Genomic DNA, 46,069 nt, shown 5'->3' with positions numbered 1-46,069 from the left:
CCGGCCCCCGTTGCGGCCACCGCGCCGGCGGGCGCGAAGCCGGCAAAGCCTCCCGCGCCGATGGCCCTGGCCGGCGCAGACGGCTCCGCCGACAAGCCGGCCGGCTCGGTGCAGATGCTGCTGCTCGTGATCGGCGGCGCGCTGGCGCTCGCCGGCATCCTCGCCAGCATCATCTACCGCTTCGCCGGCGGACGCCTCCGCGTCCAGGCCGCCGACCGCCGCGGACGTTGGGACGATTGGACGCCGCAGGACCATGACGCAAGCCGCGCGCCCTGGCTCGGTGCGGAGCCGGCCGTCACGCCGCGCGCACAGCAGGGCCCCGTCGACTTCGATGAAGTTCGGCCGCCGCAGACCGCGCAAATCGCCGCCTTCACCAGGGAGATCGGCAGGATCGCGGCGCAATCCGCGTCCATTCGCAACAAGGCCGCCGAGCTCGACAAGGCCGACATCTTCAACGGAAAGTTCGAGATCGAGGCATCGGCGCCCCGGCTCGCGGTCAAAGATACGGCCGACGAAGAGCCCGTCGATCGCCATGAAGATGCTCAGGTAGATGCGCAGGCTGGGGAAGCCGTCGACGTCGACGTGATCACCGCGATGCTGGAACGGCTGGCGAAGCAAGGGCCGCGGCTGCCGCAGCCTAGCCCTGAAGCTGAGCTTGCAGAGCTCGTACGAAACCAACGAGGCCAATCCGCCGCTCGCGCTTGAGGCGCTCGGCCTTCAGGATCGACTGCACCTCGGCAAACGCCTCGTCGACGTCGTGGTTGATCACGATGTAGTCGTACTCGGCCCAGTGACTCATCTCGTGGCTGGCCCGGCTCATGCGCTTGCGGATCACCTCGTCGGAATCCTGCGCGCGCGAATGCAGGCGCTTTTCGAGATCCGCCGCCGAGGGCGGCAGGATGAAGACGCTGACGACGTCGGCGCGGGCTTTTTCGCGCAGCTGCTGCGTGCCTTGCCAGTCGATGTCGAACAGCACGTCCTGCCCGGACGATAGCGCGGCTTCGACGGGGCTGCGCGGCGTACCGTAGCTGTTGTCGAACACGGTGGCCCATTCCAGCAGCTCATCGCCCTTCACCATCGCCTCGAAGCGGGGCTTGTCGACGAACAGATAATCCTTGCCGTTGACCTCGCCCGGCCGCATCGGCCGCGTGGTCGCGGATACCGACATTTTCAGGCCGGACATGCGGTCGATCAAAAGACGCGACAGCGTCGTCTTGCCCGCGCCCGAGGGCGAGGACAGCACGAACATCAATCCGCGCCGCTCGACACCGTCAGTTCCGTGACCGCCGCTCGTCATCGATCACTCCAGATTCTGGACCTGCTCGCGGAACTGCTCGACCACGTTCTTCATGGCGAGGCCCGTATTGGTCAGCTCGATGTCGTTCGACTTCGAGCAGCAGGTGTTGACCTCGCGGTGAAACTCCTGCGCGAGGAAGTCGAGCTTGCGGCCGATCGGGCCACCCTTGCCGATCAGCTCGCGCGCCTGCGCGATGTGGGAAGCAATGCGGTCGAGCTCCTCGCGGATGTCGGCCCGGGTGGCGATCAGGATCGCCTCCTGCATCAGGCGGTCGGAATCGAAACGGTCGGAGGTGTCGAGCAGGCTCGCGATCTGTTCGGCGAGCCTGGCCTTGATCGCCTCCGGCTTGCGGCCGGGCGCGGCTTCCGCCCTCTTCGCCAATTGCTCGACCTCGTCGACCCGCTGGGTCAGGATCTGCCCGAGCGACGAGCCCTCGCGCTTGCGCATCTCGACGAGATCGGCGAGCGCCTTGTCGAAAGCCTCGGCGGCGGCGATCCGCGCGGCCTTGTCCTCCTCCTCCTCGCCCTCGGGCTCGGCAACCTCGACGACGCCCTTGATGGCGAGCAGGCCGTCGATGCTCGGCGCCACCGCGTCGACCTTGCCGGCGATCATGGCGGCGGCCTTCAGCACGGCGTTGAGCACGTCCTCGTTGACGCGGACAGAGGCTGCGGCATTGGCGCGCTTGACGGTGAGATTGGCGTAGACGGTGCCGCGCGACAGCAGCTCGCCGGCGCGTTTCTTGGCGTGGGCCTCGAGCTCGTCGAACCCCTGCGGCAGCCGCACCCTGAGGTCAAAGCCCTTGGCGTTGACCGACTTCAATTCCCATTCGAAGGTGTACGGCCCGCTAGCGCCGTGGCATCTCGCAAAGCCGGTCATGGACGACAGCGCCATCAGGTCAAATTCTCCAGAAACACGGGATTCGCGAGGCATCAAGCCACGCGAAACTTAAGACTATTTTGCAGGAAAGTGGAATCCGCAAAGTCCCGCAAGCAGGTCTGCAACGCGCCTAGCGCTGGACCACCGGCGGCGAGGGCTGCACCGCGCCCTGCCGCGCCGGTGCTGGAGCGGCGGGGCGTGCCGCCGGCGGCTTTTTCTGCTGGTTGGGCCGGGCCGGCGTGGTCGCCGTCGGTGTATCGGCAGCTCCGGGTGCGACGGCGGCGGGCGGCGGCGCATCCTCGGCCGGCTCCACCGTGTCGTTCTGGATCTGCTTTTCCATGGCGCGGAGCTTGGCGACGTTCTTCTGATGGGCGTCGTAAGTCTCGGTGAAGGCGTGCCCGCCGGTGCCGTCGGCGACGAAGAAGAGGTCGCGGGTGCGGGCCGGATTGGCGGCGGCCTCCAGCGAGGCGCGGCCGGGGTTGGCGATCGGACCCGGCGGCAGGCCCTCGATCACATAGGTGTTGTAGGGCGAGGGCTGCGTGATCTCGCTGCGCTTGATCGGGCGGCCCAGCGTGCCCTTGCCGCCGACGAGGCCATAGATGATGGTCGGATCCGACTGCAGCTTGATCCGCTGCTTCAGCCGGTTGGTGAACACCGCGGCGACACGGCTGCGCTCGTCGGGCTTTCCGGTTTCTTTCTCGACGATGGAGGCGAGCGTCACCAGCTGCTCCGGCGTCTTGACCGGAATGTCCTGATTGCGGCGCTCCCAGATCTCGGCGAGCACGCGTTTGTGCGCCTGCTGCATGCGCTGGACCACCTGATCACGCGGGGTGCCGCGCGGGAATTTGTAGGTCTCGGGCAGCAGCGTGCCCTCGCGCGGCAGCTCGCGCACGCTGCCGGTGAAGATGTCGTTGTCGGACAGGCGCGCCACGATCTGCTCGGAGGTCAGACCCTCCGGAATCGTGACGGCATGCTGCACCACCTTGCCCTCGACGATGGTGGCGATGACGTCGCGCAGCGATGCGTTCTTCTGGAACGAATATTCACCCGGCTTGAGGTCCGAGCTCGCCTTCAACGCGGCAACGCTGGCGATGAACACCCACGGGTTGATGTCGGTCACGCCTTCCCGGTTCAGCGTCTCGGCGATGTCGCGCTTGCCCGCACGCTGGGGGATGTTGACGATCTTGTCATCCTTGAGCGGCCCGGGCGCCTCGAGCACTTGCCGGCCGTAATAATAGATGCCGCCGGCGCCGAGCATGGCGATCAGCAGGAGGGTGATGATGGCGTTGCCGACGACCACGAAAGGATTGCGCGCACGGTCCGATCGCTTCGGCGGCGGCGGGACCTGCTCGGGCTCGAGCGCTGCCCGCGGACTCCGGGGCGAAATGGGCGGCCTTTCACTCATCGAAACAACCTGAATCCTGCCGGTTCAATCGCGGCCCGACAATCGCTTGCCCTGCCAAATGCACGCGCCCACTTCCATGACTATCGCCGAATACGGCAAAACGGTGGATTCGTCTCAAACTTAAACTAACTGGCGAGGCGCCGGACGATCACCGACGCATTGGTACCGCCAAAACCAAACGAGTTCGACAGGGCGACGTTGACCTCACGCTTCTTCGCCGTATGCGGCACGAGATCGATCGCAGTCTCCACCGACGGATTGTCGAGGTTGATCGTCGGCGGCACGACATTATCGCGAATCGCGAGAATGGCGAAGATCGCCTCGATCGCACCGGCCGCGCCGAGGAGATGACCCGTCGACGATTTGGTCGAGGACATCGCAACCTTGGAGGCGGCATTGCCAAGCAGACGCTCGACGGCGCCGAGCTCGATCTCGTCGCCGAGCGGCGTCGAGGTGCCGTGCGCGTTGATGTAGTCGAGATCGGAGGCGGTCAGGCCGGCGCGCTTGAGCGCGGCAGACATGCTGCGGAAGCCGCCATCGCCGTCGGGCGACGGCGAGGTAATGTGATAGGCATCACCCGAAAGACCGTAGCCGATCACCTCGGCATAGATCCTGGCGCCACGGCGCCTGGCGTGCTCGAGCTCCTCGAGCACCAGGACTCCGGCGCCCTCGCCCATCACGAAACCGTCGCGGTCCTTGTCGTAGGGACGCGAGGCCTTTTCGGGTGTCTCGTTGAAACCGGTCGACAGCGCGCGCGCGGCGTTGAAGCCGGCAATGCCGATGCGGCTGATCGGCGATTCCGCGCCGCCAGCGACCATCACATCGGCATCGCCGAGCGCAATCAGCCGGGCGGCATCGCCGACGGCGTGTGCGCCGGTCGAGCAGGCTGTGACCACCGAATGGTTCGGTCCCTTCAGTCCATGCGCGATCGAGACGTAGCCGGAAGCCAGATTGATCAGGCGGCCCGGAATGAAGAACGGCGACACCCGGCGCGGTCCGCGCTCCTTGAGCAGGATCGCGGTCTCGGCAATGCCGTTGAGGCCGCCGATGCCCGACCCGATCATGGTGCCGGTTGCGCATTTGTCCTCTTCGGTCTCGGGATGCCAGTTGGCGTCGTCGAGCGCCTGGCCGGCTGCGGCCATGCCGAAGATGATGAAGTCGTCGACCTTGCGCTGGTCCTTCGGCTCCATCCACTTGTCGGGATTGAAGGTGTCGTTGGTGCCGTCGCCGCGCACGACCGTGCAAGCGTATTTGGTCTGAAGATCGGAGACATCGAAGCTCTCGATCCTGCGCGCACCGCTCTCGCCGTTGAGGATGCGCTTCCAGGTCGGTTCGACCCCGCAGCCGAGTGGCGACACCATGCCGAGACCAGTGACGACAACCCGCCTCATATCCGAAAACTCCGCATCGAAAGATTGACGGCCAATAACAAGAAACCGGCTGACCGCTGGGAAGCGGCCCGTCCGGTTTCAATGTTGTCCCCGCGAAATGAAGAGCCTTAGCTCTTCGCGTTCTTCTCGAGAAACTTCGTGGCGTCGCCGACGGTGAGAATCGTTTCCGCAGCGTCGTCCGGAATCTCGCAACCGAATTCTTCTTCGAACGCCATCACCAGCTCGACGGTGTCCAGACTGTCGGCGCCGAGGTCGTCGATGAAGCTCGCGGCGTCGACAACCTTCTCGGGTTCAACACCAAGGTGTTCGACCACGATCTTCTTAACCCGTTCGCCAATGTCACTCATTGCATAACCTCGTGTTGTTCCCTGTAGACCCGACCCCCCGGGACGATACGAGCCGTCGTGGTCGTGTTACTTGCCTTCGCTTACGAACTTTGATTTGGCCCCATCCTAACCGATACAGGGCCCGGCGAACGACGGCCAAGGCTCCGCATCGCCAATATACAGGGTTTCAAAAACCTGCAATGGCGTTCTTTGCCCATCCGTTGAGCGTCCGGTTATCATACTTCAATTGCCTTGACTACAAGCCTCATTTCCCTCCGGAAACGGCCGTTTGCCGCATCCCCACAGCCCATGTGGGCAGTGCGGAACGAACGCTTCAGATCATGGCCATGCCGCCGTTGACGTGAATGGTCTGGCCGGTGACGTAGGCTGCTTCGTTCGAACTGAGGTAGACGGCCGCCGCCGCGATATCCTCGGGCGTTCCCAGGCGGGCGGCCGGAACCTTGGTCAGAATCGTTTCGCGCTGCTTGTCGTTGAGCGCATCGGTCATCGGCGTCTTGATGAAGCCCGGCGCGATGCAGTTGGCGGTGACGCCGCGCTTGGCGTATTCGGCCCCCAGCGTCTTGATCATGCCGATCAGGCCCGCCTTCGACGCCGTGTAATTGCCCTGCCCGGGATTGCCGGTGACGCCGACCACCGAGGTGATGGCGACGATGCGGCCGAAGCGCTTGCGCATCATCAGCTTGGTGGCGGCGCGCGCCAGGCGGAAGGTCGAAGTCAGATTGATGTTGATGACCTCCTCCCAATCCTCGTCCCGGAGCTGCACGAAGAGATTGTCGCGGGTGATGCCGGCATTGGCGATGAGGATGTCGACCTGGCCCATTGCCGCTTCCGCAGCGGGCACCAGCGCCTCGACCTCGTCGGCCTTGGAAAGATTACAGGGCAACACAAAGGTGCGCTCGCCGAGCTTGCCGGCAAGCTCATCCAGCACCTCCTTGCGCGTTCCTGATATCGCAACGGTCGCACCCTGCGCGTGCAGCGCCTGCGCGATCGCGCCGCCGATGCCGCCGGTCGCGCCGGTGACGAGCGCCTTTTTACCAGTCAGATCGAACATCGAAAAACTCCTCCAAAGCACGATCCGGAAAAGTGCGCAGCGGTTTCCGAAAGATCGTGCGTAAACTGAAAAACTCAAGCGCGATGAGCAATCATCGCGCTTTAGCCCTGCTTGGCAGCGGCCAATGCATCCTTGGCGGCGGCAATGTCGTTCGGGCCACCGACTGAGACGCCGACGGCGCCGTCCGCGATGCGCTTGACGAGACCCGACAGGACCTTGCCGGCGCCGATCTCGAAGAACCGCGTGACGCCCTGCCCTGCCATATAGGCAACCGACTCGCGCCAGCGCACGGTGCCGGTGACCTGCTCGACCAGGCGGCGACGAATCTCGTCGGGATCGGTGATGGCGCTCGCCAGCACGTTCGACACCAGCGGCGCGGCCGGGGCCTTGATCGTGACCTTCGACAGCGCTTCTGCCATGGCGTCGGCAGCGGGCTGCATCAGCTTGCAATGGAACGGGGCGGACACCGGCAGCAGCATCGCGCGCTTGGCGCCCTTGGCCTTGGCGATCTCGACGGCGCGATCGACCGCGGCCTTGTCGCCCGAGACGACAACCTGCCCGCCGCCATTGTCGTTGGCGGCCTGGCAGACCTGCCCCTGCGCCGCCTCCTTGGCGACCTCGATGGCCGCCTCGTAGTCGAGACCGAGCAGCGCGGCCATCGCGCCGGCGCCTACCGGGACGGCCTTTTGCATTGCGAGACCGCGGGTGCGAAGCAGGCGGGCGGTGTCTGAGACCGTCAGGCTGCCGGCCGCGGCCAGCGCCGAATATTCACCGAGCGAGTGGCCGGCGACGAAGGCTGCATCTCGTCCCACGGAAAATCCCGCCTCAGCCTCCAGCACGCGCAGGGTGGCGACAGACACCGCCATCAGCGCCGGCTGGGCGTTTTCGGTGAGCTGGAGGGTTTCGGCCGGACCATCCCAGATGATCGCTGTCAGCTTCTCCCCTAGCGCGGCGTCGACCTCGTCGAACACGACGCGCGCCACCGGAAAGGCATCGGCCAGGGCCTTGCCCATGCCGACCGCCTGGGAACCCTGCCCAGGAAATGTGAATGCAGCCGTCATCGGCGCTCCCTGCTTGTCGGACACGATCCCTGCGAGAACCGGCAGCCGATTACGCACGGCGTTAGGCCATGGTTCCGGATCGTGCTCCAAAGGGGGCCGTAGACACTGTCCGGGGCCGGACTGTCAAGCCGAGATGGGAACTCCGAGCAGCACTCAACTGGGGATGCGCCCCCTCAAAACCCACCGGCGGTCTGGTTGGCGTCGACCTCCGCTCCGGCCCGCGCACGGCGCGCGCTGCTCGCCAACTGCCCCGGCCGATCCTCCCTGTCAGGCTTTGCGGTCGCCAGCCGCAACACCGCCGCGTAGTTCGGCTGCACCTCCATGCGGCCGGCGTGCCGGCTCTCGCTCAGCAGGCGATGGACCTTCGGCAGATTGTAACAGGGCACGTAGAACAGCAGATGATGCTCGAGGTGATAGTTGACGTAGTACGGCGCGATGAACAGGCGCTCGAGAACATTGGCATGCGTGGTGCGGGTGTTGCGCAGGGGATCGCTGCTGTCGGGGACGACGGCATGCTCTGCAATGTTGCGGATGCGGGTGATGACCATCATCCAGGTCAGGAGCGGCACCAGCCAGAGCAGCGGATAGGCCCACCATACGCCGGCCGCCGCGAGCGCTGCGAACATCGCGGCGTTGAGGAGGCATTGCGGGCCGAGCTTGTCCCAGAAATGCGCCAGACGCTGCCGCCACGGCCAGTCCTTCGGCCCGAGCGCATTGAGCAGCTGCGCCTTGCGCTGCTGGTAGCCGGTCTGCCCGGTGATGTCGCGAATGAACTTGCGGCGATAGCTGAGCTTGGTGATCGGAAACGGCGCCGACAGCACGAGATCGGGATCATCCTCCTGCTGGGTGCGCGCATGGTGCTGAAGGTGGTAACGCCGGTAGCTGCGCGTCTCAGCAAACAGCGGATAGGCGCAGAACCACTGGCTCAGGGCCAGATTGGTTTTCTCATCAGTGGACAGGCAGCCATGTGCGCCATCATGCATCAGGATCGCGAGGCCCAGCTGGCGCGAGCCGATGATTGCGACGGCGAGGACATAGGTGACCGGATTGGGCCACCACGCGACCAAGGCGATCGCGCCAATGATCAGCGCCCAGGCGTGCGCGATCAGCGCAACACCTTTCCAGGTCACACGCTCTCGCACGTCGGCAAGCTGGTCGTCGGTCAGGAAATCGCGGGCACGCATGCGAAGCGCGGTCATGGCCTAGCCTTCCTCGTTCGAATTGCTTGATGCCTCGCGCCCCTCGACGAGACGCAGGCGCGCCGTGTCATCCGATTTCGCCTGCTCGCCGAGCACGCGCAGCATCTCGGCGCAGAGCGCCTCGGGCGAACGGCCCATGGCGTAGCCTTCGAGAATGACGCCGATGGCGACGGCCCAGAACCGCCGCGAGCTTTCGTCGGGCGCGCGCAGCGAGCGCCAGCCGTGCCGCGCCACCTGGCTTGCATAGGCGCGCGCGCCTTCGCCGTGCAGGCGCTCGATCGTGCGCTCGACCAGCGGTGCGAGATCCTGGCGGCGCCGCGTCAATGTCAGCGCCTCGGCAAAGAAAGCCACTGAATCGCTCGCCGTCACGGTCTCCGCGAGCGCATGCGTGTAGTCCCGTGGCGTGCGCGCCTTCAGCGCCGCCTGCTCGGTCGCACGCGCCAGATACAGCAGCTCGCGGCAAGCGCATTCGACGAACAGCGCCTCCTTGGTGCGGAAGTAGTAGGTGATCTGGCTCGGGAATGCGTCCGCGGCGGCCGCGATGTCGGTGATCGCCGTGCCCGAAAGTCCCCGCTCCCGGAACAGGGGGCTTGCCGCATCCAGCAGCAGCGAGCGCATCTTGCGCCCCGCCGACCGTGTGGCCCGCGTAGCGTGCTTCGGATCGCTTGCCGACGCCTCAAACGGAGTCTGGATCGATTCACCCGCCATCAGCACCTCCCGATCCATTATTTGTATGACATACAAACAAATAGGTCAAGCCGGCACGGGAGCGTGGGTTTGGCCCCCTGCCAGCACCGCCCGGCCGGAAACGGGGCACTCCAACCTTGCCAAGTCAGCCAAAATCCGTATAAGGCGCGCATCCGCAGACCCCGGCCGGGAGCTGAACGGACGGTCTCAGCAAGTCATTCGTGATTTTGGTGTGGCAGGGCCAGTCGGCCCGTCGTCCCGTGTTTCCGCCTTCTGAGCTTAATCCCAGAGTCCTTTCCGAAGGCCTCTTAAGGGCTTGACGCCGGGCGATGCGCCAACATGAGGAAAGGACCACCATGGCTCTTTATGAGCATGTCTTTCTCGCGCGTCAGGACGCGAGCACGCAGCAGGTCGAAGAACTGACTGCGCAGATGACCGGTATCGTCGAGGGTCTCGGCGGCAAGGTCACCAAGACCGAGAATTGGGGCGTACGCTCCCTCACCTACCGCATGAACAAGAACCGCAAGGCGCACTTCGTTCTGCTCAACATCGACGCGCCGTCCGCGGCGATCGCCGAGATCGAGCGCCAGGAGCGCATCAGCGAAGACGTGATCCGCTATCTCAGCGTCCGCGTCGAGGAACTCGAGGAAGGCCCGTCCGCGATGATGCGCAAGGCCGACCGTGACCGTGAGCGTGACGACCGCGGCGGCGGCTTCCGTGGTGACCGCGAAGGCGGTGGCTTCCGCGGCGACCGCGAGGGTGGTTTCCGTGGTGGCGATCGTGACGGTGGTGGCTTCCGCGGTGACCGCGGCCCGCGCCGTCCGCGCGAAGAAGCTGAAACCACCACCACGACGGACGGGGAGTAAGAACAATGGCTGAAGCTGGTGCACGCCGCCCATTTTTCCGTCGTCGCAAGAGCTGTCCGTTCACGGGCGCCAACGCTCCCAAGATCGACTACAAGGACTCCAAGCTGCTGATGCGTTACGTCTCCGAGCGCGGCAAGATCGTGCCGAGCCGCATCACCGCGGTGTCCGCAAAGAAGCAGCGTGAGCTCGCCCGCGCCATCAAGCGCGCGCGGTTCCTGGGCCTGTTGCCCTACGTCATTCGCTGATACGACCAATTCGACCGGCGGCGCCAAGCCGCCGGTCGCGACTTTTCTGAACTCATAAGGCTTCCGGGTCGTCCGGTCGCCGATGGTTGGGGCGAGATGCCTCTAACCGCTCGAAGGGAGCGGGACAGCTGATGATGGCCTTTGTGCTGATAGCCCTGATCGCCGGCGCTGCGTCGGCCCTGATGTTCGCCTCGATCATTTCGGGCGCGCTGATCTCGCTCGTCCTGTTCTATCTCGCACCGCTGCCGCTGATGGTCGCCGCGATCGGCTGGGGACCGCTTTGCGCAAGCCTCGGCGGCATCGCCGCCGCGATCGGCCTCGGTGCCCTGTTCGGCCTGCCCTATTGCATCGCATTCGCCGTCACCGTCGCGCTGCCGGCCTGGTGGCTCGGCCATCTCGTGCTGCTCAGCCGTCCTGTGGGAAAGGTTGCCGTGGGACATGCCGCGCCAGACGGCGCCGCGCCCGCCGAACCTGACCTCGAATGGTATCCGGTCGGCCGCATCCTGCTGTGGCTCGCCGGCTTCGCCACGCTGACTACGATCGCCGCCCTGCTCACGCTCGGGACCGACGCCGAGACCATCATCGGCACGCTGCGGCGCGGCCTGATGCGCCTCCTCCGGGCCACCGACCCGCAAAGCTCCGGCGAAGCCGGCCAGTTCGTCGACGCGCTGGTGCGGATCGCACCAGCCGCGGCGACCATCATCGCGATGATGACACTGACGCTCAACCTCTGGCTCAGCGCCAAGATCACGGCGACCTCGGGCCGGCTGCGGCGCCCGTGGCCGGACATGATGACGGCGGAGCTGCCGCCGATGACGCTGGTGGCGCTCTGCATCGCGCTCGCCTTCTGCTTCACCGGCGGGCTGCTCGCGATCGCGGCACAGATCACCGCGGCCGCGCTGATGATGGGCTATGCGCTGACCGGCTTTGCGGTGCTGCATACGCTCACGCTGACGCTGAAGAGCCGCACCTTCTGGCTCGGCTCAACCTACGCCGTCGTGGTCGTGTTCGGATGGCCCGTGATCGCGATGGTGATCCTCGGACTTGCGGATGCCGTGTTCGGCTTCCGCGAACGCTTCCTGCGCAGCCGGCAACCGCCGCCGCTGCCGACCCCTTGAGTTCAACCCCGAAACCGAAACCGTACAGAGCACTTCAAAAGGAGAACGAATATGGAAGTCATTTTGCTGGAACGCGTCAACAAGCTCGGCCAGATGGGCGAAGTCGTGAAGGTTCGCGACGGCTATGCCCGCAATTTCCTGCTCAAGCGCGGCAAGGCATTGCGCGCCACCGCCGACAACAAAGCCAAGTATGACGGCATGAAGGCCGAGCTCGAGGCCCGCAACCTCCAGAGCAAGGGCGAGGCGTCAAAGGTCGCCGAGAAGATCGCGGGCAAGAACATCATCGTGATCCGCCAGGCCTCGGAAGCCGGCCAGCTGTTCGGCTCGGTCAACGTGCGTGACATCGTCGTCGCGTTCGAAGCCGACGGCATCTCGCTGGCCCGCCCGCAGGTCCAGCTCGACGCGCCGATCAAGACCATCGGCAAGCGCTCCATCACCGTTGCCGTCCACCCCGAGGTCGAGGTCGAGATCACCGTCACGGTTGCACGCAGCCAGGACGAGGCCGAGCGCATCAACCGCGGCGAGGACATCTCGACCCGCAACGAGGACCGCGACGCGGCCGCCGAGGCGATCGCAGCCGCCGGCGAGTTCTTCGATCCGGAAGCCGAGCACGACGAAGCCGAGCCCGCACCGGCCGCGGACGAGAAGTAAGCCTCGCATTCATACGCGAAGCGAAGCCCGGTCGCCTCAGGCGGCCGGGCTTTTCGTTTTGACGGCGACGTCCTCGCTCAACATCGCGATCGAGGCCAGCGCCGTCGCCGTGTGCTTCTCGACACCGTCGCTGACGCAGAACACGTCGGCCGCGACCACCGACACCTGGCGGCCCGGCTTGATCACCCGGGCACGACAGATCAGCTTCTCACCGACCGCGGGCGACAACAGGTTGAGCTTGTATTCCGCCGTCAGCGCCGGCTGGCCGCGCGAGGTCGCGGCTGCGATCGTCGTGGCGTTGTCGACCAGGAAGGCGGTGACCCCGCCGTGGAAGAAGCCGTGCTGCTGCAGCAGCTCCGGCCGGCGATCCACAGCAATCGTGCAGGTGCCGCGCGACAATTCCGAGAGCTCGGCGCCGACCAGGTTCATGAAGCCTTGTCGGCCGACATTGGCGTGGATGCGTTCGGCCACAGTGGCGAATTCGGGATCTGCTGCGGCGCTCATGAGGCCTCTCCTTATGTCTTGTTGATGCGTTCGGGCGGCCTCAGCGCACGGCCGGCACAGGCGATCAGCGTGTCAGCCTCGACGCGGGGATCGGCGCGGTCGCGTCCCGACAGGAAGGCGCGGCAGAAGATCTGCGCCGGCCCGATGAGCTGGCTGACGAACATCACCGGCGTCATCGGCAAGAGCTCACCGCTTGCAACCAGCGGCGCGCGCCAGCGCTCGATACCGTCGGCGAGCCGCGCATTCTGCGCGCGCTGGGCGTCGCGAACGTCCTCGCCCCACTCGCTCCGCGAAATCTCGAACAGGTAGCGCGCCTCGCGCCGGCTGGTCGCGACCCAGTCGAGATGGGCCCGGATCAGCCGATCGATGCCCCGCTCCGCATCGGGCACGGGATCGAGCGCCGCCAGCACCGCGGCGTGATAGTGCCGCAAGACCTCCAGGAACAGCGCACCGGCGAGCTCCTTCTTCGAGCCGAAGGCGTGAAAGAAGCTGCCATTGGAGGCGCGGGCCCGGGTGCGGATCGCGGCCACCGTCGCGGCCTCGAATCCGATGCGGTCGAACACGATCAGCCCGGCTGCCAACAGGTCGTTCCGCACGCTCGCCGTCATGGACGCCTCCTAGAGTATTACTCTAGAGCAATACTCTAGACGCGGTCAATGCAATGCGGAGGCCGCGATGAACGCGGCCTCCGCATGTCGATCAAAAACGTCGCTGGCTTAGCGCGAGATGGGCGGCGTTGGCGGACCGGAGGACTCGGCCGGCGCAGCAGGCGGGGCTGCAGCGGTCGCGGGCGGTGCCGGCTGCGGCTTGGCCGCCGGTTCGGAGCTGGCCGCAGGCGGGGCCGGCTTGGGAGCGGCCTCTTCCGCCGGTTTGGGCGCGGCTGGCTCGGCAGGCTTCGCAGCCGGCGCTACCGCCGGGACTGGATCGGGCCGCAGCGCCGGAGCTTCGCTGCCGCGGGGCTCGACCTTGGCGCTGTCAGGCCGGGTCTCAACAGGCTTCTCGGACGCCTTGCCGCTGTCGGGCTTGGCCTCGTCGCGACCGGGCTCGACCTTGGCCGTGTCGGGCTTGGACTCAGGTTTGAACTCGGGCTTGGATTCGCTTTTCTTCTCGTCAGTGGATGGCGCGGCGGCGTCGACCTTCGGCGCCTCCTCGGTGCCGGGCTTGGCGCGGCGCTTGCCCTTGCGTCCCTCGGGCGCAGCCTGTCCCTCGGGCTTCGTGCCCTCCTCGACCGGCCGTGCGGCACGCTTCTGGCGCGCACCTTCCGCTGCGGGAGCCTCGCCGTCCGGCCTGGCCGCGTCCTGGGCGCGCGGGCGGCGGCCCTGATGCTCGGGATTGGTGCTCGCGTCCTTCTCCCTCGCGCCGTCCTTCTTGCCGTCCTTGGCCTGGTAGCGCGTGTCGGTGGCGCCGTTGGAGACGAGATAGGAGGCGAGGATGCCCGCCATGTCCGAGCTCGTGGTGTAGTGCTGGCGCAGGAAGCCCGGCAGCGAGCCCGGCGCGACGGACTTCAGAAGTCCGCGCGGGCTCTTGTGGCACGCATTGCAGGTCTGCGCGAAAAGCTGGGACGGGGTTTTGCCGGCCTCGAGGTTGGTCACCTGCGCAAAAACGGTATCGGCCGCGCCGAAGCCGATCAGAAGCAATACCGTCGCGAGGCTGAGCGCTCGGCTCGACATTCCCATCATCTCCATTGAATTCCGAGAGTTGCAGCCAGCGTGCGGCGCGGCAGCGGTCACCTTTTATCCGATTGAGCCACGAATGGAAGCAGGCACCACGCGCAAGGATGTGATTAAGCGGTTTGCGAATATCGGCTGTGAACTCAGCGCATTAGCGCAGCCGATCCTGCCTCCCTAAATTTGGATGCAAGCGCATAGGAACCGCCGCGTCACCTGGGCGTCAGAAGTGAAGGCCGGGTTAGTCGCATCCCTTCGGGTTCGCTCGAGAGGAAGGTGTCGATGGACCTCTTGTTGCGTAGATTTCTGTCTCAATTCATCCGCCGCGGCACGATGACGGTGACCGGCTCGAGCGGATCGAAGTTCACCGTTGGAGACGGCACTGGCGAACCGGTCGCGGTGCGCTTCGTCACCGCGGAGGCGGAGCGGAAGATCCTCGTCAATCCCGAGCTCGGGCTTGGCGAGGCCTATATGGACCGCGAGTTCATCGTCGAGCGCGGCACCATAGCTGATGCCCTCGCGATCCTGCTCGATCAACCCGACCTATTGCCGCAGTGGGCAAAACCCTGGTGGCGCCTGCGCTATCTGACGCGGCATCTGAAGCAGTTCAATCCGCGCTCGCGCTCCCGCCACAACGTCGCGCATCACTATGATCTCGATGCCCGGCTCTATTCGCTCTTCCTGGACGCCGACAAGCAATATAGCTGCGCCTATTTCGAGACGCAGGACGCGACGCTCGACGACGCGCAGATCGCCAAGAAACGGCACATCGCCGCAAAGCTGCTGGTCAGGCCCGGCCAGCGCGTCCTCGACATCGGCTCCGGCTGGGGTGGGCTCGGGCTCTACCTCGCCGAGATCGCCGCCGCCGACGTCACCGGCGTGACGCTGTCGAGCGAGCAGCTGCAGCTCGCCAACGCGCGCGCGGCCGAAAAGCGCCTGACCGGATCGGCCAGATTCCTGCTCCAGGACTATCGCGACATCGAGGGCCCGTTCGACCGTATCGTCTCCGTTGGCATGCTCGAGCATGTCGGCGCCCGCTTCTACGACACCTACTTCCAACGCTGCGCCGAGCTGTTGGGCGAGAACGGCATCATGCTGCTGCACGCGATCGGCCGTTCGCAGGGCCCGGACTCGACCAATCCCTGGATCGCCAAATACATCTTCCCCGGCGGCTACATCCCGGCGCTGTCGGAGGTGCTGCCGGCGATCGAGCGCGCCGGCCTCCTGGTCTGCGATATCGAGATCCTGCGCCTGCATTACGCGGAAACGCTGAAGGCCTGGCGGGAACGTTTCATGGCGCGGCGCGAGGAGGCCGTGCAGCTCTACGACGAGCGCTTCGCGCTGATGTGGGAATTCTATCTGGCGGCCTGCGAGATGACGTTCCGCAAGCAAGCCATGATGAACTTCCAGATCCAGCTCACCCGGCGCCAGGGCGTGGTGCCGATCACCCGCGACTACATGCCGCGTGAAGAAGCCCGGCTGCGAGCTCGCGAACGCGCGAGCAAGCCCAGACTGAAATTGGCTGGTGAATAGGTCCTAGTCTGGTGAATAGATCCTAGTGACGCAGGGTCGACATCTGGGAGGAGCGGAAACTGGCCGTTAACGCCAGCTGCGCCCTCAGCGCGACCAGGATTTCCGGGGCGACAGGCTGGCGACGTATTTCGGGCCGTTCCGCGTGCTCCATGGCCGCAATCAGCCCCGAGAGCCAAAGCCGGCTACCCGCCTCGCTCCGCCAAATCTGGTGCTGCCGTTCTGGCCGCATCGCCTGCCTCGTTCCCTGTTGACGGATCGCGGGAGACAATTCCCTCCCCCGCCTGCCTGTTCCCGTCTTACCCCCGAAAGATTCCGGGGAGATGTGATCCAATTCACATAAGTCTGGTCGGGCCTGGCTTAGACCGTCGCCATGAGCAAAGAGACCCAAACCTCATTCGACGTGCAGGACGACCTCCGCACCGATTACGCCCTGATCGTTACCGGCGTCGGGGCGGCTCTGGTGGCGCTGGTCTACCTCCTGCTGGTCTGAAGGCGAGCCCAAAGCCGCCAGCGTGCGTCATTTCGCGCGCTTCTGGATTCGTCTGCGCGCCAATCCATTAGGTTCATGCCATAAGGTACATGGTTGCAGGATTTTTCCATGGCGCCGTGGCGGCCACTTCCTGGCCGGGCGAGTTCCGCAAAAATCCGTCAAGCGCGACGCGTGCTGCGAGCGCTAATCATCCACCATTTTAACTGAGCGGTTGATAGCGGTCAGCTTTCGCTTCCGCTTTGCACCGAGGCGGCGCTTTATCCCGGCCCCGCATCCGCCCAAGAAAATTGCTAAGCACGTCCGACCATGGCCCTGACTGATTCGAACGTCCTCAAACTCGCACCCGAGCCCGGCACTCCCGCCTACCGGAGCGCGCCGCATAATATCGAAGCGGAACAGAGCCTTCTGGGCGCGATCCTGGTCAACAATGATGCGTTCTACCGTGTCTCCGACTTCCTCGAGCCGAAGCATTATTTCGAGCCGCTGCACCAGACCATCTACGAGACCGCCGGCAGCCTGATCCGGATGGGCAAGATCGCCACGCCCGTGACGCTGAAGACGTTCCTGCCCGCCGACACCGACGTCGGCGGTATGACCATCGGGCAGTATCTGGCGCGCCTTGCGGCGGAAGCGACCACCATCATCAATGCTCAGGACTACGGCCGCACCATCTATGACCTGGCGCTGCGTCGCGACCTCATCGGCATCGGCGAGGACATGGTCAATGTCGCCTATGACGCCCCGGTCGATTTCGCGCCGCGGGCGCAGATCGAGGACGCCGAGCGCCGCCTCTACGAGCTCGCCGAATCCGGCCGCTATGACGGCGGATTCCAGAAATTCTCGCAGGCGCTGGCGGTCGCGGTCGATCTCGCTGCAAAGGCGTTCCAGCGCGACGGCAAGCTGTCCGGCATCTCGACGGGCATGCGCGATCTCGACACCAAGATGGGTGGCCTGCAGCACTCCGACCTCATCATCGTCGCGGGCCGTCCCGGCATGGGCAAGACCTCGCTGGCGACCAACATCGCCTACAATGTCGCGCAAGCCTATGTTCCGGAACTCCAGGCCGACGGCACCACGAAGGCCGCCAATGGCGGCGTCATCGGCTTCTTCTCCTGCGAAATGTCGTCCGACCAGCTCGCCACGCGTATCGTGGCCGAGCGCACCGGCGTTCCCTCCTCCCACATCCGCCGCGGTGGCATCTCGGAAGCCGATTTCGAAAAGATCCGGGAGGTCTCGATCGAGCTGCAATCGCTGCCTTTCTATGTCGACGCGACCGGCGGCCTGTCGATCGCGCAGCTGATGGCGCGCGCCCGCCGGCTGAAGCGGCAGAAGGGCCTCGATCTGCTCGTGATCGACTACATCCAGCTGCTGTCGGGCTCGGGCAAGCGGAGCGATAATCGCGTGCAGGAAATCACGGAGATCACGACCAGCCTGAAGGCGCTCGCCAAGGAGCTCAACGTTCCGATCATCGCGCTGTCCCAGCTCTCACGCCAGGTCGAATCCCGCGACGACAAACGGCCGCAGCTCTCCGACTTGCGTGAATCCGGATCAATCGAGCAGGACGCCGACGTCGTGCTGTTCGTGTATCGCGAGGAATATTACCTCGCCATGAAGGAACCGCGCCCGGGCACGCCTGAACACGAGAAGTGGCAGCTCGACATGAGTCTTGCGCACGGCAAGGCCGAGGTCATCATCGGCAAGCAGCGCCACGGCCCGACAGGCACCGTTGACTTGGCCTTCGAGGCCTCGATCACGCGGTTCGGCGACCTCGCGCCTGACAGTCAGTTGCCGGCTCGCAGCGGCAACGACTACTGAGTTCCTTGAACAGGACCGGCCTCTTGCGTAAAACGACGCCATGACAATGGCGTCCGACCCGAAAACCATCTCACAATCCGGCCTTCTCTCCGCGGAGGCCAACCAGGCTGCCGCGCTCGCTGCCTATGGCGGCGTGCTGACCGTCGATCTCGACGCCATCATTGCCAATTGGCGCAAGCTCGAGAAGACGGCGGTGCCGGCTGAGTGTTCGGCGGTGATCAAGGCCGACGCCTATGGCTGCGGCGCCGCCGAGGTCGCGCGTGCGCTGAGCAAGGCCGGCTGCAAGACCTTTTTCGTCGCCACCATCGAGGAAGCGCGCAAGGTGCGCGCAGCCGTGCCGGAGCCCACGATCTACGTGCTCGGCGGCTATTTCCAGAATACCGGCGAGCACTACGCCAAGATCAATTGCCGTCCTGTCATCGGCGACCTCAACGAGCTCGCCGAGTGGGACGTGTTCTGCCGCCGCACCGGCTGGACCGGGGGCACGGCCGTTCACATCGACACCGGCATGAACCGGCTCGGCCTGACGCTGTCGGAAGCGCAGGCCATCATCCCCCGCATCAATGCCGGCGATCACGGCATCACGCTGGTGATGAGCCATCTGGTCTCGGCCGAGCAGCTCAACAGCCCGGTGAATGCCAAGCAGCTCGCTTCCTTCCGCGCCATCGCCAGCGAATTCACCGGCGTGCCGGCGGCGCTCGCCAATTCCTCCGGCATCTTCCTCGGCGCGCCCTTCCAGTTCGATATGGTGCGGCCGGGCGCTGCGCTCTACGGCGTCAACCCGACGCCGGAGGCCGACAATCCGATGCAGCCGGTGGTCGACCTCAAGGCGCGCATCGTGCAGATCCGCACTATCGAGCGCGGCGAGACCGTCGGCTATGGCGGCACCTGGACCGCGCGGCGGCCGACAAAGCTCGCGATCATCGCGGTCGGTTATGCCGACGGCTATTTCCGCGCCGCCAGCTCCAATGACGGCACCCGCGGCGCCGAGGTCATCGTCGCCGGCAAGCGCTGCCCCGTCGCCGGCCGCGTCTCCATGGATCTGATCGCGATCGACATCACCGATCTGCCGCCGAATGCAGCGCGGCGCGGCCACATGGTGACGCTGCTCGGCGAGGGCATCACCGTCGACGAGCTCGCGCATCATTTCGGCACCATCGGCTATGAGGTGCTGACCAGCCTCGGCCACCGCTATGCCCGCCTCTACAAGGGCGGCAATGTGGAGGAAACGCTGGTGAAGCCGGAGCCAGCGCAGGCCGCCGAGCAACCGCCCTCCCCGCCGCCAATCGAGCAGCCGGCAGCCCCGCCGCCGCTGCCGGGCTGAACTCTCGTGCCCCGGATGCGGCGTAATGCGCTCCAGAGCCGGGGCCCATCTCTCTACAGCGCACCGTGTCGCTGTCTGGGTCCCGGCTCGCGCTACGCGCGTCCGGGACACGGAAGGGATCGCTTACTTCTTCTTCCTGTTGTCCAGCGCCGCCTTGCAGGTCGCGCTGAGCTGATCGCGCTTGTCGGTGAGGCAGGCGACGACGCGCCCTCCACCCGGCGCGATGCCGGCGCAGAATTTATCATAGTCTGCCTTGCACGCACCGCGCGGGTCGGACGATTGTGCCGACGCGGCCCCGGAGAACGCGAGGGCGACGACGATGGCGGCAAAGTTCAACTTGGACATTTTATCTCCGGGTACGGAAGGCAGGAGCCGGTAGCTCTACATGAAGATCGCGACATTCAACATCAACAACGTCAACCGCCGCCTGCCCAATCTGTTGGCATGGCTGCGCGCGGCAAAGCCCGATGTCGTCGCGCTTCAGGAATTGAAGGCAAGTGATGGCGAATTTCCGGCGGCCGCGATCGAAAAGGCCGGCTATGGCGCGGTGTGGCGCGGACAGAAGACCTGGAACGGTGTCGCGATCCTCGCCCGCAATGCAGAGCCCATTCTGACCCGCGACCGCTTGCCTGGAAAACCCAGCGATCTCGAAGCCCGCTATCTCGAAGCCGCCGTGCGCGGGATCATCGTCACCAGCATCTATCTGCCGAACGGCAATCCGCAACCGGGGCCGAAATTCGACTTCAAGCTCGACTGGTTCGCGCGCCTCAAGCGCCACGCCAAGAGCCTCATCAAGCAGGATCTGCCCGTCGTGCTCGCCGGCGACTACAACGTCGCGCCTGCAGAGGTCGACATCTATCCGACGCGCTCATGGGACAAGGATGCGCTGATCCAGCCGAAGAGCCGGGCAGCCTTTGCTTCGCTCGTCGAGCAAGGCTGGTGCGATGCGATCCGCGAGCTGCATCCGGACCAGCGCATCTACACGTTCTGGGACTACAAGCGGAACCGCTGGCCGCGCGATGCGGGGCTGCGGCTCGATCATCTCCTGCTCAGCCCAGCCCTCGCCCCGCGCCTGGCCAAGGCCGGCGTCGACAAGAATATCCGCGGCGAGGATGGCGCCAGCGATCACGCGCCAGCATGGGTGGTGTTGAAATAGCAGAAGTGCCGTAGGTGGGCAAAGCGAAGCGTGCCCACCAAACTCGTTTACGGAGACAGACGGTGGGCACGGCGCAAGTGCGCCTTTGCCCACCCTGCGATCACCCGAGTTCAGCGCCCATAATAGTCCTGCACCGTGTCCCATGCCGCCTTTTGCAGAAGCTGCGCCGTCCCCGCATCCAGCCCCAAAGTGTAGGCATTGTCGACAGGCGAACGGCCTGTCAACGCGGCAAACGTCACGCATGCCGCAAGATAGGTGCCCGCCGGACTCGGATGCCGCTTGTCCAGCGCATACAGATTGAGCTCCGGCCGCAGCTTGCGCACCCGCGCGAAGGCAAGACCTGCAGGAATGACCAACGCATCGTTGGCATTGCCTGCGATCGTGTAGGCCTCGGCCAACGATTCCGTCATCTCCGGCTTGTCAGCATAGGCCCAGGACATGAACAGCACCGGCCGCATGCCGTGGACGCGAACGATCTCGCTGTCCTTCTTCGCGAAAGTCGCGAACGCGTCCTTCAATTGCGGATGGATCGGGCACTGGCTGCAATCCATCATCACGACGGCGTCGTACTGCCGGCCTGGCTTGTTGAAGATGACGTTGTTCTGCTCGTCGAAGGAATACGCGCCGAGGCCGCCCGGCCGCAGCAGATTGTCCATGTCGTGCCAATCGAGGCCGGAGCCGCCGATCGTCACCATGGTGTTGCGGTACACCGCCTTGTTCGCGGGATCCACAGCCCGCTCCATGAAGGTGAGATGCCCGGGCATGCCGTTGTTGTAGTAGAAGAAGCTGTTGCCGACGAACAGCGCTGCCTTGGGGAAGTCCGGTCCGAGCGAAGTCACCTTCGGCCTGGTCTGCGCCTGGACATTGAAGCCGGCTGCAACGGCGAGACACATTGCGAGCATGACTCGCGCAAAAAGACGCATCATGGCTTCCTCCCCTTTTCTCCAGGGCCGGAACCAAATCAGCTTTTCAAAATGGCCTCAAGAGCGCGAACGTGCAGCGGACATCTGCGCGCATGCATGCTCACCACAAGTTCTTGCCGTCAATCATGTTGACCGGCACCGCCTCCAGATCGAAATCGTCGAACAGGCGCGCATTCACCGCGACCTTGGGATTGTCGAAATCGGGCTTGCCGGTCGACCAGTCCGGCGACTCCGAATAGGTGCCGCAGCCGCAGCTTGCACAGAAATGATGTTTGACGGTGCGGCTACCCCAGAGATAGGTCGCGACATTGTCCGGCGGTGACAGCAGACGAAACTGCGCCGGCGTGTAATAGGCCCACAGCGCGCCGCGCTTGGCGCAGAGCGAGCAGGTGCAGCGCGTCACGCTCGAAGGCACCTCCGTCACCTCGAACACCGTCTCACCGCAATGACAACTTGCCTCGATCGGCATGACCCCTCCCGTTGTGTCAGAACTGGGGCATAGCCAGCCCCTGCTGCCAACATGCTGTCAGCAGCAGGACGCCTCAACCAAAATATGAAAAACAACCCCATGCACAGTAGCCGACCGCTGTCGGATCAATGAGTTACTGATTTCCGCAATTCGACCTGCCTGCCGTCGGGCAAAACACCGGCACGATACCTCGGGGATTCAGATGGCCCCTTCGTCGGGAATATTGAGAACGGTGCCACAGGCCTTGCAATGCACGGCGTCGGCATCGTGCCTCTGGAGCCCGCAAGTCGGGCACGGAAATCGCACCTTGTGGGGACTGAGGAGCGCGCGTGCGAGATTGAAGAACAGCGTCACGCCGAAAATCATGATCACGACGGTGATCAAGCGACCGAGCGTGCCCGGCAGGGTAATGTCGCCAAAGCCGGTCGTTGTCAGCGCCGTGACGGTGAAATACAGGGCATCGGCATAGTTCCGGATCTCATCGTTGCGAAACTTCTGGGTCTCGTAAACGATCCCGGTCATGACGAAGATGAAGACGGCCAGGTTCGTGACGGCGAAGATGACGTCTTCGTTGCGACGGAAGAAGGGAGAATCCATGCGCAACCTCACCAGCATCTGGTAGTCGCGAAGCAGGCCCAACGTTCGCAAGATCCGGAAAAAGCCGCCCGCCTCGCCGGCAAGCGGTGCCAGGAACGATACGATCGCAACCATGTCAGCCCAAGTCGCGAGTTGACTGAATTTTCGAAACGGATGCCGATCGACCAGAAGCCGCGCCGAGAAGTCGGCGAGTAACGTGACGCCGAACAGGACATCGAGCGTTTCAACGATCTCACTGGGCGGCAGGAACGAGGTTGCGATGATGAACAGCACCGTCACGATGTCGAAGGCGAGCAGCGCGTAGCGGAAGCGCACGCCGCTTGGCGTTGCGCCCTCGTAAAGGCGACGGACATTGCTTCTGAGAGAATTGAGAGTCACGGCATCATGATCGCGGTTCGCACGGATGATGGCAACTCGGAGAGCGCGCCGCAAGATCGAACCCGATCGCTGCCATCTTTGGCCGAACAGGAGAAGGGTTGCCAACCCTGAGCGACTGGACGGTGTCCGACACGAAAGCCATGGTTGCGCCAGTTTCGCGATAATTTCTTAGCCCACCTGATCTATTCCGAGATTATTCGCGGTGCGAATTATTCTGATCGCTGCGATGTCGCTCGCCTGCATTGGTGCCGCACAGGCGCAGAACGTGACGTTCAAGCGTTTCCGAAACTCCGACCCGCAATGGGTGTCAGTATCGCTGCGAGGATCGTCCGCTGAGTTGAAGCCGACGCGATCGACATTGTTGCGGATGTCGGATCGGTAACTCGTCGTTGTCGAGAATGAACGTCTTCGTCGAATAGGTGCTGCCAAGGTCGATGTGGAGATAGTCGAGCTTCGCCGTCCAGTTTGCCGCGAGCGCCGCCTCGATGCCGCCCCGACGACCCGATCACGGACTGGGCGATGTCGACATCGACGGCCAAAAGCGGCTCCCGGTGGACTAAGGCCGGAACCGAGGCCGGCTTGAGAGCCGAGCCTCTTGACCTCAGCCCCTTGGTCAGCATACTGGTCTGACCAAGATCAGACCAGCGGGACGGGAATGGAGCTCAAGCGGGCCACCGAAGGCGAAAAAGGGTTCGAGAAGGTGTTCGCCTTCCTGCGCGAACGCCTGCTCGCCGGCTCGCTCAAGCCCGGCGACCGCCTCATCTCGGAACGCGAGCTGGCAACTCTCCTCGGCGTCAGCCGGCCGATCGTCCGCGAGGCACTGCGTGCCCTCACCGTGCTCGGCATCGTCGAGATCCGCGATCGCATCGGCACCGTGGTGACCCGGCCGGACGTGTCGGTGCTGAACGACTTCTTCACCTTCGCGCTCGCCCAGCAGGCGGACATGCTCGACGACGTCATGCAGGCGCGCGTCGCGATCGAATGCCAGGCGATCCGCCTCGCCTGCGAGCGTGCCAACATTGCAGATTTCGAGCGCCTGCAGCGCGCGCTCGCGAAGATCGGCGAGACGATCGACGAGGCCGATGCCGGCGGCATGGCCGATTTCGACTTCCACCGTGCCATCGTCGTCGCCTCGCATTCGGAGACACTGACGGTCCTGCATGGTTCGTTGGCCGGCCTCTTGACCCATTCGCATCGCAGCCGCCGTGAGCTGGTGCAGGCCTTCCCGTCGATGAAGACCTATCTGATCGACGATCACCGCCGCATCTTCGAGGCCGTGATTGCGCGCGACCCGGAGCGGGCGGACGCGACGCTGCGCAAGCATTTCGCCATCGGCGACGAGTACCGGCGGCGCGCCATCGTCGGCGACATCGACAAGACCAGCGCCTCGGGATGATCGCGGCAGCGCGGTCAACCAAGAAGCCAATCAACCAAGAAACGGACTGATTACATGGGACGGAACGACAAGGGCAATGTCGGCTTCATCGGCATCGGCACGATGGGCCGAGAGATGGTGCGCAACTTGCTGATGGCCGGCCACGCAGTTCGCGTGTTCGATCTCGACGAGGCGGCACTGGCCGACAGCGCCAGGGAAGGCGCTGCTCGTGCCAAGAGTCCAGCCGATGCCGCGCAAGGCGCCGACATCGTCATCACCATGCTGCCCGACACGCCCCATGTCGAGGCGACCATTTACGGCGAGCACGGCCTGCTGAAGTCGCCGCCATCAGGCAAGCTCGTCGTCGACATGAGCACGATTTCGCCAGTCGCCGTCCGCCGCATCCATGCCGACCTGCAAAAGATCGGCGTCGGCTTCATCGACGCGCCGGTCTCCGGCGGGCCGGTTGGCGCCAAGAATGCCGCGCTCTCGATCATGGCCGGCGGCGATGCGGACGCCTTTGCGCAGGCCGAGCCGTTCTTCCGTGCGATGGGCACCACCATCACGCATGTCGGCGCGTCCGGCGCCGGCCAGACCGTCAAGCTCTGCAACCAGCTGATCTGCGGCATCAACATCCAGGCGATTTGCGAGGCGCTGGCGCTTGGGCGCGCTTCGGGCCTCGATCTCAATCTGCTGCGCCGGGTTCTGCTCGGTGGCTCCGCGGCCTCCTGGATGCTCGACAAGCTCGGCCCCCAGATGATCGCAGGCGACGTCTCCGCCGGCTTCCGGATCGATCTCCAGCTCAAGGACCTCCGCCTGGTCCAGGAGCACGCGCAGGCGCTCAGCGTGCCGCTCCCCGGCACCGCGCTCGTGACCAGCCAGTATGTCGATGCGCGCGCGCACGGCGAAGGAAGCAACGGCAACCAGGCGCTGTTCCGCGTCTACGACCGCATGACCAACCAGACAACCGGCTGAACGGGTGGCGATGAGCCTTCAACTCGACTTCCCCGCAGTGCTGGAGCGTTGGCCGAGCTTTCTCGCCGGCGCCGTCCTCACGCTGGAGCTTGCCGCCTTCGCGACGGTGCTCGGCGCCCTCCTCGGCACGCTCGCGGCGGTCGGGCGCGGAACGCACAACGCGCTGATATCAGGCGCCTGCAAGGCCTATGTCGAGACCATCCGCAACACGCCGCTCTTGGTTCAGATCTTCCTGGTCTATTTCGGCCTGGCCAGTCTGGGGCTGAAATTCTCCGCTTTCACGGTGGCCGTGGCCGCGCTGACGATCAACGTCGGCGCCTACACCGCCGAGATCATGCGCGCCGGCTTCGAGGCGATCCCGCGGGGACAGATCGAGGCGGCCGAGGGCCTGGCGCTGTCGCGCCTCCAGATCTACTGGCACATCATCCTGCTGCCGGCGATCGAGAAGGTCTATCCGGCGTTGACCAGCCAGTTCGTGCTGCTGATGCTGGCCTCTTCGGTCTGCTCGCAGATCTCGGCCGAGGAGCTCACCGCCGTCGCCAACTACATCCAGTCGGATACGTATCGCGCGTTCGAGACCTACATCATCGTCGCCGTGCTCTACGTCATCCTGTCGCTGGTGATGCGCGCCGGCTTCTGGGGCCTCGGCCTCGTGCTGTTTCCGCGCCGTCGCCGGCTCGGCACGCCGTTGTGAGATGATCATGGGCGGACATCTCAACATCAATCATCTGATGTTCCTCGGCCAGGGCGCGCTGTGGACCATTGGCTTGTCGGTGATCGCGCTGATCGGCGGCGGCATCGTCGGTTTCGTGATCGCGCTCGCGCGGATATCGCCGCTGAAATCGGTGCGGATTGCCAGCGCCGTCTATGTCCAGCTCATCCAGGGCACGCCGCTACTCGTCATCCTGTTCCTCGGCTATTTCGGTCTCGCCGCGATCGGCCTCAAGGTCTCGCCGCTCGCTGCTGCCGGCGCCTCGCTGACGCTGTACGTCGCCGCCTATCTCGGCGAGATCTGGCGCGGCTGCATCCAGTCCGTGCCGAAGCCGCAATGGGAGGCCGCCGAAGGCCTGGCGCTGAGCCGGACCCAGCGCATGATGAAAGTTATCCTGCCGCAGGCCATTCGCATCGCGACGCCGCCCACCGTCGGCTTCATGGTGCAGATCGTCAAGAACACCTCGCTCGCCTCCGTCGTCGGCTTCGTCGAGCTGATGCGCTCGGGGCAGATCGTCAACAACTCGCTGTTCGAGCCCTTCGCCATCTACGCCATCATCGCCGTCATCTATTTCGCCATGTGCTATCCGCTGTCGCTGTTCAGCCAGAGGCTGGAACGGCGGATGGGGCGTGGCAGATCCAACCTCGCGCCGGCCTGACATGCAACAGAACCCCTCCTCCGACTCAATCGTGTCGCTCCGCGACGTGCAAAAGAGCTTTGGCTCGCTCCGGGTCCTCGATGGCGTCAGCTTCGCAGTCGAGCGCGGCGAAGTGCTGGCGCTGATCGGCCGCTCAGGCTCCGGCAAGAGCACGGCGCTGCGCTGCATCGACCGTTTCGAGAAGGTCGACGGCGGCGAGATCGTCGTTTGCGGGCATCGGGTCGACCGTCCCGACGTCGATCTGCGCGCGCTGCGCCAGGACGTCGGTATCGTGTTCCAGAGCTATAATCTGTTTCCACACCTGACGATCGAGCAGAACATCACGCTGGCGCCCTGCGCCGTGAAGGGCCTGGCGAATTCGCAGGCCAAGGACCTCGCGCGCAAGGTGCTGGCGCAGGTCGGGCTCGAAGAGAAGCTGCACGCCTATCCCGAGCAATTGTCGGGCGGCCAGCAGCAGCGCGCCGCGATCGCGCGCTCGCTCGCCATGCAGCCGAAGGTGATGCTGTTCGACGAGGTCACCTCTGCGCTCGACCCCGAACTCACCGCCGAAGTACTGAAGGTGATCGAGCAGCTGGCGGCGGACGGCATGACCATGGTGATGGTCACGCACGAGATGGGCTTTGCCAAGGGCATCGCCGACCGGATCGTGTTCATGCATCGCGGCAAGGTTCACGAGACCGGCCCCGCCTCGATCCTGACATCGCCGACGACGCCGGAGCTCACGCAATTCGTGGGCACCGGAAATCTAAAATCATAACAGGGAGAGGAGAACTAGGGATGACCAACAAGACACTGCTGGGGACCGCCGCCGCGCTGCTCGGCCTCGTCATTTTGTCCGCCACGCCGGCATCGGCCGACCTGCTCGACGACGTGATGAAGGCCAAGAAGATTCGCATTTCAACCGATCTTGCGATTCCGCCCTCGGGCATGATGGATTCCAGCATGAAGCCGACCGGCTCCGACGTCGAGGTGGCTCAGTTGCTCGCCAAGGACTGGGGCCTCGAGCTCGAATTCATCCAGACCACCGGCGCGACCCGCATCCCGAACGTCTTGACCGGCAAGGCCGACATCATCATCTCGACCCTGTCGGTGACGCCCGAGCGCGCCAAGGTCATCGACTTCACCAAGCGCTATGCGACGCTGCAGTCCGACGTCGGCTGCCTCAAGTCGATGAACGTCAAGGACTGGCCCGACCTGAAAGGCAAGACCATCGGCGTCTCGCGCGGGACCACGCAGGATACCACCCTGTCCAACATGAAGGACAAGGAGCTGACGATCGCCCGCTATGACGACGACGCCACGGAAGTCACGGCGGCCGTCTCCGGTCAGGTCGATTGCGTCGGCACGTCGGCCACGATCATCAACCAGATCGGCGTCAAGAATCCCGCCCGCATCTTCGAGTCGAAGATTCCGCTCGCAACCTTCGACCTAGCCATCGGCCTGAAGAAAGGCGAGCAGCGCCTGATGGACAAGCTCAACGGCTGGATCACCGAGAACGTCAAGAACGGCAAGCTCAACGCGATCTACAAGAAATTCCACGGAGTCGAGCTGCCGCCCGACATGCGTAGCTGAACGAAAGAGAAGCCGTGACAGCCGCTTTCCGGCTGTCACGGTCAATGAAAAATCAAGAAGGACACCACATGCGTCTCGTCATCGGATCCGACCACGCCGGCTGGCCGCTCAAGCAGACCGTTATCGACCACATCCGCAAGCTCGGCCACGACATCGTCGATGTCGGCTCCCATGACGACAAGCCGGTGGACTTCCCCGACATCGCGCGGGCCGTGGCGCAGAAGGTGACGTCGGGCGAAGCCGCACGCGGCATCATGGTGTGCGGCACCGGCGTCGGCGCCTCGATCGCGGCCAACAAGATGAAGGGCATCCGCGCCGCGGTCTGTCACGACGTTCATTCCGCCCATCAGAGCGTCGAGCACGACGACGTCAACGTCATGTGCATCGGCGCGCAGATCGTCGGCGCCTGGCTCGCCGTGGATCTCGTCTCGTCCTACCTCTCCGCGGAATTCTCGACCGACGAGGATTTCCGCCGTCGGGTCGAGAAACTGCGCGTCATGGACGAGCAAGGCTGAGGGCCTCTCCACCATGATCCTGGTGTTCGGGTCGCTCAACATCGACCTCGTCGCGAAGGTCCCGATCATTCCAGGCCCCGGCCGGACGGTGCTCGCGCCGTCCTACCAGACGCATTTCGGCGGCAAGGGCGCCAACCAGGCCGTTGCCGCCGCGCGGATCGCGGGACCGGGACAAGTCCGGATGGCGGGCCGCGTCGGCCGGGACGGGTTTGGCAACAGCGCGATCGAGAACCTCCGGGCCAACGAAGTCGACACCGGCCTCGTCGTCGGGGCCGACGAGCCGACCGGCTGCGCCTTTATCACGGTCGACCAGGCCGGCGAGAATGCGATCACGGTCGCAAGCGGCGCCAACATGGCCGCGAATGCCGGGGATCTCCCGGCCAGGCTGTTTGGTCCCGACACGGTGCTGGTGCTTCAGATGGAAGTGCCCTTCGCGCAGGCGCTCGAGGCTGCGCGCAGGACGACATTGGCCGCCGGCACCGTCGTCTGGAATCTCGCGCCCGTCCCGGAGAGGATGACCCGCGAGATGGTGACAAAGCTTCTTGCCGTGACCGACCATCTCCTCGTCAACGAGCACGAGGCGCTGGACGCCGCCGGCGCCATCGACCTCGCTACGTCCAGTTACGAGGCCGCTGCCGCGGACCTCGCCAGGGCCGGCGACCTCACCTGCATCGTGACCGCCGGTGCGCAAGGCGCGCTGGCCGTGGCGGCCGACGGCACCCGCCTGCGTGCGCCCGCCCCGTGCATCACGCCGGTGGACACGACCGGCGCTGGCGACACCTTTGTCGGCGCGTTTGCGGCCATGCTCGGTGAAGGCGCGTCGCTGCCGCGTGCGCTCGAGGTGAGCTGCGAAGCCGCCGCATTGAAATGTCTCAAGGCCGGCGCCCAGACCGGCATGCCGATGCGTAGCGCAATAGGTTCCCTCGCCTAGCACGAATCGCCCATATCGCTGCCCGCGGCTAAACTCTCCCGATTCGTGGAGAGCGTTTTGGCCTTCCTCTTCGTCCTCATCGTCGGCCTCGTCGCCGGCACCATTTCAGGCATCGTGGGCACCGGCTCGTCGATCATGCTGATGCCGGTGCTGGTCTATGCCTATGGGCCGAAGGAAGCGGTGCCGATCATGGCGGTCGCGTCCGTGATGGCGAACTTTTCGCGGATCCTGGCCTGGTGGCGAGAGGTCGACTGGCGGGCCTGCGCGGCCTATTCGGTCACGGGCATTCCGGCCGCCGTGCTCGGCGCACGGACGCTGCTGGCGCTGCCTTCTCATGCGGTGGACCTCGCCATCGGCATATTCCTGATCGCGATGGTGCCGGTGCGGCACTGGCTGGCGCGGCACGACCTCAAGGCCAATCTCTGGCATCTGGCGATCGGCGGCGCCGTGATCGGCTATCTCACCGGCATCGTGGTCTCGACCGGCCCGCTCAGCGTGCCGCTGTTCCTGTTCTACGGACTCAGCAAGGGCGCTTTCCTCGCCACCGAGGCGGCCTCCTCGCTCGGCCTCTACTTCGCGAAATCGGTGACCTTCGAGCGTTTCGGCGCGCTGACCGGCGATGTCTTCATGAAGGGCCTGATCGCGGGTGCCTCGCTGATGTCGGGCGCCTTCATCGCAAAACGCTTCGTGCTGCACCTGAAGCCGGACGTGTTCCGCCTGCTGATGGACGCGATCATGGTCGCGGCCGGGCTCTCCATGCTATGGAACGCGACGCAATCTCCCTGAGCACGATTGACGCCCCATGGCCAAGAACACGCTTTCCTTCGTCTGCCAGAACTGCGGCGCGGCCTATAACCGCTGGCAGGGCAAGTGCGAATCCTGCGGCGAGTGGAATACGCTTGCCGAGGAGGACACCAGCGGCAGCATCCCCGTCTCGATCCGCTCCAAGCGTAAGGGACGGACGTTTGCGCTGGAGAGCCTGTCGGGGAAAACCCAGGATGCGCCGCGCCTGTCCTCAGGGATGACCGAGCTCGACCGCGTCACCGGCGGCGGCTTCGTGCGCGGCTCGGTGCTGCTGGTCGGCGGCGATCCCGGCATCGGCAAGTCGACATTGCTGACGCAGGCCACCAGCATGATGGCACGCGCCGGCCACCGCATCGTCTACATCTCCGGCGAAGAAGCCGTCGCGCAGGTGCGCCTGCGCGCCGAACGGCTCGGGCTGTCCGATGCGCCGGTGCAGCTCGCCGCCGAGACCTCGGTCGAGGACATCGTCTCGACGCTGTCCGAGGGCGCGGTCCCGCGGTTGATCGTGATCGATTCGATCCAGACGATGTGGACCGACACGGTGGAATCCGCGCCGGGTACGGTGACCCAGGTGCGCGCCTCGGCGCAGGCGCTGATCCGCTTTGCGAAGAAAACCGGTGCGGCCATCATCCTGGTCGGCCATGTCACCAAGGACGGCCAGATTGCCGGCCCCCGCGTGGTCGAGCACATGGTCGACGCCGTGCTGTCGTTCGAGGGCGAAGGCTCGCAGCAGTTCCGCATCCTGCGCGCCGTGAAGAACCGTTTCGGCCCGACCGACGAGATCGGCGTGTTCGAAATGACGGGCCTTGGCCTGCGCGAGGTCACCAATCCCTCCGAGCTGTTCCTGTCCGAGCGTGATCTCGGCACGCCCGGCACCGCAGTGTTCGCGGGCATCGAGGGCACGCGGCCCGTCCTGGTCGAATTGCAGGCGCTGGTGGCGCCGACCTCGCTCGGCACCCCGCGACGGGCCGTGGTGGGCTGGGATCAGAGTCGGCTCTCGATGGTGCTGGCGGTGCTGGAGGCCCATTGCGGGGTCAAGCTGTCGGGCCACGACGTCTATCTGAACGTGGCGGGAGGCCTGCGCATCCACGAGCCCGCGGCCGACATGGCCGCCGCGGCCGCGCTGGTGTCCTCCCTGGTTAACGCGCAGTTACCCACGGATGCGGTCTATTTCGGCGAGATTTCACTTTCTGGCGTGATCCGGCCGGTGGCGCAGACCCCGGCCCGGCTCAAGGAGGCGGTCAAGCTGGGCTTCAAGCGCGCCGTGCTGCCCGAATCGGCCCGAGGCGGGGATGCCGGCGGTGACGCCGGACTGTCCCTGAACGCGGTCAACAGCCTGACGACATTGGTCGCAGAGATTGCCGCCAAGGGCTCGCGCCGGGGCGAATCGAACGCGCCGGCAGAGAAAAATGCCACACCGGCAAGATTCCGCCGTGGAGAGGGTTAGGTGGAGGTGACGCCGGAGGCCCCCGCCGCTATACAGCCGTCACAAAAGCAGCATGGGATTGCGTGGTTGCGGCCTTGCCGGGAACGCCGTCTGCCCCTCTTTTAGGGCAGCGGCCAAACACCGATTCGCTAGAGCACCTTCGACGTACGAGCGGACCAGACCAGCCGATGCCAGTAACACTCCTCGACCTGATCCTGCTCGGTGTGATGCTGATCTCGGGCCTGCTCGCGATGGTCCGCGGCTTCATGCGCGAAATCCTGTCGATCGCGGCCTGGGGCGCTGCGGCGATCGTGACGCTGTACTCCTTCTCGAAGCTGCTGCCGACCGCCAAGAGCTATTTCAACAACGATACCGTCGCGAGCGTGGTCGTCGTCGCCGGCGTTTTCGTCGGCACCCTGGTCGTGGTCTCCGTGATCACGGTCCGGATCTCCGACATGATCCTGGATTCCAGGATCGGCGCGCTGGACCGCACCCTCGGCTTCCTGTTTGGCCTGGCTCGCGGGCTTTTGATCGTCGTGGTCGCCTTCCTGTTCTTCACCTGGCTGGTTCCGGACAAGCAGCGCCCGGACTGGGTGACGGGGGCCAAATCCCGCGTTGTGCTCCAGGGAACCGGGGATTGGCTAATGGCCCTCTTGCCTGACGACCCCGAGAACACCATCTTGAAGAGATTCAAGAAAAACAAACCAGATGATGATCAAGCTGAATCCGAGCAGCAGCCTTCGGGCAGTGGCGACGGATACAGTAAACCTGCTCGTGACAGTTTGAAGAAACTGATCGAGAAACCTGCGGCGCGTTGATTGCCCTTAAAGAGAGGCGCGGACGAGATGCGACACCCTGACCAGGACGCCCAACTTGATCTCGATCCAAACGCCGGCCCAAGCCCGGCCGCTCTAGAGGTTCAGGACGACCTGGAGGGAGATACGCTGCGCGAGGAATGCGGCGTCTTCGGCATCTATGGTCACCCGGACGCCGCCGCCATCACCGCGCTTGGTCTGCACGCCCTTCAGCACCGCGGCCAGGAAGCCGCCGGCATCGTCTCCTACGACGGCAGCCGCTTCCACAGTGAACGCCGCCTCGGCCTCGTCGGCGACACCTTCTCCCGCCGCGAAGTAATCGACCGCCTCCCCGGCAATATGGCCGTCGGCCATGTCCGCTACTCCACCACCGGCGCCACCATCCTGCGCAACGTGCAGCCGCTGTTCGCCGAGCTCAATGCCGGCGGTCTGGCGGTCGCCCATAACGGCAACCTCACCAACGGCCTGACGCTGCGCCGCGAGCTGGTGCGCCACGGCGCCATGATGCAGTCGACCACCGACACCGAGGTGATCCTGCATCTGGTCGCGCGCTCCAGGCGCAGCCGCTTCATCGAGCGCTACATCGACGCGCTGCGCGAGATCGAGGGGGCCTATGCGCTGGTCTCGCTCACCAACAAGAAGCTGGTCGGCGCGCGCGATCCGCGCGGCATCCGTCCCCTGGTGCTCGGCGAGCTCGACGGCTGCCCGATCCTGACCTCGGAGACCTGCGCGCTCGACATCATCGGCGCGCGCTTCATCCGCGACATCGAGCCGGGCGAAGTCATCGTGTTCGACGAGAACGGCCAGGACATCCACAAGCCGTTCCCGCCGATGGCGCCGCGTCCCTGCATCTTCGAATACATCTATTTCGCCCGCCCGGACTCCATCGTCCACGGCCGCTCGGTCTACGAGGTCCGCAAGGCCTTCGGTGCGCAGCTCGCGCGCGAGAGCCACGTGCCGATCGACGTCGTCGTGCCGGTGCCGGATTCCGGCGTGCCCGCCGCGGTCGGCTACAGCCAGCATTCGGGCGTGCCGTTCGAGCTCGGCATCATCCGCAACCACTATGTCGGCCGCACCTTCATCCAGCCGACGCAGGCGATCCGCGAATCCGGCGTGCGCATGAAGCATTCGGCCAACCGCGCCGCGATCGAAGGCAAGCGCATCATCCTGATCGACGACTCGCTGGTGCGCGGCACCACCTCGAAGAAGATCGTGCGCATGATGCGCGATGCCGGCGCCAAGGAAGTGCACTTCCGCCTCGCTTCGCCGCCGATCCTCTATCCCGATTATTACGGCATCGACCTGCCCGACCGCGGCGGCCTCCTGGCCGCGACGCATTCGCTGGAGGAGATGCGCGAGATCATCGGCGCCGACTCGCTCGCCTTCCTGTCGATCGACGGCATGTACCGCGCCATGGGCGAGCCCGGCCGCGACCCGGCCAATCCGAAGTTCTCGGATCATTGTTTTACCGGCGCCTATCCGACTCACCTCACCGACCAGACCCAGACCGAGCAGCAGCCCCGGCAGCTGTCCCTGCTGGCTGAGGCGAGCTGACGGCGTAGTCGTCATCCCGGGGCGATGCGAAGCATCGAGCCCGGGATCTCGAGATTCCCCGATGCGCGATTGCGCATCTGAGGTCTGGTGCTTCGCACCATCCCGGAAATGACAGATGCGGATGGGGGCTTGTCCCGGCCATCCACGCCTGTAAAACCCCGCCATGACAAAACTCCTCGCTGATCGCATTGCTCTCGTCACCGGCGCCTCGCGCGGCATCGGCTATGCCGCAGCAATCGCGCTCGCCAAAGCCGGCGCGCATATCGTGGCGGTGGCGCGCACGCAAGGCGGGATCGAGGAGCTCGATGACGAGATCCGGAAGATCGGCGGCAGCGCCACCCTGGTGCCGCTCAACCTCACCGATTCCGACGGCATCGCGCGGCTCGGCGCCGGCCTGCACGAGCGCTATGGCAAGCTCGACATCCTCGTCGGCAATGCCGGCGTGCTCGGCCCCTCCTCGCCGATCGGCCATATCGAGCTGAAGACCTTCACCGACGTGATGGCCGTGAACGTCTCCGCCAACTTCCAGCTGATCCGCTGCATGGAGCCGCTGCTGAAGCAGTCGGATGCGGGCCGCGCCGTGTTCATCACCTCGGGCGCCGCCAACAAGGCGACCGCCTATGTCAGCCCCTACGCAGCGTCCAAGGCCGCGCTGGAGACGCTGGCGCGCGCCTGGGCGCAGGAGACCGCGAACACGAAGCTCCGCGTCAACCTGTTCAACCCCGGCCCGGTCCGCACCCGCATGCGCGCCACGCTGATGCCGGGCGAAGACCCCGCGACGCTCGACACGCCCGAGCAGGTCGCCGAATTCATCGTGCCGATGTGCGCGCCTGACTGGACCGAGACCGGCAAGTTCTATGACTACAAGACCCGCAACCTGATGAGCTTCCGCTCGCCTGCGTAATTTCCTTGCCTGATTGACTCGCCTGCCTCCCCGCGATTGACTGCCCGCGCGCAAGCGGCAGCAAGCCGCACGCCAAAAAAGGGAGGTTGCCATGGCGCCATGGCATGATCGCGCAGGCTTTGCGTCTGCGCTCGCACGTCACGCACTCTCCATTCTGATCGCAGCCGTCGCGCTCGCGTCTCCGGTTGCATCGAATGCCGGCGACGTCCCGACCTTCGCGGTCGATCCCTCCTGGCCGAAGCAGCTGCCCAACAACTGGATCCTCGGCCAGGTCGGCGGCATCACGATCGACTGGCAGGGCCATATCTGGGTGATCCATCGCCCGCGCTCGCTCACCGACGACGAGAAAGGCGCAAGCCTCACTCCGCCGCGCTCGAAATGCTGCGTGTCGGCGCCGCCCGTGCTCGAGTTCGACGCCGACGGCAATCTGCTGCGGTCCTGGGGCGGTCCCGGCCAGGGCTATGAATGGGTCGGCCGCGAGCACGGCATCGAGGTCGACGAGCGCGGCTTCGTCTGGGTCGGCGGCAATGCCGACAACGACAACGCCATTTTGAAGTTCACGCTCGACGGCAAGTTCGTCGCCCAGATCGGCAAGTTCGCCCCGAGCCTCGGCAGCAACGACACGACGCAGCTCGGCAAGCCCGCCGAGACCGCACTCGACAAGGAGGCGAACGAAATCTACGTCGCCGACGGCTACGGCAACCGCCGTGTCATCGTGTTCGATGCGACGACGCTGGCCTACAAGCGACACTGGGGGGCCTACGGCAACAAGCCCGACGACGCCAAGCAGGCGCCCTACGATCCCAAGGCGCAGGTCGCGCAGCAATTCGGCAACCCGGTCCACTGCGTGAAGCTTGCCAATGACGGCCTCGTCTATGTCTGCGACCGCATCAACAACCGTATCCAGGTGTTCAGGAAGGACGGCAGCTTCGTGAAGGAGTTCTTCTTCGAGAAGAACACACTCGGCAACGGCGCGGTGTGGGACGTCGCGATCTGGCCCGATCCGAAGCAGACCTATCTGCTCAGCGCCGATGGCGAGAACAACGAGATCAGGGTCATCAAGCGCGAAGATGGTAGCGTGGTCGGCAGCTTCGGGCACAACGGCCGCAACGCCGGTCAATTCCACTGGGTGCATGCCATGGCGATCGACGCGAGGGGTAACGTCTATACCGCCGAGGTCGATACCGGAAAGCGCATCCAGAAATTCAAGCTGACATCGGACGCGCTCAAATAGCGTCTCAACGCATTTTGCCCAAAAGTTAACCGAAGGATGACGCTACGACGCAGCGTCATCCGGCTTTAGGCGCATTGCCGCCGGCCCTGGGAAAGGCTAGAGCCAATCAGCCGGAACAAGGCTTCGCAAGAGAGCCGTCCGCATATTTGACAAGGGAGGAAACCTTTTATGACGACGACGTTCGCGCGCCGCTCCGCGGCCCTTCTGGCCTGTGCCGCCTTCGGTTTTGCAACATCCGCCTACGCGCAGGACAAGACCGTCAAGATCGGCGTGCTCAACGACATGTCGAGCCTCTATGCCGACATCGGCGGCCCCAACTCCGTGGTTGCGATCAAGATGGCGGTCGAGGATTCCGGCCTGCTCAAGAAGGGCTGGAAGATCGACGTCATCAGCGGCGATCACCAGAACAAGCCCGACGTCGGCGTCAACATCGCCCGGCAGTGGATCGACAACGAGAAGGTCGACGCGATCGCCGACACGCCGAACTCCGGTGTCGCCCTGGCGGTCAGCAACCTTGTCAAGGAAAAGAATGCGGTGCTGCTGAATTCCGGCGCCGCCTCCGCCGACCTCACCGGCAAGGCCTGCACGCCGAACACGATCTCCTACACCTATGACACCTACATGCTGGCCAACGGCACCGGCAAGGCGCTGACCAAGGCCGGCGGCGACAGCTGGTTCTTCCTGACTGCGGATTATGCCTTCGGCCACGCGCTCGAACGCGACACCACGGCGGTCGTGACCGCGAACGGCGGCAAGGTGCTCGGCAGCGTCAAGCATCCGATCAATACCGCGGACTTCTCATCCTTCCTGCTGCAGGCGCAATCCTCCAAGTCCAAGGTGGTAGGCCTTGCCAACGCCGGCGGCGACACCACGAACTCGATCAAGCAGGCGGCCGAATTCGGCATCGTCTCCGCCGGCCAGAAGCTCGCGGCCCTGCTGCTGTTCATCAACGACGTGCATTCGCTGGGCCTCAAGACCGCCCAGGGCCTGACCTTCACCGAATCGTTCTACTGGGACCTGAACGACAAGACCCGCGAATGGTCCAAGCGTTTCTCGGCGCTGGCCAGCAAGAACGCGATGCCCTCGATGACGCAGGCCGGCAACTACGCGATGGTGCTGCACTATCTGAAGGCGATGGACGCACTCGGCGGCAATCCGCATGACGGCGCCAAGGTCGTCGCCAAGATGAAGGAGCTGCCGACCGACGATCCGCTGTTCGGCAACGGTCCGCTGCGCCAGGACGGCCGCCGCCTCATCCCCGCTTACCTGTTCGAGGTGAAGAAGCCCGAGGAGTCGAAGGGGCCGTGGGACTATTACAAGCAGATCGCCACGATCTCGGCGGAAGACGCGGCCAAGCCGCTCAAGGACAGCGACTGCCCGCTGGTGAAGAAGTGACCGCGTAGCGGTCATCCCGGGATGGTGCGCAAGCACCCGACCCGGGATCTCGAGATTCCGGGTTCGATGCTTCGCATCGCCCCGGAATGACGAAGGAACAACTGCCGTAGGGTGGGCAAAGCGAAGCGTGCCCACGACTTCTTGCTATCATGAACAGATGGTGGGCACGGCGCGGCGCGCCTTTGCCCACCCTACGATCCTGCCTTCGCCGCCCCCAGCGTCCGCACCGCGATCGCCACGCAGACCACCATCAGCGCTGCCGCGAGCAGGAACGGTGCGCCGGGCAGATGCAGCGGCGCGCCCGCGCTGATGAAATAGGAAAAGGTCAGCGTGAACAGGAACGGGCCGACGAGCTGCGAGACGCTCTGCACGCTCGCGGTCGCGCCCTGGAGCTGGCCCTGCTGCTCGGCCGCGACCAGCCGCGTCATCAATGCCTGCGACGCGGCACCCGAGATGCCCCACAGCGCCAGAATGGGAATCCCGATCCAGGACAGCGGCCCGGTCGGCGCAGCGCCCAGGACGACGAAGCCGAGCGCGCCACAACACAGGCCCAGCAACAGCGCGTTCCGCTCGCCGAGCACGCGCACGATCGGGCCGATCGCAAGCCCCTGCACCACCATGGCGCAGATGCCGACCATCGCCAGCGTCAATCCCACGGTCTTGGAATCCCAACCGTAGCGATAGGTCGCATAGAGCACGAAGGTCGAGGGCAGCACGACATGTGCGACCTGCGCGATGAAATTGACGACGGACAACGCAGCGAGCACTGCATTGGAGCGCAATAGGCGGAGCGCCCCGACCGGACTGGCGCTCCGCCAGCGGAACGGCGCGCGCTTGTCGGGCGCGAGCGATTCCGGCAGGACGAATAGCCCATAGAGCGCATTGGCGAAGCTGAGGGCTGCCGACGCCCAGAACGGCAAGCGCGGATCGATATCGCCGAGCAGGCCGCCGAGCGCTGGCCCAAGAATGAATCCGGCGCCGAACGCCGCGCCAATCCGGCCGAAGACCGCCGCGCGCCGCTCCGGCGGCGTGATGTCGGCGATATAGGCAAAGGCCGTCGAGATGCTGGCCGAGGTGATGCCGGAGATGACGCGGCCGACGAACAACCACACCAGGGACGGCGCCAGCGCCATCAGCACGTAGTCGGCGGCAAGGCCGAAATTCGACAGCAACACCACCGGCCGCCGCCCGAAACGGTCCGACAGCGCGCCGAGCAACGGCGAGAACACGAACTGCATCAGCGCCCAGGCGGTGCCGAACAGGCCGAAGATGCGGGCGGCGTGGGCGGTATCGTTGTCGACGAAGCTCTCGATCAGCTTCGGCAGGATCGGCATGATCACGCCGAGCGCGAGCATGTCCAAGAGGATGGTGACGAAGATGAAGGCGACCGCGCCGCGCCTCGCCGGCACGGCGCCTTGCGCCGTCGCCTCGCCGGCGCCGTCACTCACGACGGGCGCTTGCGCTTGTGCGCAAAGGGATTGGCCTTTTCACGGAGAGTAATGCGCACCGGCGTGCCCGGCAGTTCGAAAGTCTCGCGCATGGAATTGATGAGGTAGCGCAGATAGGACTGCGGCACCGCGTCCGCGCGCGAGCAGAACAGTACAAAGCTCGGCGGGCGCGCCTTGGTCTGCGTGATGTAATTGAGCTTGAGCCGTCGGCCGGACACGGCGGGCGGCGGATTGGCCTGGACAGCCTGCTCGAACCAGCGGTTCAACGCCGAAGTCGACACGCGCCGGTTCCAGAGCGCGTAGGCGTCCTGGATTGCCTGCATCAGCCGATCGATGCCCTCGCCCATCAGGCCCGAGACCGCGACGATCGGCACGCCCTTGATCTGCGGCAGCCAATGGTCGGCATCGCGGCGCAGGCCCGAGATCGCGCCGCCCCCCTTGCTCTCCATCAGGTCCCATTTGTTGACGGCGAGCACGACCGCGCGGCCCTCGCGTTCGATCAGATCGGCGATGCGCAAATCCTGCTCCTCGAAGCGGTTCTGCGAATCCATCATCATCACGACGACTTCGGCAAAACGGACCGCACGCAGGGCGTCGGCGACCGAGAGCTTTTCCAGCTTCTCCTCGATGCGGGAGCGCCGGCGGAGACCGGCGGTATCGAACACGCGAAACTCGCGGCCCTTCCAGTTGATCTCGACCGCGATGGAATCGCGCGTGGTGCCGGCCTCCGGGCTCGTCAGCAGGCGTTCCTCGCCGAGCAGATGGTTGATCAGCGTCGACTTGCCGGCATTGGGCCGGCCGACGATGGCGACCCGGATCGGGCGCGTCGCGGCCTCTTCCTCGGTGAGCGGCTCGTCGTCCTCGGTCTCGTCGTCGTCGACGGGCTCCGGCATCAGCTTGGCGAGTTCATCGTAGAGCTCGCCCATGCCTTCGCCATGCTCGGCCGAGATCTGGATGGGATCGCCGAGGCCGAGTGCAAAGGATTCCATCGCGCCGGCATCGCCGTGCTTGCCCTCGCTCTTGTTGGCAACCAGCAGCACGGGCTTGTTGGCCTTGCGGGCGAAATCGGCGAAGGCGCGGTCGGTGGGCGTGAGGCCGACGCGGGCATCGATGACGAAGAACAGCGCGTCGGCCTGCGCGATCGCGGTCTCGGTCTGCTCCTGCATGCGCGCGGTCAGCGAGCCCTTGGCGCCCTCGTCGAGGCCGGCGGTATCGATGATGGTGAATTCGAGATCGCCGAGCCTCGCCTCGCCCTCGCGGCGGTCGCGGGTGACGCCCGGCAGGTCGTCGACGAGCGCGAGCTTCTGTCCGACCAGGCGGTTGAACAGCGTCGATTTGCCGACATTGGGCCGGCCGATAATGGCAATCGTGAAGGACATCGGTCATTCGTGCGCTGCCGGGGCTGCGCCTGTCAATGCAGGTGGAATTATTAGCGCGAGAAGCTGCCGCTCGGCAGCGGCGCCGGGAAGCCGCCCTGCGTCTGCTGCTGCGTGGTCTGGGTCGGTTGCGCCTGCTGGACCGGCTGATCTGGCGGCGGTGCGGTGGTGCGCTTGCGGACGATCTTGTGCTTGGGCGGCGGAGCGGCCGTGGCCGGCGCCGCCTCCGGCTGGGCCTCGCCGTCAACTTCGCCGGCGGGCGCCTCCGCGGGCGCGACGGCTGCGGCGGCCGGCTGCCTTGTCTTCTTTGCGTGGGCTCCCTTCGCCGGCTTGGCCTCGGGCGGCGGCTCGGCGGGCAAAGCCGCGACGGCAGGTGCGTTCGGATCGGGCTGCTGCTGAGCGCCCTTGTACATGTCCTTCGGGACGCCCTGCTCGAGGCCCGGCACGCCCTCCGGGAAGACCGGCTTGCGGTCACCCGGCAGCTTCTTCTTGGTGTCGAGGAAGTCGAGCATGTCGCTTGGATCGAAGCTGGAGCAGCCGCCCAGGACACCCGTGAAGGCGATCAGGACGGCGGCTGCGATCAAGCGTGGCGTACGGCGCATCTTGTGTGTCTCGTTTACGTCAGAGGGCCCGTCGTCAGCTCTTTTTGCTCAGCTCTTGGCGACGGGCGGAAGCAGGGCCTGGAGCGCCTCGGCGCGCGAGCGCAGGCCGGGCGGCGTTTCGCCGTCCTCGCTAATCGCGTCGAGCCATTTGCGGGCCGCGGTCATGTCGTTGTTGCGCCAGGCCGACAGCGCCAGCATCTCGCGGGCACTGTGGCGGAAGGTCGATTTGGGCGCTGCGGAAGGCTCGAGCCGCTGCTGCATGTCGGCATAGGACGCGCTGTCGAGCAGCAGGCCGGCGGCGCGGACCTTGGCCAGATCCTGCCACTCACCGCCGACGCTGCGGTCGGCAGCGATGTCGTCATACATCTTGGCGGCAGCCTTGGCGTCGCGGGGCGCCGCCTCGGCCGCGGCACGCAGCCGCGCCAGGGTGCGATAGCCCGACGGCGCCTTGGCGGCGAGTTCGGTGAAGGCGGCCTCGGCCTCGGCATGCTTGTCCTGGTCGGACAGCTCTGCGGCCCTCTCGAAGGCGGCGCCGGCCTCGGCGGCCTTCCTGGCCTCCAGATATTGATACCCGCGCCAGCCGCCGACGCCGGCCACAACCAGCACCATCAGGGCGATGAAGTAGATCGAATATCTATCCCACAGCTTCTTGAGCTGTTCGCGACGTACTTCCTCGTCGACTTCGTTAAATAATTCAGACACTTATGCTAATCCCATGCCCATCCGGGTACGCGCGCGGAAGCGTTCGCGTCAGGAATCCCGTCCCCCACGTGGCGGCGAGGTACCCTAACGATATGGCGCTGGCAAGGCAAAGCGAGCCCGATCAAGGCGTTAACCACCCGGGAGAGCCCGGATGGCGCCTGCCCGGCTCAAGCGCCCAGGAGCTCCCGGAGCTGCCGCTTCAGCACCTTGCCGTTGGCATTGCGCGGCAGCGGGTCCGGCGTGATCGCCATGGTCTCGGGAACCTTGTAGTCGGACAGACGCTCGGCGCACCAAGCCCGTAAGTCGCTGTCGGCGACCGGGCTGCGTGTCACCACCACGGCGTGGACACGCTCGCCCAGCACCGGGCAGGCCTTGGCGATGATCGCGCTCTCGATCACCGCGGGATGGCCGGCCAGCACGGATTCGACCTCGGCCGAATAGATCTTCAGGCCGCCGCGATTGATCATGTCCTTCTGCCGGTCGAACACGCGGACGAACCCTTCCGCATCGACCGAGCCGAGATCGCCGGAGTGCCAGAATCCGCTGGTGAAGCTTTCGGCGGTGGCCTTCGGGTTGTTCCAATAGCCCTTGATGACGGAGGCGCTCTGGATCCAGAGCTCGCCGATCTCGCCATGGGGCAGCTCGCGCCCATCCGGATCCATCGCGACGATGCGCGCGCCGGGACACGGCAGGCCGACGCTGTCGATGTGGCTCTCGGTCAACTCGCCCGGCATGATCGTCGAAGGCGACGTCGTCTCGGTCGAACCGTAGCAGTTCATCAGCTTCAGTCCGGGAATCGTCGCCTTGAGCTTCTCGATGGTCGCGACCGGCATCGGCGCGCCGCCGAAGCCGCCGATGCGCCAGCTCGACAGATCGTAGCCGTCGAAATCGGGCTGCAGCAGGCAGAGATTGTACATCGCCGGCACCATCACCGTGTAGGTGACCCGCTCGCGCGCGGCGAGTTTGAGGTAATCGGCGGCCTTGAACTCCGGCATGATGATCAGCGCTCCGCCACAGCGGATCATGGTCGTGATGTTGGCGACGACGCCGGTGACATGGCCGAGAGGTACTGCCGCGATCGAGCGATCCGCCTGCGTCAATTGCAGGCAGGACGCGAACACCATCGAGGAATGGACGATGTTGCAATGGGCCAGCATCGCGCCCTTCGGCTTGCCTGTGGTGCCCGAGGTGTAGAGGATCATCGCCGTGTCCTCTTCGCTCACCTCGACCGGCGCTGGCGCCGGCGGATTGTCGGCGAGCGCGGCGAAGCGCGAGCGAGCCGGATCGTCGTCGACGGCGATGCGATGGATCACATCGGGCACCTCCTGCGCATCGGGCAGCCGCTCTGCGAGCCCTGCTTCGTGGATCAGGATCCTGGCGCCGCAATCGGCGAGGACATAGGCGATCTCCGGCTTCTGCTGGCGCGTGCTGAGCAGCACCGTGACCAGCCCCTCATGCGCGGCGGCAAACAGCAGCAGCGGAAATGCGATGCGGTTGCCGAGCAGGATCGCGACGCGGTCGCCGCGCTGCAGGCCAAGCTTGCGGAAGCCCGCGGCGATCTGCGCTGCCTGCTCCACGGCCTGCCGCCAGCTCAGCCGGACATTGCCTGCGATCAGCGCCTCGCCATCGGCATTGCGGGCGCGGGCTTGCGCGATCATCTCCCACACGCTCGCCGGCCGGTCGCAAAAGGCCGGCACCACCCGATCGCCAAAGCGCGCCTCGAACCGCATCGGCGGGATCTGAGATTGCGACCAGTCCATCGAAGGGCCCTCGGCTTGTTGCTCTTATTGCCTTCCGCGCATGGACATCGGGTTTCGTCTTGTGCTGACCGGCTAGACCCCGATCACGGGAACACCGATCACGACCGGATGGAACGCGAAGGCCAGCGCGAGATAGGCGACGACGCCGACGACGATCGCAATCAGATCATTGCTGACGCCGCCCACCGGGATCGGCGGGCCACCGCTATCGGTGCGATGCTTGAGCGAAATGCGGTCGTATACCGCCCAGCCCAGGAACGAGCCGAACAGGATGATGGAGCCGAGATCGCCGTTGGCGAGCAGATGCGCCGCCGCCCACAGCTTGATGCCGGCCAGCATCGGATGCTTCAGCGTCGCGTAGATGCGGCCGCGCAGGTAAGAGGCGACCACCAGGATGACCGCGGGCAGCATCAGCGCGAGCGTGATGTGCTTCATCGCCTTCGGCGGATACCAGACGTCGATCCAGCCGGAGCTGCGGTAGTGGGCAAAACCCCAGATGATCAACGCGAGCCCCGCGAGCGAGACCACGGCATAGAGAATCTTGTAGGTCCCCTCGCCCAGCCTTGCGATTGCCTGCGCGCGCGCCTCACGTTTGGTGGTGAACACATGGGTCGCAAAAAACAGCGCAAGCCCCAGGATCATGACCAGCAGACCCACGACATCCTCCCCCGTAAAGCAGCCCCCGCCAATGGCGTATCATCGATTGGCCGCGGGTCGCAACTCGCGCGCTACTGAGCGACCTGCCGATTGTCGACATACCGGATCGCGATCGGCCGTCCGGCCAGGGCGCCGGCGAGCCCGCCAGTGAATTTCAGCGGCAGGCAGGCATTCAGCGATGCGTTGATCGCCTTCAGATAGGTCGTGCGGGTGTCGGCGGGGACGCCGGCGGTCGCGAATGTGAGGCGCGGCGGGCCGATCAGGCCTCCGGCCCTGTTGAAGCTGAAACGCACCGACATCTGCATGCCCGCGCGCGCATTGTCCGATGGCGGCGACCAGCAGCTACGCAACTCGGCGAAGAGGTCGCCGATCGTGTCGAGATCGTGATCGGGCTTTTGGTATTTGGCGCGATCGGCCTCTGATGGGACGCTTTGGATGGTGAGCTGGAGATTCTGGCCGTAGGGATAGTCGATCTCGGGAATGCAGGGACCGGGCTCGAGCGGGCTGCAATAGGACGGCGTGCAGGGGCGGCCGTCGAGCACGCTGCAGGGCTCGTGCGCGAACGGGATCGGATTGATCTGCCGCGGCCTCGCGTCGGCAGCGATCGTAGAGATCGCCAATAGGATGAAAACGAGGATGCCGCGCCACATGATGCGAGTTCGCGATGTCACTTCGACAAAAGTGGCATCGTCCATGCACGCGTCAAGCCCGCGCGGGTTCACATGCTCGCGCGCAAGATGAGGCGCCGCCCTACCCCTTCTTCTTGACGTCCTTGACGTTGGTGAACTCGATGCCCTCGGCGCGCTCCTTGGTGTAGCCGAGATAGAATTCGTTCCTCGCCAGATACACGGGATCGCCGTCGACGTCGTCGGCGATGCTGGAGGTATTGGCGGCGATGAAGGTGTCGAGCTTCTTGCGGTCCTCCGAGGAGACCCAGCGCGCGAGCTGGAATTCGCTGACCTCGAATTCGACCGGCAGCGAATACTCCGCCTCCAGCCGCGCCTTCAGCACGTCGAGCTGCAGCGCGCCGACGACACCCACCAGCGCCGGCGCTCCGTCGCGCGGGCGGAACACCTGCACCACGCCCTCTTCCGACATCTGCTGCAGCGCTTCCTTCAGCTTCTTAGCCTTCATCGCGTCGGTGAGACGGACGCGGCGAACGATTTCCGGCGCAAAGCTCGGCACCCCGACGAAGTTGAAATCCTCGCCTTCGGTCAGCGTGTCGCCGATGCGCAGCGTGCCGTGATTGGGAATGCCGACGACGTCGCCAGCGAAGGCTTCATCCGCGACCGAGCGGTCCTGCGCGAAGAAGAATTGCGGGCTCGACAGCGGCATGCTCTTGCCGGTGCGCACCAGCTTGGCCTTCATGCCGCGGCTGAGCTTGCCCGAGCAGAGGCGCGCAAAGGCGATGCGGTCGCGGTGGTTCGGATCCATATTGGCCTGGATCTTGAACACGAAGGCGCTCATGCGCGGATCGGTGGCCTCGACCTTGCGCTGGTCGCTGTCCTGCGCGCGCGGCTCGGGCGCGAACTTGCCAAGGCCTTCCAGGAGATCGCCGACGCCGAAATTGCGCAGCGCGCTGCCGAAATAGACCGGCGTCAGGT

General features: G+C 65.2%; 46 protein-coding genes and 2 pseudogenes (1 of these 48 only partly in view). 24 read left to right on the top strand and 24 right to left on the bottom strand.

From position 1 onward, the window contains the following. Positions 1-705, top strand: a pseudogene (locus tag XI04_RS08065) (hypothetical protein); the annotation flags it as partial. Here the strand turns inward: XI04_RS08065 and gmk are convergent. From gmk to XI04_RS08020, 9 genes are all read right to left on the bottom strand, one after another. Next, on the bottom strand, positions 638-1,297 hold the full coding sequence (gene gmk, locus XI04_RS08060; RefSeq protein WP_028145020.1) for a guanylate kinase: 660 nt from the start codon (positions 1,295-1,297) through the stop codon (positions 638-640). The pseudogene XI04_RS08065 and the gene gmk sit on opposite strands and share 68 nt — an antisense overlap. Before the next feature lie 3 nt (positions 1,298-1,300). Beyond that, a complete protein-coding gene (locus XI04_RS08055; protein ID WP_038946510.1) occupies positions 1,301-2,188 on the bottom strand; it encodes a YicC/YloC family endoribonuclease in 888 nt (295 codons plus the stop codon). Positions 2,189-2,303: 115 nt separating this feature from the next. Further along, positions 2,304-3,578 carry an endolytic transglycosylase MltG gene (gene mltG, locus XI04_RS08050; RefSeq protein ID WP_028145022.1) on the bottom strand — a complete coding sequence of 425 codons (1,275 nt, stop codon included), beginning with the start codon at positions 3,576-3,578 and terminating at the stop codon, positions 2,304-2,306. Between the two features lie 125 nt (positions 3,579-3,703). Beyond that, the gene (gene fabF, locus XI04_RS08045) at positions 3,704-4,969 is read right to left on the bottom strand and encodes a beta-ketoacyl-ACP synthase II (RefSeq protein WP_028145023.1); all 1,266 of its coding nucleotides are present in this window, start codon (positions 4,967-4,969) and stop codon (positions 3,704-3,706) included. 107 nt (positions 4,970-5,076) lie between these two features. Further along, on the bottom strand, positions 5,077-5,316 hold the full coding sequence (locus XI04_RS08040; RefSeq protein ID WP_008130699.1) for an acyl carrier protein: 240 nt from the start codon (positions 5,314-5,316) through the stop codon (positions 5,077-5,079). A gap of 313 nt (positions 5,317-5,629) precedes the next feature. Next, positions 5,630-6,367, bottom strand: a complete 738-nt coding sequence (fabG, locus tag XI04_RS08035; protein WP_028145024.1) for a 3-oxoacyl-[acyl-carrier-protein] reductase — start codon at positions 6,365-6,367, stop codon at positions 5,630-5,632. A gap of 101 nt (positions 6,368-6,468) precedes the next feature. Beyond that, a complete protein-coding gene (gene fabD, locus XI04_RS08030) occupies positions 6,469-7,428 on the bottom strand; it encodes an ACP S-malonyltransferase (protein WP_095424749.1) in 960 nt (319 codons plus the stop codon). Positions 7,429-7,601: 173 nt separating this feature from the next. Continuing rightward, a complete protein-coding gene (locus XI04_RS08025; RefSeq protein WP_095424741.1) occupies positions 7,602-8,627 on the bottom strand; it encodes a fatty acid desaturase family protein in 1,026 nt (341 codons plus the stop codon). A gap of 3 nt (positions 8,628-8,630) precedes the next feature. Next, positions 8,631-9,335, bottom strand: coding sequence for a TetR/AcrR family transcriptional regulator C-terminal domain-containing protein (locus XI04_RS08020; RefSeq protein ID WP_095424748.1), 705 nt, complete (start codon positions 9,333-9,335; stop codon positions 8,631-8,633). A gap of 335 nt (positions 9,336-9,670) precedes the next feature. Between XI04_RS08020 and rpsF the strand changes: the two genes are divergently transcribed. From rpsF to rplI, 4 genes are all read left to right on the top strand, one after another. Continuing rightward, positions 9,671-10,180 (top strand): 30S ribosomal protein S6, encoded by a 510-nt coding sequence (gene rpsF / locus XI04_RS08015; protein WP_028145028.1) that lies wholly within the window; start codon positions 9,671-9,673, stop codon positions 10,178-10,180. 5 nt (positions 10,181-10,185) lie between these two features. Beyond that, positions 10,186-10,425 (top strand): 30S ribosomal protein S18, encoded by a 240-nt coding sequence (gene rpsR, locus XI04_RS08010; protein WP_007592020.1) that lies wholly within the window; start codon positions 10,186-10,188, stop codon positions 10,423-10,425. Between the two features lie 131 nt (positions 10,426-10,556). Continuing rightward, entirely contained in the window at positions 10,557-11,543 is a 987-nt protein-coding gene (locus XI04_RS08005) for a membrane protein (RefSeq protein ID WP_028145029.1), read from the top strand. Between the two features lie 51 nt (positions 11,544-11,594). Continuing rightward, entirely contained in the window at positions 11,595-12,194 is a 600-nt protein-coding gene (rplI, locus tag XI04_RS08000) for a 50S ribosomal protein L9 (RefSeq protein ID WP_271609723.1), read from the top strand. A gap of 36 nt (positions 12,195-12,230) precedes the next feature. Here rplI and XI04_RS07995 read toward each other — a convergent pair whose 3' ends face one another. The 3 genes from XI04_RS07995 to XI04_RS07985 all read right to left on the bottom strand — a co-directional run bounded on the left by XI04_RS07995 (position 12,231) and on the right by XI04_RS07985 (position 14,368). Further along, positions 12,231-12,698: a PaaI family thioesterase gene (locus XI04_RS07995; protein WP_038946502.1), complete on the bottom strand. Its 468-nt coding sequence runs from the start codon at positions 12,696-12,698 to the stop codon at positions 12,231-12,233. An 11-nt stretch (positions 12,699-12,709) separates the two neighbouring features. Continuing rightward, positions 12,710-13,306 carry a TetR/AcrR family transcriptional regulator gene (locus tag XI04_RS07990; RefSeq protein ID WP_028145031.1) on the bottom strand — a complete coding sequence of 199 codons (597 nt, stop codon included), beginning with the start codon at positions 13,304-13,306 and terminating at the stop codon, positions 12,710-12,712. A 108-nt stretch (positions 13,307-13,414) separates the two neighbouring features. Next, on the bottom strand, positions 13,415-14,368 hold the full coding sequence (locus XI04_RS07985; RefSeq protein ID WP_271611571.1) for a hypothetical protein: 954 nt from the start codon (positions 14,366-14,368) through the stop codon (positions 13,415-13,417). A 279-nt stretch (positions 14,369-14,647) separates the two neighbouring features. Here XI04_RS07985 and XI04_RS07980 point away from each other — a divergent pair, with 279 nt between their 5' ends. The 3 genes from XI04_RS07980 (at position 14,648) to alr (ending at position 19,527) form a co-directional block, all read left to right on the top strand. After that, positions 14,648-15,898 carry an SAM-dependent methyltransferase gene (locus XI04_RS07980; protein WP_028145033.1) on the top strand — a complete coding sequence of 417 codons (1,251 nt, stop codon included), beginning with the start codon at positions 14,648-14,650 and terminating at the stop codon, positions 15,896-15,898. A gap of 796 nt (positions 15,899-16,694) precedes the next feature. Then, complete coding sequence (locus tag XI04_RS07975) at positions 16,695-18,203, top strand: replicative DNA helicase (RefSeq protein ID WP_028145035.1); 1,509 nt, start codon at positions 16,695-16,697, stop codon at positions 18,201-18,203. A 40-nt stretch (positions 18,204-18,243) separates the two neighbouring features. After that, complete coding sequence (gene alr / locus XI04_RS07970) at positions 18,244-19,527, top strand: alanine racemase (protein ID WP_442869010.1); 1,284 nt, start codon at positions 18,244-18,246, stop codon at positions 19,525-19,527. Positions 19,528-19,650: 123 nt separating this feature from the next. Here alr and XI04_RS07965 read toward each other — a convergent pair whose 3' ends face one another. After that, a complete protein-coding gene (locus XI04_RS07965; RefSeq protein ID WP_028145037.1) occupies positions 19,651-19,872 on the bottom strand; it encodes a cysteine rich repeat-containing protein in 222 nt (73 codons plus the stop codon). Between the two features lie 40 nt (positions 19,873-19,912). Here XI04_RS07965 and XI04_RS07960 point away from each other — a divergent pair, with 40 nt between their 5' ends. Then, positions 19,913-20,683, top strand: a complete 771-nt coding sequence (locus XI04_RS07960; RefSeq protein WP_271609722.1) for an exodeoxyribonuclease III — start codon at positions 19,913-19,915, stop codon at positions 20,681-20,683. A 110-nt stretch (positions 20,684-20,793) separates the two neighbouring features. On the opposite strand, the gene XI04_RS07955 is transcribed toward XI04_RS07960, so the two are convergent. The 3 genes from XI04_RS07955 to XI04_RS07945 all read right to left on the bottom strand — a co-directional run bounded on the left by XI04_RS07955 (position 20,794) and on the right by XI04_RS07945 (position 23,050). After that, positions 20,794-21,609, bottom strand: a complete 816-nt coding sequence (locus XI04_RS07955; RefSeq protein ID WP_028145039.1) for a DUF4886 domain-containing protein — start codon at positions 21,607-21,609, stop codon at positions 20,794-20,796. Positions 21,610-21,706: 97 nt separating this feature from the next. Further along, positions 21,707-22,075 carry a GFA family protein gene (locus XI04_RS07950; RefSeq protein WP_038946492.1) on the bottom strand — a complete coding sequence of 123 codons (369 nt, stop codon included), beginning with the start codon at positions 22,073-22,075 and terminating at the stop codon, positions 21,707-21,709. Between the two features lie 198 nt (positions 22,076-22,273). Beyond that, entirely contained in the window at positions 22,274-23,050 is a 777-nt protein-coding gene (locus XI04_RS07945) for a potassium channel family protein (protein ID WP_038972510.1), read from the bottom strand. Positions 23,051-23,705: 655 nt separating this feature from the next. Between XI04_RS07945 and XI04_RS07940 the strand changes: the two genes are divergently transcribed. The 15 genes and pseudogenes from XI04_RS07940 to XI04_RS07870 all read left to right on the top strand — a co-directional run bounded on the left by XI04_RS07940 (position 23,706) and on the right by XI04_RS07870 (position 37,920). After that, positions 23,706-24,446 (top strand): FadR/GntR family transcriptional regulator, encoded by a 741-nt coding sequence (locus tag XI04_RS07940; RefSeq protein WP_018317590.1) that lies wholly within the window; start codon positions 23,706-23,708, stop codon positions 24,444-24,446. Positions 24,447-24,494: 48 nt separating this feature from the next. Continuing rightward, positions 24,495-25,400 (top strand): annotated as a pseudogene (locus tag XI04_RS07935) (NAD(P)-dependent oxidoreductase); the annotation flags it as partial. 10 nt (positions 25,401-25,410) lie between these two features. Further along, positions 25,411-26,094, top strand: a complete 684-nt coding sequence (locus XI04_RS07930) for an amino acid ABC transporter permease (RefSeq protein ID WP_028145043.1) — start codon at positions 25,411-25,413, stop codon at positions 26,092-26,094. 7 nt (positions 26,095-26,101) lie between these two features. After that, positions 26,102-26,770: an amino acid ABC transporter permease gene (locus XI04_RS07925; protein WP_026201880.1), complete on the top strand. Its 669-nt coding sequence runs from the start codon at positions 26,102-26,104 to the stop codon at positions 26,768-26,770. A gap of 1 nt (position 26,771) precedes the next feature. Beyond that, positions 26,772-27,527 (top strand): amino acid ABC transporter ATP-binding protein, encoded by a 756-nt coding sequence (locus tag XI04_RS07920; protein WP_028145044.1) that lies wholly within the window; start codon positions 26,772-26,774, stop codon positions 27,525-27,527. A gap of 20 nt (positions 27,528-27,547) precedes the next feature. Further along, positions 27,548-28,342 carry a transporter substrate-binding domain-containing protein gene (locus tag XI04_RS07915; RefSeq protein WP_028145045.1) on the top strand — a complete coding sequence of 265 codons (795 nt, stop codon included), beginning with the start codon at positions 27,548-27,550 and terminating at the stop codon, positions 28,340-28,342. Between the two features lie 68 nt (positions 28,343-28,410). Further along, the gene (rpiB, locus tag XI04_RS07910) at positions 28,411-28,857 is read left to right on the top strand and encodes a ribose 5-phosphate isomerase B (protein WP_018317596.1); all 447 of its coding nucleotides are present in this window, start codon (positions 28,411-28,413) and stop codon (positions 28,855-28,857) included. A 13-nt stretch (positions 28,858-28,870) separates the two neighbouring features. Then, positions 28,871-29,788 (top strand): ribokinase, encoded by a 918-nt coding sequence (locus XI04_RS07905; RefSeq protein WP_271609720.1) that lies wholly within the window; start codon positions 28,871-28,873, stop codon positions 29,786-29,788. Positions 29,789-29,845: 57 nt separating this feature from the next. Continuing rightward, positions 29,846-30,574 carry a sulfite exporter TauE/SafE family protein gene (locus XI04_RS07900; protein WP_028145047.1) on the top strand — a complete coding sequence of 243 codons (729 nt, stop codon included), beginning with the start codon at positions 29,846-29,848 and terminating at the stop codon, positions 30,572-30,574. A gap of 16 nt (positions 30,575-30,590) precedes the next feature. Beyond that, complete coding sequence (gene radA / locus XI04_RS07895) at positions 30,591-32,039, top strand: DNA repair protein RadA (RefSeq protein WP_038946489.1); 1,449 nt, start codon at positions 30,591-30,593, stop codon at positions 32,037-32,039. Between the two features lie 167 nt (positions 32,040-32,206). Then, on the top strand, positions 32,207-32,836 hold the full coding sequence (locus XI04_RS07890) for a CvpA family protein (protein WP_028145049.1): 630 nt from the start codon (positions 32,207-32,209) through the stop codon (positions 32,834-32,836). 27 nt (positions 32,837-32,863) lie between these two features. Further along, the gene (purF, locus tag XI04_RS07885; protein WP_028145050.1) at positions 32,864-34,387 is read left to right on the top strand and encodes an amidophosphoribosyltransferase; all 1,524 of its coding nucleotides are present in this window, start codon (positions 32,864-32,866) and stop codon (positions 34,385-34,387) included. A 163-nt stretch (positions 34,388-34,550) separates the two neighbouring features. Continuing rightward, positions 34,551-35,291: an SDR family NAD(P)-dependent oxidoreductase gene (locus XI04_RS07880; protein WP_038972496.1), complete on the top strand. Its 741-nt coding sequence runs from the start codon at positions 34,551-34,553 to the stop codon at positions 35,289-35,291. Positions 35,292-35,382: 91 nt separating this feature from the next. Continuing rightward, the gene (locus tag XI04_RS07875; protein WP_038972497.1) at positions 35,383-36,525 is read left to right on the top strand and encodes a hypothetical protein; all 1,143 of its coding nucleotides are present in this window, start codon (positions 35,383-35,385) and stop codon (positions 36,523-36,525) included. A gap of 168 nt (positions 36,526-36,693) precedes the next feature. Beyond that, positions 36,694-37,920 carry an ABC transporter substrate-binding protein gene (locus XI04_RS07870; protein WP_028145053.1) on the top strand — a complete coding sequence of 409 codons (1,227 nt, stop codon included), beginning with the start codon at positions 36,694-36,696 and terminating at the stop codon, positions 37,918-37,920. A gap of 191 nt (positions 37,921-38,111) precedes the next feature. Here XI04_RS07870 and XI04_RS07865 read toward each other — a convergent pair whose 3' ends face one another. The 8 genes from XI04_RS07865 to XI04_RS07830 form a co-directional block, all read right to left on the bottom strand. Beyond that, entirely contained in the window at positions 38,112-39,368 is a 1,257-nt protein-coding gene (locus XI04_RS07865; RefSeq protein ID WP_028145054.1) for a TCR/Tet family MFS transporter, read from the bottom strand. Next, the gene (der, locus tag XI04_RS07860) at positions 39,365-40,747 is read right to left on the bottom strand and encodes a ribosome biogenesis GTPase Der (protein ID WP_018317605.1); all 1,383 of its coding nucleotides are present in this window, start codon (positions 40,745-40,747) and stop codon (positions 39,365-39,367) included. Before der ends, XI04_RS07865 begins: the two co-directional genes overlap by 4 nt. A 50-nt stretch (positions 40,748-40,797) precedes the next feature. Continuing rightward, positions 40,798-41,346 carry a hypothetical protein gene (locus XI04_RS07855; protein ID WP_028145056.1) on the bottom strand — a complete coding sequence of 183 codons (549 nt, stop codon included), beginning with the start codon at positions 41,344-41,346 and terminating at the stop codon, positions 40,798-40,800. Between the two features lie 48 nt (positions 41,347-41,394). After that, positions 41,395-42,048 (bottom strand): tetratricopeptide repeat protein, encoded by a 654-nt coding sequence (locus XI04_RS07850; RefSeq protein WP_028145057.1) that lies wholly within the window; start codon positions 42,046-42,048, stop codon positions 41,395-41,397. A 167-nt stretch (positions 42,049-42,215) separates the two neighbouring features. Further along, positions 42,216-43,808: a class I adenylate-forming enzyme family protein gene (locus XI04_RS07845; RefSeq protein ID WP_028145058.1), complete on the bottom strand. Its 1,593-nt coding sequence runs from the start codon at positions 43,806-43,808 to the stop codon at positions 42,216-42,218. Between the two features lie 72 nt (positions 43,809-43,880). Further along, the gene (locus XI04_RS07840; RefSeq protein ID WP_028145059.1) at positions 43,881-44,465 is read right to left on the bottom strand and encodes an NnrU family protein; all 585 of its coding nucleotides are present in this window, start codon (positions 44,463-44,465) and stop codon (positions 43,881-43,883) included. A 71-nt stretch (positions 44,466-44,536) separates the two neighbouring features. Beyond that, positions 44,537-45,115, bottom strand: coding sequence for a hypothetical protein (locus tag XI04_RS07835; RefSeq protein ID WP_028145060.1), 579 nt, complete (start codon positions 45,113-45,115; stop codon positions 44,537-44,539). A 100-nt stretch (positions 45,116-45,215) separates the two neighbouring features. Beyond that, on the bottom strand, positions 45,216-46,069 hold the 3' portion of the coding sequence (locus XI04_RS07830; protein WP_038946486.1) for a peptide chain release factor 3. Its footprint extends 769 nt past the window's final position; only the last 854 of its 1,623 coding nucleotides appear in the window; the start codon falls outside the window, past its right edge — the gene reads right to left on this strand; its stop codon occupies positions 45,216-45,218.

Origin of the sequence: Bradyrhizobium sp. CCBAU 11430 (assembly GCF_028128855.1) — a bacterium.
Lineage (GTDB): Bacteria > Pseudomonadota > Alphaproteobacteria > Rhizobiales > Xanthobacteraceae > Bradyrhizobium > Bradyrhizobium ottawaense.
The sequence above is the reverse complement of the archived record's forward strand: the minus strand, read 5'-3'. Positions and strand labels throughout refer to the sequence as shown.

Coding starts and splice junctions, on each gene's coding strand:
- gmk (WP_028145020.1), bottom strand. CDS start 1,297: ATGACGAGCGGCGGTCACGGAACTGACGGTGTCGAGCGGCGCGGATTG.
- XI04_RS08055 (WP_038946510.1), bottom strand. CDS start 2,188: ATGGCGCTGTCGTCCATGACCGGCTTTGCGAGATGCCACGGCGCTAGC.
- mltG (WP_028145022.1), bottom strand. CDS start 3,578: ATGAGTGAAAGGCCGCCCATTTCGCCCCGGAGTCCGCGGGCAGCGCTC.
- fabF (WP_028145023.1), bottom strand. CDS start 4,969: ATGAGGCGGGTTGTCGTCACTGGTCTCGGCATGGTGTCGCCACTCGGC.
- XI04_RS08040 (WP_008130699.1), bottom strand. CDS start 5,316: ATGAGTGACATTGGCGAACGGGTTAAGAAGATCGTGGTCGAACACCTT.
- fabG (WP_028145024.1), bottom strand. CDS start 6,367: ATGTTCGATCTGACTGGTAAAAAGGCGCTCGTCACCGGCGCGACCGGC.
- fabD (WP_095424749.1), bottom strand. CDS start 7,428: ATGACGGCTGCATTCACATTTCCTGGGCAGGGTTCCCAGGCGGTCGGC.
- XI04_RS08025 (WP_095424741.1), bottom strand. CDS start 8,627: ATGACCGCGCTTCGCATGCGTGCCCGCGATTTCCTGACCGACGACCAG.
- XI04_RS08020 (WP_095424748.1), bottom strand. CDS start 9,335: ATGGCGGGTGAATCGATCCAGACTCCGTTTGAGGCGTCGGCAAGCGAT.
- rpsF (WP_028145028.1), top strand. CDS start 9,671: ATGGCTCTTTATGAGCATGTCTTTCTCGCGCGTCAGGACGCGAGCACG.
- rpsR (WP_007592020.1), top strand. CDS start 10,186: ATGGCTGAAGCTGGTGCACGCCGCCCATTTTTCCGTCGTCGCAAGAGC.
- XI04_RS08005 (WP_028145029.1), top strand. CDS start 10,557: ATGATGGCCTTTGTGCTGATAGCCCTGATCGCCGGCGCTGCGTCGGCC.
- rplI (WP_271609723.1), top strand. CDS start 11,595: ATGGAAGTCATTTTGCTGGAACGCGTCAACAAGCTCGGCCAGATGGGC.
- XI04_RS07995 (WP_038946502.1), bottom strand. CDS start 12,698: ATGAGCGCCGCAGCAGATCCCGAATTCGCCACTGTGGCCGAACGCATC.
- XI04_RS07990 (WP_028145031.1), bottom strand. CDS start 13,306: ATGACGGCGAGCGTGCGGAACGACCTGTTGGCAGCCGGGCTGATCGTG.
- XI04_RS07985 (WP_271611571.1), bottom strand. CDS start 14,368: ATGTCGAGCCGAGCGCTCAGCCTCGCGACGGTATTGCTTCTGATCGGC.
- XI04_RS07980 (WP_028145033.1), top strand. CDS start 14,648: ATGGACCTCTTGTTGCGTAGATTTCTGTCTCAATTCATCCGCCGCGGC.
- XI04_RS07975 (WP_028145035.1), top strand. CDS start 16,695: ATGGCCCTGACTGATTCGAACGTCCTCAAACTCGCACCCGAGCCCGGC.
- alr (WP_442869010.1), top strand. CDS start 18,244: ATGACAATGGCGTCCGACCCGAAAACCATCTCACAATCCGGCCTTCTC.
- XI04_RS07965 (WP_028145037.1), bottom strand. CDS start 19,872: ATGTCCAAGTTGAACTTTGCCGCCATCGTCGTCGCCCTCGCGTTCTCC.
- XI04_RS07960 (WP_271609722.1), top strand. CDS start 19,913: ATGAAGATCGCGACATTCAACATCAACAACGTCAACCGCCGCCTGCCC.
- XI04_RS07955 (WP_028145039.1), bottom strand. CDS start 21,609: ATGATGCGTCTTTTTGCGCGAGTCATGCTCGCAATGTGTCTCGCCGTT.
- XI04_RS07950 (WP_038946492.1), bottom strand. CDS start 22,075: ATGCCGATCGAGGCAAGTTGTCATTGCGGTGAGACGGTGTTCGAGGTG.
- XI04_RS07940 (WP_018317590.1), top strand. CDS start 23,706: ATGGAGCTCAAGCGGGCCACCGAAGGCGAAAAAGGGTTCGAGAAGGTG.
- XI04_RS07930 (WP_028145043.1), top strand. CDS start 25,411: ATGAGCCTTCAACTCGACTTCCCCGCAGTGCTGGAGCGTTGGCCGAGC.
- XI04_RS07925 (WP_026201880.1), top strand. CDS start 26,102: ATGGGCGGACATCTCAACATCAATCATCTGATGTTCCTCGGCCAGGGC.
- XI04_RS07920 (WP_028145044.1), top strand. CDS start 26,772: ATGCAACAGAACCCCTCCTCCGACTCAATCGTGTCGCTCCGCGACGTG.
- XI04_RS07915 (WP_028145045.1), top strand. CDS start 27,548: ATGACCAACAAGACACTGCTGGGGACCGCCGCCGCGCTGCTCGGCCTC.
- rpiB (WP_018317596.1), top strand. CDS start 28,411: ATGCGTCTCGTCATCGGATCCGACCACGCCGGCTGGCCGCTCAAGCAG.
- XI04_RS07905 (WP_271609720.1), top strand. CDS start 28,871: ATGATCCTGGTGTTCGGGTCGCTCAACATCGACCTCGTCGCGAAGGTC.
- radA (WP_038946489.1), top strand. CDS start 30,591: ATGGCCAAGAACACGCTTTCCTTCGTCTGCCAGAACTGCGGCGCGGCC.
- XI04_RS07890 (WP_028145049.1), top strand. CDS start 32,207: ATGCCAGTAACACTCCTCGACCTGATCCTGCTCGGTGTGATGCTGATC.
- purF (WP_028145050.1), top strand. CDS start 32,864: ATGCGACACCCTGACCAGGACGCCCAACTTGATCTCGATCCAAACGCC.
- XI04_RS07880 (WP_038972496.1), top strand. CDS start 34,551: ATGACAAAACTCCTCGCTGATCGCATTGCTCTCGTCACCGGCGCCTCG.
- XI04_RS07875 (WP_038972497.1), top strand. CDS start 35,383: ATGGCGCCATGGCATGATCGCGCAGGCTTTGCGTCTGCGCTCGCACGT.
- XI04_RS07870 (WP_028145053.1), top strand. CDS start 36,694: ATGACGACGACGTTCGCGCGCCGCTCCGCGGCCCTTCTGGCCTGTGCC.
- der (WP_018317605.1), bottom strand. CDS start 40,747: ATGTCCTTCACGATTGCCATTATCGGCCGGCCCAATGTCGGCAAATCG.
- XI04_RS07855 (WP_028145056.1), bottom strand. CDS start 41,346: ATGCGCCGTACGCCACGCTTGATCGCAGCCGCCGTCCTGATCGCCTTC.
- XI04_RS07845 (WP_028145058.1), bottom strand. CDS start 43,808: ATGGACTGGTCGCAATCTCAGATCCCGCCGATGCGGTTCGAGGCGCGC.
- XI04_RS07835 (WP_028145060.1), bottom strand. CDS start 45,115: ATGTGGCGCGGCATCCTCGTTTTCATCCTATTGGCGATCTCTACGATC.